Here is a 55304-nt window from a genome sequence, read left to right as displayed (position 1 = left end):
ACTGCATCAAGAAGCTGCGGACCAGCAAGTTCGCCCCGACCCGGCGCGAGCCCGTCGAGCGCCTCGCCGAGCTCGCCAGCGGCGACGACCCGCAGGCCGCGGCCGCGGACCGCGAAGCCTGGGGGCTGGTCAGCCAGGTCCTCGAGACCATGGAGCTCGAGCAGCGCGAGGTGCTCTTGCTCCGCGACATCGAGCAGCTCAGCGCCGCCGAGGTCTCGGCCGTGGTCGGCGTCTCCGTCGGCGCGGTCAAGAGCCGCCTGCACCGGGCCCGCAAGACCCTCCGCGATCGGCTCCAGCCCCTCGTCGCCGAGCCCACCCCCGAGTGCCCCGACATCGCCCTCGCCTTCAGCCAGCACGCCGAGGGTGAGCTCGGCGCTCGAGCCTGCGCGATCATGCAGAGCCACGTCGACAGCTGCCCGCGCTGCTCGGCGATCTGCGACGGGCTCAAGGCGGACCTGCGCACCTGCCAGGAGGCCCCGGGTGAGCGCGTCCCCATGGCCCTGCAGGCCCGCATCCGCGAGCAGCTGCGCGAGGTCATCGCGGCCAGGCAGAGCTAGCCCAGGCCAGACCGGCTCGCTACAAGCAGCGCACGCGGATGTCGATGTGGCTCGTGGGCGCGAGGGTGATGGCCGCCTCGTAGCTCGCCGAGCTCGACAGCACCTCCACATCGAAGCGACGCAGCAAGCTCGCCACGATCGCGACCAGCTGCATCATCGCAAAGTTGCGCCCGATGCAGATCCGCTCGCCGGCCCCGAAGGGCATGAAGCTGTGCTTGAGCGCGCCCTTGGGCAGGCCATCGGCGAAGCGCTCGGGCTCGAAGGCGTCGGGCCGCGGCCAGTACTTCGGGTTCCGCTGGATCGCGTAGATCGGGATCATGAACTGGGTGTTCGCGGGGAACTCCAGGCCGTTGGGGAAGCGGACGGGCTCGAGGTTGGTGCGCGCGATGGTCCACACCGCCGCGTCGATGCGCAGCATCTCGTTGACGACCATGGTCGTGTAGTTCAGCGCGCGCAGGTGCTCGCGGCTCAAGGGCGCCCCCTCGGTCACGGCCTCGACCTCCGCGCGGACCTTCGCCATCACCTCGGGGTGGTCGCGGAGCCGGAGCATGCCCCAGGCCAGGGTGTGGGCCGAGGTCTCGTGCCCGCCCAGGAACATCGTGATGATCTCGTCGCGCAGCTGCTGGTCGGGCATCGGCTCGCCCGTGTCCTCGTCGACCGCCGTCATGAACATGGACAGGATGTCGCGCTTGCCCGCGTTGCCCGTCGCCTTGCGCTCGCGGATGAAGCGATCGATGAGCTCCCCCAAGAAGGCGTTCTCGGCGTCAAAGCGCCGCTTCGCCCCGCTCAGGTGCTGGGTGTACTTGAAGAAGGGGTCCTTCCACAGGCGCATGGCGTGGGCCAGGCCCAGCTGCGCCGCCGCCGAGAAGCGCTCGGTGTCGCCCTCGAGGGTCGAGCCGATCAGCACCTTGACGACCACGTTCATGGCCAGCGCGGTCGCCTCGGCTTCCCAGTGCACGACCTCCCCCTCCCGGGCCGCGATGGCGTCCATGCTCGCGTCGACCTCCTCCATCATCAGCGCGAACACATCGTCGAGGTACTCGCGACGAAAGGCCGGGTTGGCCAGGCGGCGCTGCTTTTTCCAGTGCGCGCCTTCGTTGGTCACGAGGCCCCGCCCGGTCATGAGCGCGAGCCCGTCGTACATCGCCGCCTTCTTGAAGCGCGCGCGCTCCTTGACCAGGATCGTGTCGACCATCTCCAGGTCGGCCACGGCCTGGAAGCCCGGGAGCGGGCCCATGTTGATGGTGTAGAGCTCCCCGAAGCGCCGCTGCCAGTCCAAGAGGGTCTCGAGCGTGACCGAGGTCAGCGCGTTCGCGGTCTTGAGGAAGTTCCAACCGGTGGTCTGAATGGTCTGGTTCACGGTAGCCCCCTCGATGATGCACCGCCCGAGCCTGCGCGTGCGACACGCCCTCGCAACATGAGCATGACGCGCACCTGGCTCGGGTATCGGGCGCCGAGGTCAGCAGTCCGAAGAGATCATCGCGAAACTGTAAATTGACACTCGTTCCACCAGCATTCCAATCGTCCCCCTTCGGGCGATTGCGAGCACTTTGACATCCCACACTCGTACACCAACCTCTAGGTGGGCACATTTGCCTAAACTGAAACCTGAAGCTGTTTAGACATACCTTTGCGGTGTCCCATCAAGGCAAAGGTACTTGACTAATTAGTTCCTGACTATGGACCACAATGAACCACTAACTCAGAGCTATGCGATAAATAGCTTGACTCGATTTCAGTACAGCTGTAACTCTCCACCCATGACGTTTGAGGCGGCCCAGTCCTCCACTTTCCAAGTTGGACATAACCACAATGTCCGACATCGTGGGCTGCTGTGCCACATTCAGACTGAAGATTACGGATTTTCGAGGCAGTACGTCTGCACTCAAATCTTCGTCGAAGGGACCGTAGTGTTTTCGCTAAAGTCCGTTTACCCAAAGGGTTTAACTATATCAAATCGAGTCGAAGCAATTCGCCAGCTCATGCAGGCTTCCCACAAGCAAGTAATCCGTGCACTGCGCGCAGGGAACTTCGACACCAAACTCCAACGCAGCGGGCTGCTCCCCGAGCTCGAGCCTCCGCTCGCCGACACCACGCCGGCGCTCCCCAGCCCCTCAGACAACAGCATCGACCTCGGCGTAGCCAGGCGAATTCGACGCCTCAAGGAGGCACTCAACATGGCCAACATCGAACAAACCATCTCCACCATCTTCAACCAAGTCACCGGCACGCTCGGCGTGGCACTGGTTGACCACGAGTCCGGCATGGCGCTGGCCACCCGCGGCTCCGGGATCAACCTCGAGGTCGCGGCGGCCGGGAACATGGAGGTCGTGCGCGCGAAGATGCGCGTCATGGAGGCGCTCGACATCGAGGGGGAGATCGAAGACATCCTCATCACGCTGTCGAGCCAGCTGCACATCATCCGCCCCGTCGGCTCGAACCTGTTCCTCTACCTGGCCATCGATCGCAAGACCGGCAACCTGGCGATGGCGCGCCACCAGCTCGCCAAGGGCGCGAGCGAGCTCAAGGTCTGAGTTCTACTTTGCCCCCACGAGCGCCTCGAGACCGGGGGCGCTTCGTCGCTCCGCTCCTCCGCTTTGGCTTGGTGGGCAATGGGGTTCGTGCCTACGAGAAGGCTGGTGGTCGCCCCCGCAAGCGGGGGCGTGGATTCGTTGACAGTCCCTGAGTTCTACTTTGCCCCCACGAGCGCCTCGAGACCGGGGGCGCTTCGTCGCTCCGCTCCTCCGCTTTGGCTTGGTGGGCAATGGAGTTCGTGCCTACGAGAAGGCTGGTGGTCGCCCCCCGCAAGCGGGGGCGTGGAATCCTTGACAGTCCCTGAGTTCTACTTTGCCCCCACGAGCGCCTCGAGACCGGGGGCGCTTCGTCGCTCCGCTCCTCCGCTTTGGCTTGGTGGGCAATGGAGTTCGTGCCTACGAGAAGGCTGGTGGTCGCCCCCGCAAGCGGGGGCGTGGATTCGTTGACAATCCCTGAGTTCTACTTTGCCCCCACGAGCGCCTCGAGACCGGGGGCGCTTCGTCGCTCCGCTCCTCCGCTTTGGCTTGGTGGGCAATGGGGTTCGTGCCTACGAGAAGGCTGGTGGTCGCCCCCGCAAGCGGGGGCGTGGATTCGTTGACAATCCCTGAGTCGTGGACGTGGGGCAGGGAGGGCGTGGCGTCGTCCACGACGGCAAAACAGCCACCTCGAACCGGGGGCGCTTCGTCGCTCCGCTCCTCCGCTTTGGCTTGGTGGGCAATGGGGTTCGTGCCCTCGAGACGGCATGGGGTCGCCCCCGCACGCGGGGGCGTGGATTCGCCTCGAGCTCGGGCGCGCCTCAGCTGGCCCGGAGTGCCGTGACACGCCGGCTGAGCTGCGCGAGCAGGGTGTAGGCGCAGGGGACGACGTAGAGGGTCAGCACCGTCGAGAGCGCGAGACCCCCGAGGACCACGGCGCCCACGCCCCGGTAGAGCTCCGAGCCCGAGCCCGACGCCACGACCATGGGCACGAGCCCGGCGAGGGAGGTCAGGGCGCTCATGAAGATCGGCCGCACCCGGGCCTCGACGGCCTGGGCTGCGGCCTCGCTGATCCCGAGCTCGGGGTCGGCGCGGCGCCGGGCCTGGGCCCCGTCGACGACCAGGATCGCGTTGTTGACCACGACGCCGATGAGGATCAAAAAGCCCAGCGCGGTCATCAGGTCGAAGGGCTGGTCGCCGCCCGAAAGACCGAGCCAGCGATCGACGGCGAGCAGCCCGAGGACGCCCCCGGCCCCCGCGAGCGGCACGCTGACGAGCACGGCGAAGGGCGCGATGAAGTCCTCGAACAGCGCGGCCAGCAGCAGGTAGGAGATGACCACGGCGAGCAGCAGGACCTGGGCGAAGCGGCCCTGGGCCTGCTCGAGCTTGCCCGCCGTGCCCGAGAGCTGGACGTCGACGCCCGCGGGGATGACCTCGCTGGCCTGCATGGCGTCGACCTGCTCGCGGATCGTCGCCATGGCCGTCTCGAGGGCCACGGTCTCGGGCGGGGTGACCTGCAAGGTGATCGAGCGCGAGCGCTCGATGCGGCGGATCTGCGTGGGCCCGAGGCGCTCTTCGATGGTCGCCAGGGAGCCCAGGGGGACGACCTCGCCCGAGGGCGTGGTCACCGGGGCCGCCGCGAGCTGGGCCGCGCTCAGCCGCGTGCTCGCGTCGGCGCCGGCCTGGCTCCCCGAAGACCGGAGCGTGCCCTGGTCGTCGGGCAAGCGTCCGCGCAAGACCACGTCGACCTTGGGCTCGCCCTCCCGACCCCACTCGCCGATGATCTGCCCGTCGACGAGGGCGTCGACGGTCGCGCCCAGCTCGGATCCGCGGACCCCGAGGCCCGCGACCTCGCCCCGCCTGGGGATCACGTGGAGCTCGGGGGCCCCGAGCTCGAGGGAGGGGATGGGCCGGACCTGGGCGCCGGGGATGGCCTCGCGGATGCTGCCCAGCAAGGCCCCGCCGGCGCCGACGAGGGCGCGCAGGTCCGAGCCGGACAGATCGACCTCGACGGCCCGGCCCCCGCCGAGGCGGTTGGCGAACAGCGAGGCCTGGCTGGCGAAGGCGTAGACCCCTGGGACCTCGGCCTGGCGCTGGCGGTAAAAGGCCGCGAGCTCGCCGGCCCGGGCGTCGTCAACGGCCGCCGCCCCGCAGAACACCCGGTTGGGGTCGCCCACGAAGAAGGATCGGCTGATCGCCGGGACGCCGTCGCGCTCGACCCCCGCGTGCTGGGCGACCCGGGCCTGGAAGGCCTCGCCGATGGCCTCGAGCTCGTCGATGGAGTAGCCCGGCGGCGGCGTGATGATGCCGAACACGAGGTTGCGGTTGCCCGTCGGCAGGTACTCCATGGGCGGGAGCAGCCACGCCCCGAGGGCCGCGGAGCCGACCATGGCGACGAGCAAGGTGGCGAGGGCGCGGGTCCAGCGGGCGCTCAGCCAGCCGACCTGCGCGCCCACGGCCGCGCGCAGGCGCGGACCCAGCGGCGCCCTCCCCTGCGCTCGCGCCTCGTCCTCGGCCGCCTCGCGCACGCTCAGCAGCCGCGCCGCGAGGCTGGGCAGGGCGAGCACCGAGACCAGCAAAGACACGACGACCGCGACGGAGATGGCCGCGGCGACGTCGCGGAGCAGCTCGCCGACCTCGTCCTGCCACAGGATCACCGGGATGAACACGGCGGCGGTCGTCGCCGTGCTGGCCAAGAGCGCGCCCCAGACCTCGCCCACGCCGCGCCACGCCGCCTCGGCCATGGTGTCGACGCGCCCGCGCCAGGTGTCGATGGACTCGAGCACGACGATGGAATTGTCGACGACCATGCCGACGGCGAAGGCGGTGCCGGCGAGGGAGACCACGTTGACCGTGCGCCCGAGCACCGCCATGCCCAGGGCCGTGCCGAACACGCACACGGGGATCGACAGGCCGATGAGCCCCGCCGCCCCGACGCTGCGCAGGAACAGCCACAGCACGACGATGGCCAGGACCCCGCCGACGATCAGGTTCTGTCGGACCAGGGCCAGGGCGCCCTCGATGTAGCCGGTCTGATCGCTGAGCACCTCGATGCTCAGGCCCTCGGGCGCGAGGGTGTCGCGGTCGAGCGCCTCGACCACGGCGCGGATCTCCGAGGACACCTCGAGCACGTTGGTCCCCGCCTCCCGAAACAGCAGCAGGACCATGGCCGGGCGCTCGTTGGTCATGGCCACGCCGAAGGGCTTGCGCAGGCCGACCTCGACCTCGGCGACGTCGCCGAGCAGGATCGGCTGGCCCGCCTCCCCGGCGCCGATGACCACGGCCTCGAGGTCCTCGGCGCGATCGGGGCTCAGCGGCGTGCGGACCAGCAGGCGGCGCTTGCCCACGCTCAGGTCCCCGGCGGACACGTCGGTGAGCTCGGCCCGGACCCGCGCGGCGACCTCGGCCACGGAGATGCGCCGGGCCGCGAGGGCGGCGACGTCGAAGTCGACGTGGACCTCCGTGTCGCGCCCGCCGATGTGGCGGATGCTCGCGACCCCGGGGATGCGCTCGATCTGCGGGAGGATCTCGTCCTCGACCCAGGTCCGGTAGGCGGCCACGGGCTCCCCCTCGGGCGAGCGGATCGCGATGATCGACAGCGGCGGGCCCGTGGAGCTCGACGTGGTCACGACGGGCTGGTCGGCGGCGTCGGGATAGGCGGGCACCTCGGTCAGGGCGTTCGAGACCCGGACCAGCGCGAGCTCGAGCTCCGTGCCGACCTCGAACTCGAGGGTGATCTCGGCCTGGTCCGGGCGCGCCGTCGACTCCATGCGGACCAGGCCGACGACGCTCTTGAGCGCCTCCTCCTGCTCCTCGAGCAGCTCGGCCTCGACCTCCGCCGGGCTCGACCCGGGCCAGCGCGTGTTCACGGTCACCGTGGGCACGGTGATGTCCGGGGTCAGCTGGATGGGCAGCCCGGCGACGGACAACAAGCCCGCGAGGATGAGCAGGACGAGGCCGACGGTGACGGTGACGGGGCGGTGGATGAGCGTCGCCAGCAGGCCGCTCGGGGGCTCGCTCGAAGCGCGAGCTTGGGCGGGCCCCTCGCTCGCGCTCACGGCTGCGCCTCGGCGCTGTCGCCCTCGGCCGTCGACGGCTCGAGCACGCGCACGCTCTGGCCCGGACGCAGGCGCTCGTTGCCCCGGGTCACGACCACGGACCGGGGCTCGAGGCCCGCGCCGCGGACCAGGGCCTGATCGCCCGCCGAGGCCAGCACCTCGATCTGCACGGGCTTGGCCGCGCCGTCGACCACGGTGACCACGCGGATGTCGACGGCGCCGAGGACCAGGGCGTCGCGGGGCACGATGACGCTCGGTGCCTCGGCCTCGACCTCCGCACCCGCCTCCTGCGTCGAGAAGCGGACCGGGAAGGCCACGCCGACCGAGGCCCCGGGCACGAGCCAGGCCTGCTCCTCGCCCGCGCCGGCGAGGGGGCGCAGGCGCACGGTGAAGTTGCGGGTCGTCGGGTCGAGGGAGGGCACCACGCCGACGATCTCGGCCTCGACGGGCTCCGCCCCCGGCAAGCCCTCGGCCGGCCGCAAGCTCGCGCGTCCGCCCACGCGCACGTGACCGGCGAGGCGGGGCAGCGCGTCGACGAGGACCTCGACGGCCTCGGGGTCGACGAGCTCGAGCACGAGCTGGCCCGGGTCGATCCACTGGCCCACGTCGACGTGGCGAGCCGCGACCACCCCGGAGAAGGGGGCGAGCATCTGGTAATCCGACAGCTCGGCCTTGGCGGCGCGGATCCGGGCGGCGAGCGTGCCCTTGCGGGCCTCGAGGGTCTCGGCGCGCACGGCCTCGCGCTCGATGACCTCGCTGGCGAGCACCGCTTCGCCGAGCTCGGCGGCCCGCTCGGCCTCCCGGCGCGCCTGCGCGAGCTCGCGCTCGCTCTCTCGACGGCTCGAGATCGCCGCGGACAGCTGAGCCCGCGCGCGGTCCTCGTCGATCTCCGCGAGCACGGCCCCGAGCTCGACGCGATCGCCCTCGCGGACCTCGAGGAAGGTGAGCTCGCCGCCCGCTCCAAACGCGAGCGAGGCGGCCCGCAGCGAGCGGACGCTGCCGAGCAAGGTCCACTGCTCTTCGATGCTGCCGAGCTCGGCGACGGCGACCTCGACGGGCGCTGGGCGCTCGCCCGCGCCGGCTTTGGCCTGCTGAGCGCCCTGCGACGAAGGGCACCCCGTCACCCCTGCACCGAGGCACGCGAGCAAGGCCCACGCGCGCGCGCGTCGGTGTCGAAGCTGGAGCGAGGGCGCCAAGGTGAGGCAGTTGTGCCGGGGTCGGCCTCCCCTGGCAAGCGCTCGCGCGCTCCCCGAGCGCCGAACCTCCCCAGAGGAGGAGCCCAACCTGTTCTCGCCGAGGCTCGCGAACCCTTTCTCGAGGCCGCGGCTCTCACCTCCCGAGACCGGCGCCCCCCCAACGACGCCGGCCCCGACTCCCCTTCAAGGAGGTCTCCATGCTCCTCGCACAGCTCACACTCGCGGGCGTCGCAGCGCCCATCGCAGGCGGCGCGCTCATCGGCCTGGCCGCGTCGCTCATGCTCCTCACGGACGGCCGCATCGCCGGCATCAGCGGCATCGTCGGCGGCAGCCTCGAGCCTCGCCCCGAGCGCTGGCGCCTGGCCTTCCTCGCCGGCATCGCCCTCGGCGGGCTCATCCTCAGCCTCGCCTTCCCCGCGGCCATCGCGGCCCCCGTCGGTCGCCCCCTCGCCCTCGTCGGCCTCGCCGGCCTCGTCGTCGGCTACGGCACGCGCATGGGCAACGGCTGCACCAGCGGCCACGGCGTGTGCGGGCTGAGCCGTCGCTCCCGCCGCTCGTTCGCCGCGACCTTGGCCTTCATGGCCGCCGGCGCGGTCTCGGCCACGCTCTTGTCGATGATCGGGGTGGGCTCGTGAGCGCCGACCAAAAGCGCACGCTCATCGCCGGCGCGGCCGGCTTGCTGTTCGCCCTCGGCCTCGGCCTGGCCGGGATGACCGACGCCAACGTGGTGCTCGCCTTCCTCGACCTCGGGGGCCTCGCCGACGGCACCTGGGACCCGAGCCTGGCCTTCGTCATGGTCGGCGCGATCGCGGTCTACGCCTCGGCCCACGCCCTCTACCAGCGGCGCATGCAGGCCCAGCCGGCGCTCGGCGGCCCCTGCCGCGTGCCCACCAACAAGACCATCGACCGACCCCTGATCCTCGGCGCCGTGCTCTTTGGCCTCGGCTGGGGCGCGGGCGGCTACTGCCCCGGGCCCGGGCTCGTGTCCGTGGTCAGCGGCGCCCCGGCGGCGATCGTGTTCGTCATCGGCCTGCTCGCCGGCATGTTCCTCTACGCGCGCAAGCCCTCGGCCAGGAGCTGAGCGGGCAAGCTGGCCTCAGCCCACAGCTGGCGCGAGACCTCGGCGATGCTCCGCCGGGCCGTCGCCACGAAGGACGAGTAGTCCGGCACGCCCCCGGCCCCGCCGATGTAGAAGTCGACGTAGGTCAGGGGCCGACCGCTGCCGTGGACCCAGCCCGCCCACGCGGCCCACTCGGCCAGGGTCTGGCCCCAGCCTCGCTGCGACCAGGCCCCGCCAAACTCCCACAGGGTCGGGTCGGCAAAGCCGGGCGCCCCGGCGAACACGGCGACGTCGTTGGTGAACGCGGTGCCCTCGATGAGCAGCATCGTCGCCGACAGGAAGGGGAACAGCTTGTCGTGCTCGTGGGCCTCGAAGTTCGAGGACGCCCAGTAGTCGGGCTCGTCCTCGTCGGAGCGCGCGAAGCCGAGGGGCCCGAGGTAGCCCGCCGCGTTCCCGGGCACGCTCGTCGGGCCGAGGGGCAGCCCCGCGCTCCGGGCGAGGGTCCGCGCGAGCTGCTCGAGGTACTCGCTCAGCCGCATGCCGTCGGCGTCGTCGCGCAGCGTGCCCTCGGGCGGGAAGTTGCCGCCGCTGAACGGCCCGAACAAGAACAGCCCGAAGCGCTCCATGTTCGCGCGCAGGATCATCGCCGGCTCCTCGATGGACGCCTCGCCCCGCTCGACCCGGCGGACCGCGCCCACGAAGGGCACGGCCTCGTCGAGGGCCTCGAGCCGACGCGTCTCCTCCAAGGGGCGCGCCGAGCTCAGGGGTGGGACAGCGCCATGCCGACGGTGTTGCTGTACTGGTTGGCCCAGGCCACGTCCAGCGCGCCGTCGAGGTTGAGGTCGGCGAGCTGGACCGAGACCGGCTGCAGGCCCGTGGCCCACCAGCGCGTCAGCTCGAACTCGCCGCCTTCGATCTGCAGCCACATCTGGACCTCGTCGCCGTCCATGCAGCCGACGACGATGTCGTTGGCGCCGTCGTTGTTCATGTCGCCGACGGCGACGGACTGCGGCCCGGCGCACACGTCGATCTCCGTGCGCTCGGAGAAGCCGCCCTGGCCGTTGCCGAGCAGGATCGAGACCACGTTGCTGCCGTAGTCGGCGGTGACCAGGTCGAGGTCGCCGTCCATGTTGAGGTCGCCGGGGACCACCCACCAGGGGTTGCCAGACAGCGGGTGGTCGACCCACTCGGGGAAGCTCCCGTCGCCGAAGCCGTGGTAGATGCGGACGTAGTCGTCGTCGCCGAAGCTGTCCATGACCGCGACGAGCATGTCGAGGCGGCCGTCGTGGTCCATGTCGACGAGCTCGGCGTGCATGGCCGCGCCGCCGACATCCAGGGTGGTCATCCACTCGGCGCCGCCGGGGCCGTTTTGGATCAGCGCGACGCCGCTGGGCGTGGTCACCACCAGGTCGTCGACGCCGTCGTTGTCGATGTCGCCCGCGGAGATCGAGCTGGCCACGGCCCCGACGGAAGTCTGGGACGCCTGGCCGAAGTCCATGCCGCCCTCGTTGAAGGACAAGAAGGCCGCGTTGGCCTCGTTGTTGGCCGTGGCGATGTCGAGGTCGCCGTCGCCGTCGAAGTCGCCGGCCGCGAGCCCGACGGGGAGCTCGGCCCCGGCGTCGTAGGCCTGGGTCGGCGCGAAGTCGCCGTTGCCGTAGCCGCGCAGGACGTTGTTGACGTGGGCGCTGCCCGGGGGCAGGAGCCAGTTGGAGTTGGGCACGGCCAGGTCCGGCCGGCCGTCGTCGTCGAAGTCCGCGACCGAGAGCGAGCAGGGGTCGATGCCCGAGTCGAGGTCCGGGGCCTGGACCTGGCAGTACTCGCCGGGCTGGGGGATGCCGTCCCAGCAGCTCTCGCTGATCTCCCCGCCGCTGCCCGGGTTCTCGCCCTCGAGGCCCTCGCCCTCCTCCTCGGCTCCGATGTCGCCGAAGCCCTCGAAGTCGCTGTCCGCGAGGCGGTTGCAGGCGCCGACGCTCAGCGCCAGGCCCAGCAGGGGAAGAAGCATCAGGGCGGGGGTCGACGGCGTTGCGACGCGGGGCATGGGCGGACTCCAGACCGGGTGTCTCCAGACATGATCGCATCGATCAATGCGGCATCACGCGAAAAATCCCGCGGAGCACGCGAAAGATGGAGCCAGGCCTGCAAACCAAGGCCTCGCCGGGGTCTCCTTCCACCGGCGCTTTCAACGCACGCGACCTCGATTCACAAAAACCAACGCGCCCTCACCAAGTCGGAGGAGATCCCCGCCGCTTGGCCATCGCCGCCCTGCGTGGAAGCATCCCCTTCCCCGCCGTGCACCGCTTCATCCGCATTCCCCTGTCCGGCATCGCCTTCCTGTTCTTCTACGGAGGCCTGCAAGTCATCGCCTGGATCCTCCTCCCGCTCGAGCGTCGGCGACTCCGCGAGCTGCCCGCCGACGAGGCCCAGGCCCAGCTCGACGACTTCTTCGTCCGGGCCTACCGCGTGTCCGTCGACGTCATGGCCACCCTCGGCCTGATGCGCTACGAGCTGCCCTCGCCCGAGGCCATCGCCGCGTTGCCCCCCGGGCCCAAGGTCGTCGTCGCCAATCACCCCTCGCTCATCGACGTGCTGTTCATCAAGGCCTGCATGCCGGGCGTGGTCGTGCTGGTGAAGTCGGCGCTGTACCGCTCGGGCGCGATGCGCCGGGTGTTCGAGGCGAGCGGCGACTTCAAGGGTCCCGAGGCCGAAGAGCAGCGCTTTGGGGTGACCGCGGTCCTCGACATCTTCGTCGACCGTCTCCGCAGCGGGCGCTCGGTCCTGGTGTTCCCCGAGGGTACGCGCTCGCCGGCCTGGCGACTGCGCCGCTTCCGTCGCGGCGCGGCCGAGGCGGCGGTACGCGCCGGGGTCCCCATCGTTCCGATGTTCATCCTGTCCGACCCGCCCGTGCTCAAAAAGGGCGACAAGTGGTACGACATGCCCGAACGCGTTCCACTGTTCCGGGTCGAGCTGCTCGACGTCATCGAGACGGCGGGGCGAGATTCGCGAAGCATCACCGCCGAGATCCGCGACCTGCTCGCGGAGCGCCTGGAGGCTGCGCGCGAACACGCGCGAGCGCGCCACCGGCGAGAGCAGGGCCAGGACGAGGCGGAGCCCGAGCCCAGCTCCGAGTGACGGTGCAAACTCTCGCGGCCGCGCGGGTCCGGCCCTCCGTGCCCGTATAGTTGGGCCGATGCGCAGGCCCACGCCCGCCCACCTCGTCCCCGCTTCCCTCGTCGCGCTCGCGCTCGCGTGCAGCCCTGATCCCGGCCCGGGCCAGCCCGTCGGCCCCGCCGAGCCCGACGATCGCTCCGCGCCGAACCCCGACGCGGCCGAGCGCGACACCTGCCTGATTCCCGCGTGCCAAGACGGGGATCCGACCCAGCCGGGGCTCACCCCGCGCCAGCCCTACGCCAAGGTCCCCGTCCAGCTCCCCGCCGAGCGCGACGCCGAGGGCACGCCGCTGACCTGGCAGATGACCGTCAAATTCGTCGACGCCGCGCGGGTGCGCGTGGACGGGGAGAGCACGCTGCGCTCCGAGGAGGGCCACGACGTGGCCGCGGCCCAGGCCGTCGTCGAGCACTACGACCTGCGCCTGCGCCCCGCCGTCGACCTCGACCCTGCGACCCTCGCCGACGTCGAGGCCCGCGCCCGCGCGAAGTCGGGCCGGACCCAGCCCGACTTCGCGGCCCTGCTCATCGTCGAGCTCGACCAGGCCCAGGGGCCCGAGTGGGCGGTGATCGGCGAGCGCCTCCAGGCCCTCGAGATCGTCGAGTTCGTGTCCGTCGAGGCTACCCACACCCCGCCGCCCGCGGACATCGACCCGACCACGCCAGACCTCGAGGAGTTCCAGGGCTACCTCGGCCCCGACCCTGGCGTAGACGTGGACGCGGCCTGGGCCATCGGCCTGCGCGGCGAGGGGATCCGCCTCGGCGACATCGAGTACGGCTGGAACACGGCCCACGAGGATCTCGTCGACCAGGGCGTCGTCCCCGAGCCCGGGCAAACGCCGACCCCCGACGACAACTCCCTCGACCACGGCACCGCCGTCGTCGGCATCACCTCCGCCGGCAACAACGGCTACGGCATCACCGGCGGCGTGTCCGAGGCGCAGCTGCACACCTTCCCCGAGCTCAGCGTCGAGGGCGGCTCGCGCCGCGTCGCCGCCATCTTGTCCGCGGTGTCCGTGTTCGAGCCCGGCGACGTGCTGATGTACGAGATGCAGATCGGCGGCCCCAACGGGCCCGAGGCCTACATCCCCGCCGAGTACGCCCCCGCCGTGCACATGGCCACGCGCACGGCCACGGACGCCGGCGTCCTCGTGGTCGCGGCCGCGGGCAACGGCAACCAAAACCTCGACGCCCCCGAGTACGCGGAGTACATGGCGCGCGAAGACAGCGGCGCGCTGATCGTCGGCGCGGGCTCGTCCACGGTCCAGCACACCAAGATGGGCTTTTCGACCTACGGCTCCCGGGTCGACATCCAGGGCTGGGGCACGAACGTGTTCACCCTCGGCGGCGGGACCTTCGAGGCCTACGGCGACGACTACAACCAGGCCTACAACGGGGGCTTCAACGGCACGAGCTCCGCGGTCCCGGTGGTCAGCAACGCCGTCGTCGTGATCAGCCAGTACGCCCAGCAGCAGGGCGTCGCGCTCAACGGCTTCGGCATGCGCAACCTGCTGGTCAAGACCGCGATCCCCACGGGCGCCGACGACTTCATCGGCCCCTTCCCCAACATCGCCAACGGCCTCCAGGCCCTCGAGGTCGAGGACGTCGGCCCGCCGACGGTGACCATCACCGCGCCCGGGCCCGGGATCGACGTGTGGATCCCCGAGGCCCCGTTCGAGACCGACATCGAGATCGAGGCCCTCGACGAGACCTTCGTCGCCAGCGTGGGCATCGAGATCGCCGGGGATCTCCAGCCGTGGACGGGCCTCGAGCCGCCCTACGTCATCGAAGGGGTGACCTTTCCAGAAGGAGACTGGACCCTGCGCGCCCGCGCCGAGGACGTGTGGGGCAACGTCGGGGAGTCCGAGCTGGTCACCCTCCACGTCGGGCAGGAAGAGCCCGAGGACAGCGGCGCGGACGAGGGCGACGCTGGAGACAGCGCCGACGAGATCGGCGACGCCACGGGCGACGCCGGGCAGTCGGAGGGCGACGACGGCAAGGGCTGCTCGGTGAGCGCTCCGAGCTCGCCGCGGGAGCTCGCCTCCCTCGCTTTGTTGCTGTGCGTGGGCGCGGCCGCGTCCCGGCGTCGCGCCGGGCGCTCGGCTTGACCGCCGACTGTCTCGCCAGAGCGTGCGCCGGCCCATGGTGAAGGCCGGCTCGGGGTGCCATCGTTCGAGGCCTACCCGCGGGCATCTCCCTGCCCGCTCCCAGCCATGCTCTCGACCACGCCTGCCCGCGCCCCTCACCTCGCCATCGCCGTCGCCCTCGCCCCGCTCCTCGCCCTGGCCTGCAACACGGGCGACGAAGACGAGGGCAACGGCGACGAGGCCGCGGACGCCCACACCGAGCCCGAGCTCTCCATCGAGGTCGAGGTCTACCCGAACTCGCCGCTGGTCATCGATCTGGTCATCCCCCACTACGAGGGCAATCAGCTCGGGACCATCCACGTCGTCCACCCCGACGACCCCGGCATCAGCCACGAGCTCGTGCCCAGCACCGGCGACGAGCTCCGCCGCGTCCGCGTCCGCGGCCTCGCCCCCGACACGGCCCACGGCCTCGAGCTGCACGTCGTCGCCGACGGCCACGACCTCGTCGAGCCCGTCACCGTGATGACCGAGCCCGCCCTGCCCGGCTTCATCCCGGCCTTCGAGGTCGAGCCCGTCGACCCCGACGACAGCGAGACCGTCCAGGTCATCTTCGACCTCGCCGGGCTGTTCACCGTCGAGCCCCAGAACCTGTTCGCCGTCGACCGCGAGGGCGTGACCCGCTGGCACTACTCGCAGCTGCCCGAGAGCGCCAACATCGACGAGCTGTGGACGGGGCTGACCCTGCGCCCGGACGGGACCGTGCTCAGCCTGCGCGGCAACGTCGCGCGGATCGTCGACGAGCTCGGCCAAGAGCGCATGCACGTCAGCGCCGCCGACCTCGACGTCCCCGGCCTGCACCACGACATCATCGAGCTCCCCAACGGCAACTTTTTAGCCATCGGCGTGGAGTTCCAGGACATCGACTACGGCGGCGACGAGGGCGTGCTCCCGGTCGCCGGCGACACCATCGTCGAGTTCACCCCCGAGGGCGAGCGCGTGTGGCTGTGGGACAGCTTCGACCACCTCGACGTCCACCGCCGGCTGCCCGACTTTTGGGGCATGTTCATGATCACCAACCCCGAGACCGGCGTGGCCTCCCACGACTGGACCCACGCCAACGGGCTGATCTACGACGAGGCCCGCGACGAGGTCCTGCTCAGCCTGCGCCACCAAGACTGGCTCGTCGCCGTCGATCGGGGCAGCGGCGAGATCACCTGGCGCATGGGCACGGACGGCGACTTCGCGCTGAGCGAGGGGACGTGGTTTTGGCACCAACACTCGCCCCAGTGGCTCGCCGACGGCAGCCTCATCCTCTACGACAACGACATCGGCGATCCCCTCGACGCGCCCATCGACGTGCGCTCGCGGGTCGTCCGCTACGCCGTCGACCGGGACGCGATGACGGCGGCGCAAGTGTGGGTCGACGACGGCGGCGAGTACTCGTCGATCATCGCCAGCAGCGTCGCGCTGATGCCGGGTGGCCACTACCTGGTGCTCGACTCCCTGCTCGCCTCCGACGCGGCCGATCCCTTCACCGACGCCCACGCCCGGATCCGCGAGCTCGCCCCCGAGGCCTCCCCCCAGGCCGTGTGGTCCCTGCACACGCCGAACAACTCGTTCAGCTACCGGGCGATCCCGACGGCGCGGTGGATGGGCCAAAGCAGCGAGTGAAGCCGGCGAGTGAAGCCGGCGAGTGAAGCCGGCGAGTGAAGCCGGCGAGTGAGCTAAGCTGCGGCCCGTGCCGACCCCTCGCGCTGGCTCCGTGTTCTCGATCCTGGCAGGCCTGAGCGCCCTCGGCTGCGCCAACGGCCCGGGCCTCCAGAGCCAGGGCCCGCCGCAGGACCCCGTCGTCTACGTGCTGCCCGGCCCGGGCGAGGCCAACCCCGGCGGCATCGTGACCCTCGATCCGCGAGCGCCTCGGGTCGAGGCCATGGCCGTCGCCGGGGGCAAGATCGTCGCCACCGGCAGCGCCGCGGACATCCAGGGCAACTACTTCGGCGCGCCGGTCATCCGCCTGCCCGGCGCCGTGGTCTTGCCCGGCATCATCGACTCCCACACGCACGCGCGCCAGCTGGGCATGGACGCCCTGCGCGTGGACGTGAGCGAGTGCGAGACCGTCGCGTGCATGGTCGAGCGCCTCGTCGCCGAGCCGGCCCCCACCGGTGATCGATGGCTCGTCGGCCAGGGCTGGGACGAGGGCGCGTGGGCAAACGGGGGCTACCCCGACCGGGCCGAGCTCGACGCCGCCTTCCCCGAGACCCCGGTGGTCCTCTACTCCCGCCACGGCTTCGCTACCCTGGCCAACGGCGCCGCCCTCGAGCGCGCGGCGATCGGCGCCCGCACGCCGAACCCCGCGGGCGGGACCATCCTCCGCGATCCCGAGGGCCGCGCCACCGGGGTGCTGCTCGCGGGCGCCCAGGCCCTGGTCCGCGATCGCGTGCCGCCCCCCGACCTCGCCCAGCGCGAGGCCGCGATCACGGCCGCGCTGTGGCGCCTGGCGGCCGCCGGGGTGACCACGATCCACGAGGCCGGCGTGGGCCAGGAGGACCTGCGCGCCTTCGTGAGCCTGGCCGAGCGCGACTTCGACACCCTCCAGGGCCTCAGCGGCGACCTGATCACCGACCCCGCCACCCTGTCCATCCAGCTCGACCCCAGCGCCCCCGGCGACATCGACTGGGGCCTGCCGATCCGCGTCTACACCCTGCTCGACGGCAACGACCCCCAGCTCGTCGCCGAGGCCCTCGAGCGCGGGCCCATCGTCGACCCCCGCGATCGCCTCGTCGCCCGGGGCTTCAAGGTGTTCTACGACGGCTCCCTGGGCTCGCGCACCGCCCTGCTCGCCCAGCCCTACGCCGACGACCCCCACAACCAGGCCCACCCGGCCGAGCGCATCTCGCCGCGGGCCATCGAGGACCTGGCCGAGGGCGCCCTCGAGCGCGGCTTTCAGCTGGCCGTGCACAGCATCGGCGACGCGGCCAACGCCACGGTCCTCGACATCTACCAGCGCGTGCTCGAGCGCCACGGCGGGGCCTCGGCCCACGACCACCGCTGGCGCCTCGAGCACGCCCAGGTCATGCACGAGCGCGACTTCCAGCGGACCGCGCGGCTCGGGGTCATCGCCAGCATGCAGCCCAGCCACGCCGTGGGCGACAGCGCCTGGGCCGAACAGCGCCTCGGGCCGACCCGCGTGCGCCGAGCCTACGCGTGGCGACGCTTCCTCGACGCCGACGCCCACCTGATCTTCAGCTCCGACCTCCCCGGCGAGCCCTGGACCCCCGTCGAGACCCTCTACTTCGCCGTCAACCGCACCCGCTTGCCCACCGACCCCGGCTACGACCCGGGCGCCCTGCCCTTTTACGGCGACCAGGCCGTGAGCCTCGACGAGGCCCTCACCGCCATGACCCTCGAGGGCGCGTTCGCGGGCTTCGCCGAGGGCCGCCTCGGCGCCCTGGTGCCCGGGGCGTGGGCCGACTTCATCGTCCTCGACGCCGACCCCTGGGTGCTGCGGCCCAAGCAGCTCGCCGATCTCGAGGTGCTCGGGACCTACGTCGCCGGCGTGGAGCTGCGCATCCCGCCAAAGGCGCGGCTCGACGGCCCCGCGGAGGACACGGCGGCCCCCAGCCAGTAGACTCCGCGTCTGTGAGCGCCGGACAACCCCCTCCCACGCGCGCGGGCTGGATGCTCTGCCTCGACGCCTCCGCGCCCCAGACCTGCGTCGCCCTCGGCCGGGTGCACGCCGAGGGGGCCGAGCTCGTCGTCCGCGACACCGAGGCCGACGGCGCCAACCAGACCTCCGAGCGCCTGCACCTGCGCCTGCGCGCGGCCCTCGACGCCGCTGGCATCGCCCCCCGCGACCTGGCCACCGTCGCCTGCGGCCGCGGACCGGGGACCTTCACCGGCACCCGCGTGGCCGTGGCCACGGCCAAGGGCCTCGCGCTGAGCCTGGGGATCCCGGTCGTCCCGGTCTCGACCCTCGCCGCCCTCGCGGCCTCGAGTCCGCAGCTCGATCCGGGGCAGCCCGGCCACGTCCTCGCCCTCCTCGACGCCCGGCGCAGGCAGGTCTACGGGGCGCTGTTCTCCCTCGGCGGCCCAACGCCTGAAGCCGTGGCCATCACGGCCCGCAGCCCCGAGCGCGTCATCGAGCTCGCCACGCTCATCGAAGAGCTCGACGAGACCCTGGCGGCGCTGCGCGAGGCTGGCGAGACCCCCTGGGTCCACGGCCCCGGCTGTGGTCCTTACGCCGAGCAGCTCCCCGAGGACCTGGCCCAGCGGGCCCTGCTCGCCCCCGGGCCGACCGCCGAGGGTCTGTGGCGGGCCAGCCTCGCCGCCCTCGGCCCGGCGCGCGCGGGCGCCGTCGATCCAGGGGCCTTCGGCGTGACCTACCTGCGCCAGAGCTACGCCGAGATGGGCATCAACAAGCCCAAGCGCAAGCCCTACCGCAGCCCCTTCGTCGACGGCTAGTCGACGCCTCGCGCTTCCCCTCTGACTCGGAGCCCGAACGTTGACCGGCCCGGGAGACCACCTTCGAGACCACCCCGCCTGACATCACACGCCACTCGACCGTCTCGGACGCCACGCGAGGGCTCTCAGAGGGAGCACCCGGTGGAGCGCGGTTCGGCCATCAGCGCCCGGCATCGAGTGCGCGGGAGCCTCGGCTATAGTTGAACCATGATCAAAATGTTGGATTCGATTGGCGGGGCCTCGGGCTTCGTCCTGAGCTTGAGCCTGACCCTAGCCCTCGGGGCCTGCGTCCCCGGGGAGGAGGACGGCGAGGGGGAGAGCACCGGCGCCGATGAGGGCATGGACGAGAGCGGCGGGTCGGACACGAGCGAGAGCTCCGACTCCGACTCGAGAGAGAGCAGCGAGTCCGAGTCCGAATCGAGCAGCGAGTCTGAGTCCGAATCGACCGAGAGCACCGAGTCCGAGTCCGAGTCCGAGTCCGAGTCCGAGTCCGAGTCCGAGTCCGAGTCCGAGTCCGAGTCCGAGTCCGAGTCCGAGTCCGAGTCCGAGTCGACCGAGAGCAGCGAAGAAGACACGGGCGGGACGAGCGGCGCCTTCGACGGTCAGCCCTGCGACCCCTACGCCCAGGACTGCCCCCGCGGTCACAAGTGCAGCGTGTACCTGGTCAACGGCGACTGGCAGCCGCCCCTCGAGAACGTGTGCGCGTCGATCCTGGCCCCCGGAACCGGGCAACACCTCGAGTCCTGCGAGATCGACTACGGCTCCCCCGACGACATCATCCACGACGACTGCGCCCCAGGGCTGTTTTGCTCGGACTACGACCCGCTCTCCGACGTGGGCACCTGTCGCCCCTTTTGCAACCTCGAGAACCCCTCGTGCCCGCCGGGGCTGGTCTGCCACGCCTCTCCGGAGGTCCTGCCGATCTGCCGCACGCCCTGCAACCCCGACGGCGGCAACGATCAGTGCGGCGAGTACGAGTACTGCGCCAACATCGGCGGGGGCCAGGGCGTGTGCGCCAACGTCCCCGCGCCTTGAGCTGGGCTGAGCTGAGCTGAACCGGTCCGGCCGAGCCCGCCTGGGCGTGTCCGGACTTTTGTCCTTGCCCATGGCCTGGCCCCGTGTCTCCCTGCTTCGTCATGGGACGAGACATCGTCATTGGGGACATCCACGGCTGCCTGGCCGAGCTCGAGGCCCTGCTCGAGCGCGTCGAGCTGCGCGACGAGGACCGGGTGATCAGCGTCGGCGACCTCGTCGACCGCGGCCCCGACTCGGTGGGCGTGTGGGAGCTCTTCCGCGCCCGGGACAACGCCGTCGCGCTCATGGGCAACCACGAGCGCAAGCACGTCCGCGGCGTGCTCAGCTACTCCCAGGAGATCGTCCGGCTTCAGTTCGGCCCGCGCTACGCGGCCTTTCGCCAGTGGGCCGCGGCCCTGCCCTACTTCCTCGAGACCCCGGACGCGATCATCGTCCACGGCGGCTTCGAGGCGGGCGTGCCCCTGGCCGAGCAGCGCGAAGACGTGCTCGCGGGCACGACCTCCGGGACCCGCCACCTCGAGGGCCTCTACGGCGAGCGCTACTGGACCGAGCTCTACTCTGGCGACAAGCCCATCGTGTTCGGGCACCACGTCGTCGGCGACTCGATCCGCGTGTGGAACGATCGGGTCTACGGCCTCGACACCGGGGCCTGCCACGGCCAAGCCCTGAGCGCGCTCGTGCTGCCGAGCTTCGAGCGCGTCTCGGTCCCCGCGGCGCGGGACTACTGGGCGCAGGAGCGTCAGCGCTGGCAGGTCGCCGTGCTCCGCAGCCGGGCCTGGCCGACGTTCTCGGCCAAGAAGCTCCGACGCGAGCGCGACGCCCTCGCGCGCCGATCAGACGACGCCGAGCTCGCCCAGTTCACGGCCGCGCTCGACGCCTGGCTCGCCGAGGTCGACGCCCTCGTGCCCGCGCTCCTCGACCGCGTGGGCGCGCGACGTGAGCAGCTGCGGGCGTGCTTTGACGATCGCTCGCGCCGCGCAGAGGTAGCCGCCGAGCCCTTCGCCTCGCTGCTCTTCGCCTGCCACGCGGGCGCCCTCGATGCCGCGTCCATCGGCCAGCAGCTGACGACCCCGGCGGCGATCGTCGACGCGGCGCGGGCCTACGGCGTCGACACTGGCGAGGCGTCCGAGCGGGCCGAGCGGCTGTTCCAAACCGAGGGGGCGGGGCTCCCGTGACAGGGCGAATCGCCCGTGCCGGGCGCCGCTCGGGCGGACGAGCGAACGGGTATGCAGACAAAAACCAAGACCCGCGCAGGCTTCCACAACAACCGAGCTGGCCTCGAGGAGAAGTAGGCGCCCACTCGCGGGCCCGTCCCTCGGGTCTGCGAGGGCTCACCGGCTACAGTCGAAACACCGGGCCCACCGCAAACAACAGCTCGTGCACGGGCCGGCCCGCCTCGGCGACGAGGTTGTAGTCGAGCTCCACGTCGACCCCCACCCGGGGCGTCGGCCACAGGTAGGTCCCGACCGCGAACGAGGCCCCAACGGCCGCGCGCAGCTCCGGCGTGACGGTCAGGTCCACCGTCGGCCCCAGGGCGAGGTAGGGGCTGACCCGCGGAGAGGGGTGGAAGGGCTTTTTGAGGTGCAGGTCCATGGGCAGCGCGAGCTCGGTGTCCTCGGCGAAGACCACCGCCAGGGGCACGGAGACCTCGAGCTCCAGCCACTCGTGGATCAGCGTGCGCTCGTAGGACAGCCCCGCGAACACGCCCGGGCGCAGCTCGACGCCGCGCTCCCCCTCTTTTTCTGAAGGCGCGAGGATCGACAGGTAGCCCACGCGAACGCCGAGCAAGTTGGGGTACTCGGCGTGGTGGTGGCCCGGGTGCGCCTCGCTGACCGCCTCCATGGGTTTGGCGGCGGCCCGCGCTGGCGCTGCGAACACGAGCGCGGCGGCCCAAACGACCACCAGGGAGCGAGCGCGTCGGCGTGGCATCACGGCATGCTCGGGTTCTCGATGGCCGCCCGAGAAGTTACGCCCGCGGCCCTCAACCCCAGGGGTCTTCGAGGTCCTCGTGACCGATCGCGCCTTTAGCCTTGCTGTCCGGGGCCGTGCTCGGCTTCGCTTCGGCGGGCGCATCTTTTGCTTCGTCCTTCGAGGCCGCGCTCTTTTTGGCCTTGACCGGCGCGGCCTTGGCGGGCGCCTCGCTCTGCTGGGGCGCGCCACCGGTCTCGGCCGCGGCCGGCTGTTCGGGCGAGGGCTCCGCCGCCGCGGGCTCGCTCGGCGCCGCCTCGGCCCCTGGGCTCGGCTTGGGCTCGGCCGCGTCGGGCTGGGACGCCGCCCCAGACGGATCCGCGCTCGGTCCAGCCGAGGCCGGCTGCTCCACGTCCTCGATGAGCCTCGACACCAGCAGGTACATGCCGATCCCGGCCCCGCCGACGAGGATGGCCACGCCGATGGCCGCGGCCGCGGTCCGCACAAAACCCCCAGACTTCTTGTTTGGCTTGGCGGGCGCGACCGGCTCGCGCGCCTGCTCCGGGGCCTTGGCGGGCTCCTTGGGCTTGGCCGCCGTCGCCTTGGCCGCGACCTCGCTCAGGTCCCGGCGCGAGAACTTCATCGGCAAGGACACCGAGTCGCCGGCGCCCGGCTCCTCGCGGATCACCGGCGCCCCCGCGATGCTCGCCGCCGCCGCGCTCTGGGCGATGCGCCCGAGCTCGGCCCCCAGCTCGACGGTGTCGGCGAAGCGGTGGCTCGGGTCTTTGGCCAGGCAGCGCGCGACCACGGCCTCGAGCTCCTCGGAGATGAACTGCCGGGGCGCCCGCTCGCTGAGGAACTTGGGCATCTCGGACTCGTGCCGGCGCCGGACCGCGGCCGCGTCCCCGGTGAAGGGAAAGGGCGGGTCCCCGGTGATCATCGCGAAGATCAGGCAGCCGAGGGCGTAGACGTCGGAGCGCGGGGTGAGCACGCCGCCGCGGCACTGCTCGGGGCTCATGTAGGCCACGGACTCGCCGGGCGTGTCGGCGTTGGGGTCGTCCGTGGGCCCGCGCCGGGCCAGGCCAAAGTCCACGACCTTGACGAAGTCGCCGACCTCGTCGGTGTCGACGCAAAACACGTTGGCCGGGCGCAGGTCTCGGTGGATGACCCCCTGCTGGTGCGCGGCCGAGAGCGCCGCGGCGACCTGCTTGGCGATGTTGACGGCCCGCGCCCAGGGCATGCTCCCGCGGGCCGCGAGCACCGTCGACAGCGCCATGCCCTCGAGCAGCTCCATGACCAGGAAGGGCTCGCCGCCGACGGTCCGGCCCGAGTCGCTGAACTCGACGACGTGGGGGTGACGGATCCGCGCGACGCTTCTGGCCTCTTCGAGCAAGCGCTCGCCCCCGCCCGCGCCGAGCTGCTTGGGGTGGAGGAACTTGATCGCCACCGGGCGATCGAGGTCGACGTGCAGCGCCGCCCAGGTCTCCGTGAGTCGGCCACGGCCGAGGAAGCGCTCGAGGTGGTAGCGGTCGCCGATCCGCTCGCCGATGCGGTGGGTGGAATTGGGCAGCGCCCGCGGGTCGAGGTGCTCGGGCACGGGGCCCCAGGTGCCCGCGGGCTTGCCCGAGGGCGCCTTGGGCCGGGGCGAGGCCGGCTTCGAGGCGAGCGGCGTGGGCACGGAGTGGTCGACGCGGACCCAGCCGCCGCGGCCCGGACCCGAAGACATCTGAGGCGCCTGGGCGAGGGCGGCTGGGGGTGCCGGCGCGGCCTGGGCCGGCTGAGCCGAGACCGGCTCCCAGCGCTTGCTCGAGGTCCGCTCGCGCTTGGTCTTGGCCCCGGCCTGTTCCGCCTGCTCCGCCTGTTCCGCTTGTTCGGCCTGTTCGCGCGTCGCGGGGATGGGTCCGCCCATCCACACCTGCGTGCCGCGCCGGCCGTCGGCGTCCCGGGGGCTCATGGCCGCAGCTTAACACGCCTCGCGCGATCAGACTCGTCGCGCGATCACGCGACCTCGCGCGCCGAGGCGACGCGAACGCGACGATTGTTGGCACACTCGGGGTCCATGCCCGCCGATGACAGCTCCGCGAGCCCGACCCTCCGGCTGACGCGCTCGGCCTTCGACCTGCCCCGCGCGACGTTGCGCCGGCTGGTCGGGGAGCCGGTGTTCAACCACCGCGGGGCCCAGCTCGAGGTCTCGCTCCAAGCTCTGCTGGTCGCGTCCTCGGCCATCGGAGAGCGCAAGCTGGCCAACTTGACGCCGGAGCTGGCCCGCAGCGAGATGTTGCGCGACACGCAGCTCGCCGACCTCCGCCCGCGGGCGATGGCCGCCGTCGACCCCCTCGAGATTCCCCCGCCCGCGGGTGGCAAAAGCGTCCCGGTGCGCGTCTATCGACCCCGCCTCGAGTCCGGCCCCTGGCGCCGCGAGCTGCCGCCCCTGCTGGTCTACTTCCACGGCGGGGGCTACGTGACGGGCAGCCCCGACAGCCACGACGGCCTGTGCCGCACCCTCGCGGAGGTCGCCGGCTGCGTGCTCGCGTCCGTGGACTACCGCCTGGCCCCGGAGCACCCCTTCCCCGCGGCCATCGACGACGGCTGCGCGGCCTTTGAGCACCTGCGCGCCCAGGCCCGCGAACTCGGCGTGGATCCGCAGCGGGTCGCGATCGGCGGGGACTCGGCCGGGGGCAACCTCGCGGCCCTGGTCTGCCATCGCCTGCGCGCCCGCGACCAGCCTCAGCCCTGGCTGCAGTGCTTGCTCTACCCGGCCACGGACCTGCGCTACGGCGCGCCCTCGCACCACGAGTTCGCCGAGGGCTTCATGCTCTCCCGGGACAAGCTCGCCTGGTACAACGGCCTCTACCTCGACACCCGCGAGCGCGTCCACGACCCCGCGGCCTCGCCCTTGCTGGCCGAGGACTTCAGCGGGCTCGCCCCGGCGATCGTGCGCACCGCCGGCTTCGACCCCCTGCGCGACGAGGGGCTCGCCTACTCCCGAGCCCTCGCCGCGGCCGGCGTCCCCGTGGACCACCGCTGCCACGAGCGCCTGATTCACGGCTTTTACAGCATGGGAGGGTTGATCTCGGCCGCGCGCGAGGCCGTGTTGGACCTCGGCGACGTCCTCCGCGATGCTCTCCATGGTCAGGGCGTCCGCGTGACCCCCTGAGCCCGACCTCCGTCCGCCCCCAATACGCCCCCGTGTCTGCTCGCGCGCCCAGTCTGGCCCAATCCCTCGTCCACCGCAGCGTCGGCCTCGTCGCCCGAGGCCTCGCCGAGCCCCGCCGGGTCCTGCGTCGGCGCTTTGGCGATCCGCCCCGCAACCTGCGCGGCGCCGAGCTCGACCCCCACGCCCACGCCCTGCTCCGGCTGATGCGCGCCGGGGGCATGACCAACATCGAGCGCCACCCGCCGGCCAAGGCCCGCGCGGTCTACCGCGACTACGGCGGGCTCCTCGATCGGCCCGCGCTGCCCGAGGTCGAGGTCGACGACCTGCGCCTGCCCGGCGCCGAGGGGACCCGACCCGGCCGGCGCTACCGGCCCAAGGCCGCGCCCTCGAGCGCCGCCTTGCCGACCCTGCTCTACCTCCACGGCGGGGGCTTCGTGATTGGCGACCTCGACACCCACGCGCACGTGTGCAGCCAGCTGGCCCTGCGCGCGGGCTGCATGGTCCTCGCCCTCGACTATCGGCTCGCGCCGGAGCACCCCTTCCCCGCCGGGCTCGACGACGTGGTCGCGTGCGCCCGGGCGCTGCTCGATCCCCAGGGGCCCCTGCCGGCCCTCGGCGGCGATCCGCAGCGGGTGGTGATCGGCGGGGACTCGGCCGGCGGCAACCTCAGCGCCGCGACCTGCGTGCTGCTGCGCGACGCCGGGGGCCGCCAAGCTCGGGCCCAGCTGTTGATCTACCCCTCGACCCACCGCCGCGCCCAGCTGCCCTCCCGAGAGCGCTTCGCCCGGGGCTTCATGCTCGACAAGAGCACCACCGACTGGTTCGTCGCCCAATACCTCGGCGAGGGCCGCGACGCCGAAGACCCCCGCATCTCGCCGCTGCTCACCGAGGACCTCTCCGCCCTGCCCCCCGCGCTGGTCCGCACGGCCGGCTTCGACCCCCTGTGCGACGAGGCCGAGGCCTACGCCGGGCGCCTGCGCGAGGCCGGCGTGGCCGTGGACGCGCGCTGCTACGAGACCCTGATCCACGGCTTCGTGACCATGACCGGCGCCCTGCCCCGGGCCCGCGAGGCCGTGCGCGAGATCGCCGACGACCTGCGCCCGCTGATCCACGGCGAGAGCGAAGGCCCTCGATGAGCGCGGACAGCCCGAGCCCTGCCCCCGGCGCGATCGTCCTCGCCACCCTCAACGCCAAGTACATCCACGCCGCCTTCGGCCTGCGCTACCTCCAGGCCAACATGGGCCCGCTGCGCGCCCACACCCAGCTGCGCGAGTTCACCATCCTCCAGCGCCCCCTCGACATCGCCGAGGCGCTGCTCGAGGCCCTCGGCGACCCCCGCTCCGGCCCGCGCATCCTCGGCCTCGGGGTCTACATCTGGAACGTCGAGGAGACCCGCGCCCTGGTCGAGCTGCTCCGCCGCGTCGATACTGGGGCCGAGACGGGGGCCCGCAAGCTCGTCATCGTCGTCGGCGGCCCCGAGGTCAGCCACGAGCTCGACGAGCAGCCCTGGCTGGCCCAGGTCGACTACGTGATCACCGGCGAGGGCGACCGGGCCTTCCCCGAGCTGTGCGCCCGCCTGCTCGACGGCCGCCGCCCGCTGACCCGCGTGCTCGACGGGGGCCTGCCCGACCTCGACAGCCTCACCCTGCCCTACGCGCTCTACACCGACCACGACCTGAGCCACCGGGTCGTCTACGTCGAGGCCTCGCGCGGCTGCCCCTACCGCTGCGAGTTTTGCCTGTCGAGCCTCGACAAGAAGGTCCGCGCCTTCCCCCTCGAGGCGCTGCTCGGGGAGTTTGACAGCCTGCTCGAGCGCGGCGCCCGGCACCTCAAGTTCGTCGACCGGACCTTCAACCTCGACATCGCGCGCAGCCGGGCGATCCTCGAGCACTTCCTCGCCCGCCTCGAGCGCTACCCCGAGCTCTTCCTGCACTTCGAGCTCGTCCCCGACCGCCTGCCCGAGGAGCTGCGCGAGCTCATCGCCCGCTTCCCCCCGGGCAGCCTGCAGTTCGAGGTCGGCATCCAGACCCTCGACGACGCCGTCGGGCGGCGCATCTCCAGGCGCCAGCGCGTCGACCGGACCTTCGCCAACCTCGAGTTCCTGCGCGAGCGCGCCCACGTCCACCTGCACACCGACCTGATCATCGGCCTGCCCGGGGAGGACCTCGAGGGCTTCGGCGCGGGCCTCGATCGGCTCATCGCCGCGGGCGTGCAGGAGGTCCAAGTCGGCGTGCTCAAGCGCCTGCGCGGCACCCCCATCGTCCGCCACGCCGAGCCCTTTGGCCTCGTGTTCGAGCCGCGCCCGCCCTACGCCATCTTGCGCACCGACGCCATCGACTTCCCGACCATGCAGCGCCTGCGTCGCTTCGCCCAGGTCTGGGACAACTTTTGGAACCACGGCGACATGCCCCGGACCATGGCCCAGCTGTGGCGCGTGGACGGCCGCGGCTCCCCCTTCGCCGCGACCCTGGCCTTCTCCGACTGGCTGTTCGCGCGCGCGGGCCGGGTCCACGCCATCTCGCTGATCAACCGCGCCCGCTACCTGTGCGCCTTCCTGGTCGAGGTCCACGGCTGCGCGCTCGAGGCGATCCACGAAGGCTGCGTGGCCCCGGACTTCGAGGCCAGGGGCAAGGGCGTGCCCCAGCTCGGGGACCTCTCGCTGGGACCCAAGGCCTCGGGCCGCGGCCGAGCTCGGGACGCCAACGAGCGCCAGCGCCGACACGCCAGCGGCTAGCCCTCGACCTCAGGCATGCCTCACGACTCAGGGGCTGTCAACGAATCCACGCCCCCGCTCGCGCGGGGCGACCACATGCCCTCTCAATGGCACGAACTCCATTGCCCACCAAGCCAAAGCGGAGGAGCGGAGCGACGAAGCGCCCCCGGTCCTCAGATGCCTGCGGGGGCAAAACAGCACTCAGCCCCCAAGCAGCGCGTCGAGGCGCTCGAGGACCTGGTCCTCGGCCGGGCGGTCCTTGGGGTTCTGCCCGACGTAGCGCCACGCGATCTGCCGGTCCGCCCCGACGATCACCACCGCCGGTAGGGAAATTTCACCGTTGTTGGTGTCGAGCAGCTCGTAGGCCCGAATCACCGCCCCGTCCGCGTCGACGAGCAGGGGGAAGTTCAGCTCGAGGCGCGCGTGGAGCTTGGCCGAGTCGGCCTGGGAGTCGACGCTGATGCCGACGAGCTGAACGCCGCGGGCCTCGAGGGCCTCGCGCTGACTGGCCAGCTTCCCGAGCTGGCTGCGACAGTGGGGTCACCAGTGGCCGCGGTAGAACACCAGCACCGCTGGCTTGCCCCCCGCGAGCAGGCTGTCGAGGGAGTGCTCGGCCCCCGAGTGGTCCGCGAGGGTGAACGCAGGCGCCTCGCCGAGTGCGGCGTCGCCATCGGCGTCGGGCTCGGGCTCGTCGGCAGAGGGCTCCGGTTGGCTCGCGCCCTCGTCCGTCCCCGGTCGGGGCGAGCAGGCCACGAGCAGGGTCAGGGCGCCGCCGAGCAGGGCCCCTCGAGTCGATTCACGCTTCACTGCAACACTCCGTTCTCGGGCTCTAGCAAGGGCGGGAGCGCCTCGTCCGGGCCGAGGCGCTGGCGCAGGTTGACCTCGATCATCCGCGACAGGGCCGACAGCGGCAGGTCGTTGGGGTCCTTGCCGAAGGGGTCCTCGATCTCCGTACCCACGGCCTCGAGGCCGTAAAAGGCGTAGGCGACCAGGGTCACGACCACGGGCGTCCAGCCCCCGACCTGATCGACGATGCCGAAGGGCAAGCCGATGCAGTAGAGCAGCACGATGCGGTGCATCAGCACGGTGTAGCTGCCCGGGATCGGCGTGGACTTGATGCGCTCGCAGGCCCCCTGGACCCCGGTCATCTCCGTGAGGCTGTCCTCGAGCACCGGCAGGTGCATGGGGTGGATCCAGCCGCGGTCGTAGAGCGCCCGGAGCTGGTCGCCCATCCACTGCAAGATCGCGATGGGCCGGTTGAGCTCGAGCTCGAGCTCGGCCGCCAGCTCCGGCGGCAGCATGCCCTCGAGCTCGGCGAGGGCGTCCTCTTCCCGCAGGTGGTGGCGGAAGGCGTGCACGTAGCCCGCCTGGGCCAAGATCAGCTTGCGGTGGATGGCGTCCAGCTCGACGCGCTCGTCCGCGCTCAGGGCGTGGTTCTTCTCCTCATCGACCATGCGCGGCCCGACCAAGGTCAGGACCTGGCGCGTGAAGGTCCGCGACACGTTGACCATCCGCCCCCACAGCTTGCGACCCTCCCAAAAGCGGTCGTAGCTGGTGTTGTTGCGAAAGCCCAGGAAGATCGAGAGCGCCAGGCCGATGAGCGAGAAGGCCAGCGGCGTCAGCTTGGGGGTCCAGTCCTGGAGGTGGCTCGAGGCGTAGGTCACCCCCTCGGCCACCAGGAAGGCCACGCCCACGCGCTTCCAGGTCACGGCGAGGGTCGTGCCGCGGAGCTGGAAGACTTGGGCGAGCCAAGATCGTCGATCGAGGATCAGCATGTCGCGGCCGGGACACTAACAAGTTTGCCGGCTCGGCTCATGGCCTGTGAACCATTTCACAGGCCATGCCTATTTTCACCGTCGTGGACGACGCCACCCCCTCCCTGCCCCACGTCCACGACTCACTTGCGAAAGGGGTTCTTGACCTCGCTGTGGTCCCCTTGGTCCAGCTTCTCGGGCTTGATCGTCGTCTCGACTGGCTTGGCCTTGCCCTTGCCCTTGCCCTTGCCGCCCTTGCCCTTCGCCTTGGTCAGCTCGAACTCTAACAGCTTGCCGTCGTGGTTGGGGGATGACCTCCACCACCTGCTCCTCGTATCCCTCGGAGCAGCAGGGCGATCGCCTCGTTCGAGCGCTGAATTCGATGCGCCCGCCCTCGGGGGTGGCGACGCCGTAGGTGGCCTCGTCGGCGGCGTCGAGGATCTCGGCCTCGACGTTGGTCTTGAGCACCAGCTCGATGCTCGGCGCGCCGGGCTCGGGGGCGGCCTTGGCCTTGGGCTCGGCGACGGGGGGCGGCGCAGGGGCGGCCTCCGCCGGGGCGGGCTCGGCCGCGGCGACCGGCGTCGGCGCGTCGGCCTCGGCTTCGGTCGCGGGGTCGCCCATGAACAGCAGCGCCCCGCCGGCCACCAGGGACAGCGCGAGGCCGCCCAGGCCGACCCACAGCAGCTTGCCCGAGCCCTCGTCCTCGTCCTCCGGCGCGCGGCGGCGAGCGTCGAACTCGACGACCGTGGCCTCGCCCTCGGCCGCGCTCATGCCCGGGCGCGTCGGACGGTTTTGGCTGTCGCGGCCGGCGTAGTGCGTGGGCCCGAGGGTCGGCGCCTCGAGCATCTCGGTCACGACCTCGACCGCCCCCGCCCCGGAGCCCACGGCCTCGAGCGCCGCGAGCATCTCGGTCATCGACTGAAAGCGCAGCCCCGGGTCTTTTTGCAGGGCCTTGAGCACGATGGCCTCGACCTCCTCGGGGATCTCGGCGCCCGGGGCCATCTCCCGCGGGGGCTTGGGCGCGTCGAACATGTGCGCCGTCATCGTCTCCATGTAGTTGCTGCCCTTGAAGGGCGGGCGACCGCACAGCATCCCGTACATGATCACGCCGACGGAGTAGATGTCGGCGCGGTGATCCAGGGCCTCGCCGCGGGCCTGCTCCGGCGCCATGTAGGTCGGCGTGCCCACGATGACCCCGGTGCGCGTGAGCCCCTGGCCGTCGTTGTCCTCGATCTTGGCGATGCCGAAGTCGAGGACCTTGATGAAGTCGACGTCGTGCCCGCGGGTGATCCGGAAGCAGTTGTCCGGCTTCATGTCGCGGTGGACGATGCCCTGGGCGTGGGCGGCCTCGAGGGCGTGGCAGACCTGCATCATCATGTGCCGCACCCGCGGCCACGCGAGCCGTTTTTCCCGGCGCAGCATGGCGCGCAGGTCCTCGCCCTCGAACAGCTCCATGACGAAGAACACCGAGCCCGTCGGGGTCTCGCCGAAGTCGCTGATCTCGACCACGTTGGGGTGGTCGATGGCCGAGGCCGACTGGGCCTCCCGCAAAAAGCGCTGCACCAGGTCGGGCTTGTTCGCGTACTTTTTCGCGAGCACCTTGACCGCGAAGCGCTTGCGGATGGTGGTGTGCTCGACCAGGTAGACCGAGCCCATTCCCCCCTTGCCGAGGCGCTTTTCGACGCGGTAGCGGCCGGAGAGCTCGACGCCGATGAGCGGATCGGGCGGGGAGCTCTTGGACGGAGCGGCCATGTCGGGACTCTACACCACGCCCTGCGGCGCTGCTCTCAATCTCGTCGAGGCCACCCATCACGTTGGGCTGGCACGTTGGGCTGTCTCATCGGGCGGTCGCGCTAGGCTGTGTCCATGTCTCCGTCCGAGGTGACCCCGCCGACCCAGCCCGGCGACTTCAGCCCCCAAGCGGCCGCCTACGCCCGCGCCCGTCCCCCCTACCCCGCCGCGATGGTCGCGCGTCTGGTCGAGCGCGCGAAGCTCGACGCTTGTGCGGGTCCGGTCGTCGAGATCGGCGCCGGGACCGGCCTGTTCACCAAGGTCCTCGTCGAGGCGGGCCTCGAGGTCCTCGCCGTCGAGCCCAACGCCGCCATGCGCGAGCGAGCCCCGAGCTGGGGGGAGCGGGTCCAGTGGTCCGCAGGGACCTTCGACGATCCCGGCCTGGCACCCGCGAGCGCGAGCTGGGTGGTCGCCGCCCAGGCCCTGCACTGGGCCGAGGCGAGCACCGCCCTGCCGGCGCTGCACCGGCTGCTTCGACCCGGCGGCCACCTCAGCGCGCTGTGGAACATCCGCGACACCGAGCGCTCGCCCCTGCTGCTGGCCACCGCGGCGCGCATCGAGGCCCTCACCCCGGGCTTCGACGAGGGCTACCGGGCCCGGGACTGGCCGGCCTTCCTGACCTCGACGGGCCACTTCGAGGCGCCCGTCGTCGACGAGGTCCCCCACGTCCTGACCCTCGACCACGCCCGCTTCCTGGACCTGTGGCGCAGCCACAACAAGCTCAACGCGGCCCTGGGCCCCGAGGCCATGGCCGGGCTGCTCACCGAGCTCGAGGCCCTGCTGGCCGCGGACTTCCCCGGCCCCGTCGAGGTCCCCTACCGGTGCAGGGCGTGGACGGCCGCGACCGTCCCCTGACGCCGCCGTGGCTCGACCAGCCCAGGCTCGGCCCCAGCTTTGGCTATGATTCGCCGGTGATCGGCTACACCCGCGCGGCCCACTTCGTCCGCGAGTGGACCAAGCCCGGGGCCTCCCTCGAGGTCCGCGAGCTGCAGCTCGCGCCCGCGCCCGAGTCCGAGCGCGACGAGCCCCTCGCGGCCACGCGCTACCACCACGCGCCGCGCGGGCGCCGGGGCGGACGACCCGGGTGGATCCTGCTCCACGGCCTCGCCAGCCCCGGGCGCCACCACCCCTCGCTGATCAAGCTCGCCCGCGCCGTCGCGGCCACGGGCGCGACGGTCATGGTCCCCGAGGTGCCCGAGTGGACCCGCCTCCAGTTCGCCCCGCACCGCACCGGCGACGCCGTCTTGGCCGCGCTCGCGGCCCTCGAGGCCGACCCCCGCGTGGACGGCCGCCCGGGCCTGATGGGCTTTAGCTTTGGCGGGGCCCAGGCCGTGCGCGTGGCCTCGGAGCCCGCGGCGCGGGGGCGCCTGGCCAGCGTCACCTCCTTCGGCGGCTACAAGGGCCTCGAGTCCGCCACCGAATTCATGATGACCGGCCGCTTCGAGCACCGAGGTCGCGACCACTCCCTGCTCCCGGACAGCTACGGCCTGTGGGTGCTCGCGGCCAACTACATGCCCCACCTCGCCGACTACGCCGAGCGCCGCGTCCTCATCGACGCGCTCCGGGACCTGGCCCAGTACTGCGGCGACCACAACCTCGAGACCTGGGGGCCGCAGATGCGCGCCTACCTCGAGGCCCGCCGCGCCGAGCTCGACCCCGAGCACCTCCCGCTCTTCGACCTGTTCGCGCCGGTCCTCGATCCGCGCGCGCGCGACAGCCCCGAGCTGCGCCGCCGCGCTCGCGAGTGGGGCGCCCGGATCGGCACCGTCGGGCGCCGCGTCGACCCCTTCCTGACCCTCCCCGATCGCCTCGAGCTCGACATCCCGGTGTTCCTGATGCACGGGCGCGACGACACCCTGAGCCCCTTCACCGAGACCCTGGGCCTCGCCGAGCGCATCGTCGCGCCGCGCCTCGAGGTCACGGTCACGGCGATGCTCGCCCACTCGGCCACCGAGGGCTTGCCCGACGATCTGGCGCGCGAGGCCTGGGCCTTCCTGCGCGCCCTGAGCCTGGTCATGGCGACGCCAGGCTGACACTACTGGTTGAAGCCCGACTCGAGACGTGGCAAGTGGGCCCCGTGCCCGCCCCTCCCATCCCGCCGGTGTCCGAGTCCGCCCGCGCCCGCGCCCGCGCCCACCAGGACCAGCTGACCAAGCCGCCCGGGAGCCTCGGCCGCCTCGAGGCCATCGCCGCCCAGCTCGCGGCCATCCAGGGTCGCGTCGCCGTCGAGGTCCACGCCCCGCGCCTGTGCCTGTTCGCGGCCGACCACGGCGTGACCCGAAGCCGCGGCGTGTCCCCCTACCCGCGGACGGTGACCGGGCAGATGGTCGCCAACATCCTGGCCGGCGGCGCGGCGGTCAACGCCCTGAGCCGCGCAGTCCAGGTCGAGCTCGAGCTCATCGACGCGGGGGTCGACGCCGACGCGCCCGCGGCATTCGAAGGTGCTGCGCTGAGCTACGTGCACGCCCCCATCGCGCGAGGCACCCGCGACTTCCTCGACGCGCCGGCGATGACCGCCAGCGAGCGCGCCGCGGCCCTCGAGCTCGGCGAGGCCGCGGCCGCGCGCGCGGCCCAGGCCGGCTCGACCCTCGTGGCCCTGGGCGAGCTCGGCATCGGCAACACGACCAGCGCCGCGGCGATCACCGCCGCGCTCACCGGCCGCCCGCCGCGAGAGGTGGTCGGGCCCGGGACCGGCCTCGACGCCGAGGGCCTCGCGCGCAAGGTCGCCGTGGTCGAGGCCGCCCTCGCCCGCCACGAGCTCGCGCGCGACGCCCCCCTCGCCAGCGACGACGCCGACGCGGCCGTCCGCGTCCTCGAGCGCGTCGGCGGCCTCGAGCTCGCCGCGCTGGTCGGCCTTTGCCTCGGGGCCGCCCGCCGGGGCCTCGCCGTCGTCGTCGACGGCTTCATCACCGCTGCCGCCGCGGCCGTGGCCGCGACGATCGAGCCGGCCCTGCTCGGCTACCTGTTCGCCGCCCACCGCTCCGCCGAGCCGGGCCACCGCGCCCTCCTCGAGCGCCTCGGCCTGCGTCCTTTGCTCGAGCTCGACATGCGCCTGGGCGAGGGCACGGGCGCGCTCGTGGCCATCCCGCTGATCCGAGCCGCCGCCGCTGCCCAGCGCGAGATGGCGACCTTCGCCGAGGCGGCGGTCGACGACCGCGGCGCCGTCCACGACGGCTAACGGCTAGAGGAGACAGGCCTGCCGATGCTCGACTCCCTGCGCTGCGCCCTCGCCTTCCTGACCCGCCTGCCCGTGGGCGAGGCGAACTTCGACGGCCGCGACGTCGGGCGCTCGACGGCCTACTTCCCCGTGGTCGGGGCCCTGCTCGCGCTCCTCGAGCTCGCCGTGCTCGCCCTCGCCCTGCCCCGCCTCGGGGCCATGGCCGCGGCCGTGCTCGCCTGCGCGGCCATGGCCCGGCTGACCGGCGCCTTCCACCTCGACGCCATCGCCGACATGGCCGACGGCTTCGGCGGCGGGCTGACCCGCGAGCGCGTGCTCGAGATCATGCGCGACCACGTCATCGGGGCCTACGGGGCGGTGACCCTGATCCTCGCCCTCGGCCTGCGCGCCGCCGCCCTCGCGGGCCTGGCCAGCGCGGGGCTGGGGATCCTCGGCGCCTGGCTGATCGCCGCCAGCGCGTGGTCGCGCTGCGCCTCGGCGTGGATGGGCTGGGCCCTGCCCTACGCCCGCGCGAGCGGCCAGCACGGGCAAAAGCGCCTGGGCGCGGCGGTCACCGATCACGTCGGCCGCCGCGAGGTGATCGTGGCCACGAGCCTCGCCGCCGCGCTGAGCCTCGCCGCCTTCGCGTGCAGCCTCGACGCGTGGGCGCTCCCCCTGGCGCTGACCCTGGGCGTCAGCTTGGTGACCGTCGCCGCCATGGCCCGCCTTTGCCTGCGCCGCATCGGCGGCGTGACGGGAGACACCCTCGGCGCGACCACCCAGGCCGTCGAGCTCGCCGTCCTCACCCTCGGACTCGCCCTGACATGAGCACCCTGACCGCGCTGCCCCCGGGCGTCACCCACCGCCTCGTCCTGCTCCGCCACGGCGAGCCCTCCGAGCGCGCCCGCGGCCGCTGCTACGGCAAGCTCGACGTCGGCCTGAGCGAGGCCGGCCGCGCCCAGGTCCGGGCCGTGGGCGCCCGGCTGGCCGGCTCGAGCTTCGCCTCGATCTACGCCAGCCCCCGAGTCCGCGCCCGGGAGAGCGCCGCGCTCTTGGGCCTGTGCCCGCCCGAGGCCGTGCGCGTCGACCCTCGCTTTTCCGAGCTCGACTTCGGCGAGTTCGAGGGCCTGCGCTACGAAGAGGTCGAGGCCCGCTATCCCGAGGCCTACGCCGAGTGGATGCGCTCGCCGACGACCATGCGCTTCCCCAAGGGCGAGAGCTTCGCGCAGATGCAGGCGCGGGTGCTCGCGGGTGTCGCCGAGCTCCGCGAGCGCCACGCAGGCGAAGCCGTGCTGCTCGCCTCCCACGGGGGCGTGGGCCGGATCATCCTCGCCGCCGCCCTGGCCATGGCCGACGCCGACATCTTCCGCATCGGCCAGGACTACGCGAACCTGTCGTGGATCGATCTCTACGGCGACACGCCCATCGTCCGGGCGCTGAACTGGACGCCGGACCAACCCCAATGAGCGCGATCAGGCGCCGTCCCCGTCGCCCCGAACACGGTGCAAACCGCCCACGAACATCATTCCGTTACACTTTGGGGGCGGCGCAGCTGCGCCAACCATGCGAGACTCCGGCCATGAAGCGCTCCCCTGCGATCGTCGCCCTCGCCCTCGCCAGCCTCCTCGGCACGGGCTGCTCGATCTCCTCCCTCGTCAACAAGCTCCAAGACGAGACCGACGAGAGCATCGACCTCGTGTGCTCCTGCGACTTCCCCTCGCTCCCGGGCTTTGACTGCGAGGACTTCCTCAGCGGCTTCCTCGACGTCGACGATCAGTGCGTCGTCGATGCCCTCGAGGCCGACAAGGACTCCGCCCGCGACACCCTCAACTGCATGATCGACGTGCAGAAGTCCTACAACCAGTGCCTCGAGGACGAGCTCGAGTGCAGCGACGTCACCTCCTGGGACAACTGCCAAAACCGCCTCGACGACCTCGACGACTGCCCCCGGCTGCCCCAGTCGGTCGAGGACGAAATCGCCAAGTGCGGCTGAGCGAGCCCTGACCTTCCCTCGCCCCGAACGGCCGACCCCGACCCGCGTCGGCTGCTCGGCTCTTCAGGGCCCGAAGGGGTCCTTGATCTCGCTCGTGTCGATCTTCCCTGGCTTCGGCTCGGCCGCGGCCGAGCCCTCCGCGTCGGCCTTGGGGTCCTTGGCCGGCCCCGCCTTGGCCCCGCGCTTTTTCTTGGGCTCGAGCTTCTGCGAGAAGCTGCGGTCGCCCGAGGGGACGATCTGAAACTCGAACTCCTCGTAGCCCGCCGCGCTCAAGCGCAGGCGCACGGGCTCGAGGCTGCGCTCGAGGGTGAAGCCTTCGGGGTCGTTGGTGAGGCCATAGAGCGCGCCGTCGAGGGCATCGACGATGCGCGCCTCGACGTTGCTGTCGATGCGCACCCGGATGGTCTCGGCGGCCGCTGGCGCGAGGGCTTCGGGCTCCGGCTCCGGTTCGGGCTCCGGCAGCGCGGCGGCGACGGCTGGCGCCTCGATCGGCGGAGCGGGATCCGGATCGGGCTCGATGAGGCCGCGGCCGTACATGAACCATCCCGCGCTCAAGCCCGCGAGCAGCATGATCACGCCGAAGGACAGCGCGGCCGTACCGATCCACGCGAGCTGGTTGCCGCGCCGCCGAATCGGCGCGGGCCTGGCCTCGACCGCCGCGACCAGCTCGCGCGCCTCACCGCGCGGGCTGTCCCCCCTCCCGGGAGCCGACGCCGCGAAGCGCATGGGCCCGTCGATGTGCGGCGCCCCCTCGGCGTCGTCGACCACCGCCGCCGGGGCGACGCCTTCGCCGCACAGCGCCTCGATCGCCGCGGCCAGCTCGGCCATGCTCTGGTAGCGGTTGTCGGCCTGCTTTTGCAGGCACTTGCGCACGATCGCCTCGACGCCCTCGGGGATCTCGAGCTTGGGCGCGAGCTCGGCGAAGGTCGGCGCGGCCTCGTAGCCGTGGGCCGTGAGCACCTCGACGTAGCTCGGGTACTTGGGCCCCTCGAAGGGCAGCTTGCCCGTGAGCATCTCGAAGGCGATGACGCCGAGGGCGTAGACGTCGACGCGGTGGTCGAGCTCGGCCTCGCCCCGGGCCTGCTCCGGCGAGATGTACTCCGGCGTGCCCACGACCACCCCGGTCTGGGTCAGCCGCTCGCCCTCGACGAGCTCGTCGCGGGTCAGCTTGGCCACGCCGAAGTCGATGATCTTGAGGCGCTCGGTCCCGTCCTCGCGGATCACTCGCACGCAGTTGTCGGGCTTGAGGTCGCGGTGGACCACGCCGACCTCGTGGGCCGCGGACAGGCCGGCGCACAGCTGGAGCAGCCACCGAGACAGGCGCTCCCAGGGGATGGGGCCCTGGCGGTGGAGCAGGTGGGCGAGGTCGTCGCCGTCGAGGTGCTCCATGACGAAAAAGGGCGCGCCCTCCTCCGTCTCGCCGAAGTCGCTGATCTCGACGACGTTGGGGTGCCCGATCTCCGCGGTCGCCCGCGCCTCCCGGAGGAAGCGCTGGGTCCGGACCGGGTCGTCGACGTGCTCGTCGCGCAGCACCTTGATGGCCACGAGCTTGCGGATGCGGACGTGCTCGGCGACGTAGACGATGCTCATCCCGCCGGCGCCGAGGGGGCGCTGCAGCCGGTAGCGCCCGGCCAGCAGGGGGCGCTGGCGGATCGACTCCGAGGTCATCGCCAGGACCTCGTCGGACACGGGGCTCTCGTCGCGGCCCTCGAAGATCGAGGTCTCGCTGTACTCGCCGACGCGCTCGTCCTCGGGCTCGGCCGAGGGGGCGTAGCCCAGGAGCGTGTCCTTGCCCTGCTCTGCGTCGCCCTCGACCATGATCGTGTTCATGTGGCGCGCCCCGCTACAAAGAACGCGCGCAGCCCGGCCAGGTTACGATGGTTCCACGCCTGAGTCGTGGACGTGGGGCAGGGAGGGCGTGGCGTCGTCCACGACGGCTAAAATAGTCAGGGACTGTGAAAAGTTCACAGTCCCTGAGTCGTGGACGTGGGGCAGGGAGGGCGTGGCGTCGTCCACGACGGCTAAAATAGACAGAGGGGCGGACAGGACTCGTTCTGGCCGACCCTCTGGGAGGCCGTGAACCCGAGCCTAGCACCGCGCGCTTGCCCCCTCGCCAAGCTCGACTAGGCTGGCGCGCCATGGACTCCGCGGGCATTCCCCACCGCCCCTACCCCAAGATCCCGACGCGCCTGGCCGAGGGCCCGGGCGCGGGGTCCGATTGGGTCGCCACCGAGAAGATCCACGGCGCCCAGCTGGTCCTGGGCTGCGACGGGCGCTCGGTCGAGGTCGGCAAGCGCAAGGCCTGGCTCGCCGACGACGAGCCCTTTTTTGGCTGGCAGCTGCTGCGCGGCGCCCTCGAGCGGGCGGCCCTCGACGCGTTCGCGTTCCTGCGTGCGAGCGCGGTCACCGATTACGCCCCCGCGACCGTCTACGTCTACGGCGAGCTGTTCGGGGGCGCCTACCCCCACCCCGAGACCGAGGCCTTGCCCGGGCTCAGCCCCGTGCAGACCGGCATCTGGTACGCCCCGGGGCTGGCCTTCGCAGCCTTCGACGTCCTGGTCTGCCGGGGCGCTGAACCCGAACACTCGGATCCACCCGAGCCCGAGTTTCTCTCGCGCACCGAGCTCGAGGCCGTCGCCGAGCACGCGGGCCTGCGCACGGTCCCCGTCCTCGGCCGCGGGACCCGACGACAGCTCGAGGCCCTGCCCGTCCGCTACCCGACCACCGTGCCCGAGCGGCTCGGCCTCCCGGCCCTCCCCGACAACGTCGCCGAGGGCTTCGTGCTCGTCCCCGATCGCCGCCTACCCGCGAAGGCCCGGCCCGTGGTCAAGCACAAGATCCCCGAGTTCGACGACCTGCGCTTCGACGCCAGCGTGCCCTTCGACCCCAACCGCCACCTCGAGCTCGACGCCCTCGAGCGGTGGACCGGCGCGCTGGTCAACCCCATGCGCCTGGCCAGCGCGCGCTCAAAGGTCGGCGAGGACCCCGAGGCCGTGGTCGAGGAGGCCCTGCTCGACGTGTTCATCGACCTCGAGGCCATCTTCCCCCGACGCATGGCCGGGCTGCGGCCCGACGAGGAGGCGACGCTGCGTCGCGGGGTCGAGGCGCGGCTGCGCGAGCTGATCGCGGCCGCGCCCTGACCCCGATACCGCGGTGCGTCCTCAGCCCTCTTTCCAGTCCTCGAGGGCGTTCTTGGCCTCTTCCTTGATGTCCTTGTTGGTGATCTTGGCGCTGCCCTCGACCGCCGTGGCGAAGGCCTTGACCTTGTCCATGTAGTCCGCCTTCTTCACGCCGTCGTCGCCGAGGTAGAGCACGGCGTCGACGACGTCCTCGTGGATCGTGCCGTCGGTGACCTGGGGCATGAGCGCGTCGATCATCCCGGGGATGACCGCGGCGCAGGTCTCGGCCTTGGCCTCGTCGTCCCCGATCTGCAGCTCGCCGAGGCCGTCGATGAGCTCGCCGGCGTCCTCTTGGGGGAAGAACTCGACGCTGTCGTCGTCGTCCTTGGGCACGGGCTGCTTGCTGAGCTCGGGGACGAGGGCGGCCGCGGCCTTGCACGCCTCGGCGTCGTAGTGCTCGAGGTCGAGGGCCTCGCCCGCGGCGTAGCTGCGGACGTCGAGGGCCGCCCCGCCCTTGGCGACGGCGACCAGCAGGCCCCCGCAGGCCTTGGCGTCGGCGCAGTCGCTGACGTGGGGGTAGAGCGTGTCGAACACGTCGTACTCGGTCACCTGGACCAGGGCGGCCTGGAGGTTGGGCAAGAACTTGCCGTAGAGCTTCTCGCTGTCGACGCCGGAGTTGATCGCGTAGGCAATCTCCTTGGCGACGGCCACGTTCTTCTCGGCGCCGAGGGCCGCGAGCATCGTCCCGATGAGCGCCTCGTCCTCCTCCCAGGTGTCTCCGAGCAGGTCGGCGGCTGCGAAGCGGACCACCTCCTTGTCGTCGCCGAGCAGGTTGATGAGCGTGCGGTCGACGGCCTTGGCGTCCTTCTCCTCCGCGGCGACGAGGGCGTCCGAGAACTTGTCGTAGCCCTCGCACTCGTCGATGTCCTCCTCCTCCATGTTGAGCTTGCAGGCCTCGAGGCCCGCGAGCGCGGCGAGGACCGTCTTGTCGTTGTCGGCGGCGCCGCGACCCTTGGGCACGGCTCCCGACACGGCAGCGGCGGGCTTGGCCTCGCCGCCGTCGGCCTTGGCCTCGCCGCCGTCGGCCTTGGCCTCGTCGCTCTTGGCCGCGCCGCCGTCGGCTTTGGCCTCGCCCTTCGCGGCTTCGTCCTTCTTGCCGCCACAAGCAGTCAGGCCGAGGGTGAGGACGAGGGAAGTGATGAGGGGGACGATCGTGGTGTGACGCATGGTATCGACTCGCCGGAATCCTTGATCGAGAGCGCCCCACCGACAATGCATCCACAGCGCAGTAAACGCACGCCAGGTTCACCGTGCACGGATGCACGACTCATGGCGAATCAGTCGTTCAACTCCTCCCCAAATGTACTCATTGAAGGTTCTGCTTTCAACATACTCAGACCTCGATGAAACCTCATTCCTCGGAGGTAAACCCGATAGACGGAGCTAGACGGATCGAGCGCTCGCGCAGCAGGGCAGCAGCCCGTCAACGCGAGCGAGCGACCACCGGCGGCTCCGCAGGGCCACGGCCGCGGCGATCATCGCAGGGGCCAGGGCTATCGTCAGCGCCACCAGGGCGAGCCCCCCGACGCTCGCCAGCGTCAAGACGGCGGCACGCCCGGCGCGCCCTCGCCTGCGTCGACGCGCGAACCGGCCCCGCAGCTCGGCCACCGAGCGCGGGTAGAGGGCCTCGAGCTCGGCCTGCGACAGGGCGTAGAGGTTGGCGCTCATCTCCCCCCGAAGGAAGGCGTCGACGGTCGCCCGCGGCATGGTCAGCAGCCCGATCGCAAAGCCAAACAGCGCGATGAGCCAGGCGTAGACGTGCCGGCCCGCGCCCCCGGAGCCCAGCTCCCACGCGCTGATCAGCGACTCGCCCCGCCAGCTCGTGGCGTAGCCCGTGAGCACGTGGTGGAGGTCGTGGACCTGGAGGGCCGTGGCCCGTGCCCGGGAGTTGGGTACGGCGTAGGGGATCGGGCCAAACATCGCCTCGTCCCAGGGCCGGGAGGCGCCGCCGTCGACACCAAAATCGTTGGCCGCGTAGTACGCCGCGCGGGCGTCGATGAGGGTCTGCACGCCAGGGAGGTTCGCCCCCTCGCGCAGCCCGTTACGCGGTCGAGTCTTGTCCTCGAGTCAGATGTTCAGTAAACATCAAAAGTGCGCTCCACGGCCGATCCTCCGGCGTCTGACGGCGTCTCCGGCACCTCTCCAGACGGAGAGGTCGAGCGCCCGTCAGACCGCGAGCGGGTCGCCTGCGTCGAGCTCCCGGCCCTGCCGCTGCAGCTGCTCTTGCTCGAGCACCCGGCGTGGCGGGAGCTGCCCGTGGCCATCGTCGAGTCCGACCGACCGCAGGCCAAGCTGCTGTGGGTCAACGAGCACGCCCGCGCCCGGCGGGTGCTCCCGGGCATGCGCTACGCCGCCGCGCGCAGCCTGGCCAGGGACCTGCGCGCGACGGTGTTCACCGCCGAGCGGATGGAGGCGGCCGTCGACGCCCTGTTTGCGATCCTGTTCGATTTTTCGCCGCGCATCGAGCCCGAGGCCGACGCCCCGGGCACGGTGTGGATTGATCCGGCGGGCATGACCTTGCTGTGGGGCGAGCTCGAGAGCTGGGCCCTCGCCGTCGAGGAGGCCCTCGCCCAGCGCGGCCTCGGGGCCGTGGTCGTCGTCGGCTTCCATCGCTTTCGGGCCCTGGCCATCGCCCGCGCCCACGCCCACCGGGCCAACCCCGACACCCGCGACCGCGAGGGGCCCCAGGCCTGGGTGCTCCGCGATCGCCGGGCCGAGGCGCGCATGGCCGCGTCGGTGCCCCTCGATCGCCTCGGCATCAGCCCGCGCCTGCGCGACGAGCTGGCCAGCCTCGGCGTGCGCAGCCTCGGCGAATTCATGGCTCTGCCCGCGGTCGAGCTGCGCGGGCGCTTGGGGGTCGAGGCCGAGGCCCTGCAGGCGAGGGCCAGCGAGGGCGCCTGGGCCCCCCTCGAGCCCCGCCGCCTCATCGACCCCCTGGTCCAGCGCACCGAGCTCGACCCGCCCGAGGGCGACGTCACCCGGCTCTTGTTTCGCATCGAGCCCGCCCTCAGCGAGCTGCTCTCGCGCCTGGCCGATCGCGGGGCCGCGCTCTCGGCCCTGCAGCTGCGCTTCGAGCTCGACCACGACGAGCCCCTGGCCCTGCGCCTCGAGCCCGCCGCGCCCACCCTCGACGCGCGCTTGCTGCTCGAGCTCGTGCGCCTGCGCCTCGACGCCCTCGACCTCCCCGCCCCCGTCGAGCTGTTCGTCCTCGAGCTCGAAGGGCAGCGCGCCGACCCCCGCCAGATCGCCCTGTTCCGCGCCCAGACCCGCCGGGACCTCGACGCGGCCAACCGCGCCCTGGCCCGCATCCGCGCCGCCCTCGGTCCCGAGTCCGTGACCCGAGCCGCGCTCTTGCCCGCCCACCTGCCCGAGGCCCGCTACCGCTGGGAGCCCGCGAGCGCCGTGCAGTTTCCGCTCAGCGATCGCATGGCCGTCGACGGCGAGCGCCCGCCCCAGCAGCGCCGCGTCCTCGCCAAACCTCGGCGCCTGCCCAACCGACCGCGGCGCGAGCCCGACGGATGGGTCATCGATCCCAGCCTCGGCCCCGTCGAGCGCCTGCACGGGCCGCACCGGGCCAGCGGCGGCTGGTGGGTGCGGGAGGTCTCACGGGACTACTACTACGCGCAGACGCGCAGCGGGGCGACGCTGTGGGTCTACTACGACCGGCCCCGGCGCGGCTGGTACCTGCACGGCTACCTCGACTGAGTTCTGTTTTGCCCCCACAGCCGCCCAGGACCGGGGACGCTTCGTCGCTCCGCTCCTCCTCTTTGGCTTGGTGGGCAATGAAGTTCGTGCCTTGGAGAAGGCTCGTGGTCGCCCCCGCTCGCGGGGGCGTGGATTCATTGACAATCTCTGAGCGCTGCTTTGCCCCCGCAAGCGTCTCGGGACCGGGGGCGCTTCGTCGCTCCGCTCCTCCGCTTTGGCTGGTGAGCAATGGCGTTCGTGCCTTCTAGTTGGCCCGTGGTCGCCCCCGCTCGCGGGGGCGTCATCTGCCGAGGGTGAAGACCACCTCAACCGCGGGTGCCTCGAACCGGGGGCGCTTCGTCGCTCTGCTCCTCCGCTCTGGTCGTGCGCTCCCCGACGGCAGCGTCGCCTGGAGCCGCGGCGAGGGCACGGAGGTGCTCGACGGCGACGGCGCGCTCCTCGAGCGTGTCGACCTCGAGACCGGCGAGACCCTGTGGGCTCGAGTCCACCAGCGCTTCACCCTCGCCGAGGGCGAGCAGTGCTCCGACGACACCTGCTCGGTCAGCTTCCTGACCGCTTCCCATGTCCGCCCCGCCGGCGGCTCCTGCTGTCCGGAGCGCACCCTTACCCAAGCGCGAGCTGCAGCAAACAGCCGCTGGTCATGGCGCTCACCGAGGCTGGCGAGGTCGAGTGGGCCCACCGCGTCGAAGTCTGTGGCCACGCCCACGACGCCGTCGAACGCAACGGTAGCGTCGAGTTCATGGGCGAGATGATCACCTACGGAGCCCACTACGAAGGCGGCGCGAGGCTCCACGGGTCCTGGCTGCGCCGCATCCTCCCCTGACATTCCCCGGCGTGGGTGCGCACACACGCAGGGAGCCGCGCCCGAGGCAGCGCCGCTCCCTCCGCGTTTAAGCCGTACACTGGGCCCGCCTCGGTGGCGGGCGCCGCCCGGCCAGGCAGGCCGCGGCAATGAAACGGCCCCCCCGCAGTTCCCCCTCCCCGCTCGCCCGCGAGCACACGACACGAACCATGCACACCCCACCCCGCCTCCACACCCTCTTGCTCTCCCTGCCCCTGCTCGCCGCCGTCGCCGGCTGCACCTCCGTCGACGAGGGCGAGCGCGCCGTCAAGCTCAAGTGGGGCAAGGCCATCGAGGTCGTCGAGCCCGGCATGCACTGGAACATCGCCCCGGGCCTCGACTACAAGAAAATCTCCATGCGCCGCGAGACCTTCGACGCCGAGGCCTCCGCGGTCAGCTCGGACCAGCAGCGCGTCGACACCTCGGTCACCGTCAACTACCAGGTCGAGGCCAGCTCCGTGCTCGAGGTCTACACCTCGATCGGCCCCGACACCGTCAAGTGGGAGCGCGAGCTCCGGCCCAAGATCATGGACGCGGTCAAGTCGACGACCGCCCACTACACGGTCTATGAGCTCATCTCCAAGCGCGACGAGGTCAAGAACGAGATCGAGAACGCGGTCATCGAGGCCGTGCCGCCGACCTTCACGATCAACTCGGTGCAGCTGACCAACTTCACCTTCAGCCAGGCCTACAACGACGCCATCGAGGCCAAGCAGGTCGCCGAGCAGGCCGCGCTGCGGGCCAAGAACGAGCTGGCCAAGAACCAGACCGAGGTCAAGAAGCTCGAGCAGCAGGCCGAGGCCGAGCGCAACGCCGCCGTGGTCCGGGCCGAGGGTGAGGCCAAGGCCCTCGAGATCCGCGGCAAGGCCTGGGCCGAGTACGTCGAGCTGCTCGGGCCCGACGGCGTGGCCGCGTCCCTGCGCCAGCAAGAGATCGAGAAGTGGGACGGGCGCGCGCCGCAGACCGTCGCGGGCGGGAACACCTCGCTGATGCTGCCCAGTGGCGGCGGGAACTAGCAGCCTGCGGGCTTCGACGGAGGGGCCTCGCAGCGCTGCGAAGCCCCTCCGTCCATTGTGCGCGCAGAGCTTCAGGACCCAAGATCCAGGTCGGAGCAATCCGTGCACGAGTGCAGCTCGGGGCCATGGACTGCGCTCGGGGCCATCCAGCGGTCCACATGTTTGGCGGACAAACAGTTTATTCTGAACGTGTAGACTCTGGGGTGTGTTTGTTGGGTGATAAACAGCATCAATAATCGCAGGCACTGAATGAAGGTGGTTTTCTGGTGCTGTACTAAAAAACCTGGTTTTCATCGCGACACGCCGATATTTAAGCATCATGAAAGCGCAACGCATATCCTCCCTGCTGGGGCTCTCCGCTACTTTGTGCATTTCAGCCTGCTCGTCAGGGGACGGCACGGATGAGTTTGGAGACACCTTCATCACCGCGAACGGCGACGAGGGGGCCTCGGACCTCGGGACCGAGGGCGACGACGACTCCGACGACGAGGCCGGGAGCGACGACTCCGGCGACACGACATCAGGGGGCGACGAGTCCGGCGGCGGGACCACCACCGACGGCGGCGGGGAAGAGTCCGGAGGCGGGACCACCACCGGGGGCGGAGAGGAGTCTGGCGGCGAGACCACGACCTCGGGGGGCGAGGAGTCCGGCGGCGGGACCACCACCGGGGGTGGCGAGGAGTCCGGAGGCGAGACCACGACCACTGGGGGCGGAGAGTCTGGCGGCGGTGGCGAAGCTTGCGGAAACGATCCGGGCTGGGGTCAGCTCGCGGTTGGTCAGCCGGTCAAGCACATCAGCGCGACCAACCACCTGGGTGAGCAGGACAACCTGTGCGAGTACGCGGGCAAGCCCATCGCCGTCGACGTGTCCGCGGTCTGGTGCGGGCCCTGCAACCAGGCCTCGGCCTTCCTCGCAGGCAGCGACCCCAACGATCCCTTCTCGGGCATGGGCCAGCAGCTCTCGAGCCTCATCGCCGACGGCACGATCTACTGGATCACCATCTTGGGGCAGGACGCATTTGGGGCGGATGCATCGGCCGCCGATGCCGCCGCCTGGGACGGGATGTACCACAATGTCAACATTCCCGTTTGGTCAGAGGACGACGTTCCCATGGCCTTGAACTACCTACAAATACAATGCTGGCCCTCGGTGTTCGTGATCGACGAGGACCTCGACTTCCTCGCCATCGAGGACTGCCAGACCTGGAACCAGCTCGGGGTCCTGATCGACTACGCCGGTTGAGCGCCGGGCACTCCAGTCTGCTCACGAGGGGGCGCGAGGTGGGCTCGGCGCTCGGGTCAGCGCCCGCGCGAGGGGGACGATGAGCTCTCGCGCGCTGCGCCTCGCGATGCGCTGACGCAGCGCGCGCCCGGGTCGGCCGTGGGCCTCGGCGTCGTCCTCGGTCCTCGCCAGGTACACGCCCGCGCCCTCGAGCCGGGCCACGCGACGCTCGAGGGCCGCGCGTAGCCGGGCTCGGCTCGCCCCGTCGCGGACGCCCTCGCGCAGCAGCCAGGCCAAGCTGTCCCAGGCCAGGGCGGCGTGGCGGCGCTCGTCGGCGGCGACGGTCTCGAGGGCCTCACGGGCGGCGGGATCGTCGACGAGCTGCGCCGCGACCCCGGCCTCGGCCGCGGCCACGGTCTCGCCGATGCAGCCCTCCTCGAACAGGCGCAGGGCCACGTCGACCGGGTCGACGCGGGGCTGTCCGCGCCCGAGGGGCAAGGGCCCAGGCTGCGCGACGGCGCCGTCGCGGGCCGCGAGCTCGAAGCACAGCCGCGCGTGCTCGACCTCGTCGCCAGCGGCCGCGAGCGCGCGCTGGACCAGCCGCGGCGGCGCGCCGAGGGCCATGAGCTCGAGCCCAGAGCGCGCGAAGGAGGCCACCGAGGCGTGCTCGACCAGGCCGTCGCGGAGCCACAGCTGGGCCCGCTCGGGCAGGGCGTCGAGCGAGCCCCCCTCCAGGCTCGCGACCACGGCCTCGCCCTCGATGACCCAGGGCCGACCGCCGATGCAGTACTGGTGATCCATCACCTGGACCTGACCCCCGTCGCCCCCGACCCAGGCCCGAGCGTGGGTCCCCCCCACCGCCGTGGGCACGAAGGCCATGCGCCCCGAGACCCACTGCGAGATCGAGTCGTGGATCGTCACCACGTCGCCCGAGCTCATCGCGACCTGTTGGCCTCCGATCGCCACGGGCTTGCCCTCGCCGTCGAGCTCGAAGGGGCTCCAGGTCCCGGAGTCCGCCTCGTCCGTATCGGGCATCTTGCGCAGCAAGAGCGCGTCACCGGCCAGCACCAAGACGGCGCGCCCCTCCACGGCCTCGCCCTCGCGGCGGCCGTAGTCAAAGCAAGAGCTGACGCCGAGGATGTCGGCCTCGGTGTCGACGGGCTCCCGGGTCCACGGCCCCTCGGGCGCGGGCGCGCTCCATGCCCGGCCACCATCCCCGACCACCCACACCCGATCCCCCACGCTCGCCGCGGCCCGCAGCCTGCCCCAGCCGCCCTCGGGCGCTCGGAGCTCGAACCAGGTCATGGCGCCGTCCGTGGACCCGCGCACGCTGCCGTCGCTCGCGAGGGCCACGAAGCGGTCCGCGAGCTCGGGCTCCGCCTCGAAGCGCGCGACGGCGATCAGATCTGCCTTCGTCCCCGCGCTGCGGGGGGTCCACGTCGCCCCGCGGTCCTCGGACACGAGCACGGTCCCGGCGTCGCCGACCGCCACCAAGCGCGTCGCGCTCCCGCTCGCCCCGCGCAGCGCGAGCTCGGTCGGCTGGGCGACGCGTTGGGCCCCGCCTCGCTCGATCACCGCCACGAGCCCGCGCGCGCCGACCACCACGGCCTGCGGAGCCTGGCCGGTCTCGGCGTAGGTATCGACGACCACGAGCGCGTGGATCCCCGCGTCGACCCCCAGGGCGTGACTGCGCGGCTCGGACCAGGGATCGGGGCAGCGGCTCAGCCACAGACAACCGGCGCTCATGGCCAAGGTCGTCCCCAGGCACGCGGCGGTCAGCAGTCGGAGCGAACGGTCGAGGGCAGCGCGGGAGCGATCCATCGTCGCCCCCCAGTGTCGTCTCTGACCTGCGCGCGACGCAACGAACACGCGAGCGCGGCCGGGCAGGCTCTTGCGCAGGCGTGCAAGGCCCGCGCGCGCCCGGTGTGAAACACCGATATCGAGCGTCGCAGCGCTCCCCGCCGTGCACGTGCACCGAGTCACGAACCGAGCGCGACGTGCCGTGGCCTTTTCCCGTAGATTCCCCGCGCAGCCCGACTGCCGGACGGTCATCGCCATGACGCTCCATCTCCACGGAATCGGCCACTTTCACCCCGCCAACGAGATCACCAACGCGTTCTTGGAGTCCCTCGAGATCGGGACCAGCGACGAGTGGATCCGCGAGCGCGTCGGCATCCTGACCCGCCGCACCGCCCTCCCCCTCGACTACATCCGCGAGACTCGCAACCGCAGCCTCGCGGCGGCCGTCGAGGCCTCGGACATGAGCATCGCGCAGATGGGCGCGGCCGCGGGTCGCCACGCCCTCGAGCGCGCCGGCGTGGCCGCGGCCGACGTCGGCATGGTCGTCGCCAGCAGCTGCGCCCCCGACTACATCGTGCCCGCGGAGGCCTGCCGGATCGCCGCCGAGCTCGGCGTCGAGGCCCCGGCCTACGACCTCAGCTCGGCGTGCACCGGGCTGTTCGCCAACCTCCACGCGCTCCAGCGCATGCGGCCCGAGACCTTGCCGCCCTACGTGCTGGTCGTCTGCGCCGAGGCCATGACCCGGACCATCGACTACTCCGACCGTTCGTCGGCCGTGCTGTGGGGCGACGCGTCCGTGGCCATGGTGGTGTCGACGCAGGTCGAAGGCCGCGCGCGCCTGCTCGAGACCACCCTCGACTCCGACCCCGCCGGCTACGACAAGGTCGTCGTCCCCCGCCTCGGCCACTTCACCCAGGAGGGGCGCAACGTCCAGATGTTCGGCATCCGCAAGAGCTCGATGATGCTGCGCGCGCTCCAACAGCGCTACGGCCGGCCCGGTCGACGCATGCACTTCGTCGGCCACCAGGCCAACCTGCGCATGCTCGAGGCCATCTGCCGCCAGTGCGGGATCACGGCCGAGGACCACCACTACAACGTCGACAGCTTCGGCAACACGGCCGGGGCGAGCGGCGCGACGGTGCTCTCCCAGCGCTGGGACGAGTGGGGCGACGGCGAAGACGTCGCGGCCCTCGGCGTGGGCGCGGGGCTGACCTGGGGCAGCTACCTGCTGCGCTTTGGCGCGGATCCAGATCCAGCTCCAGCCTGACGCCGCCCCTCAGAGCTGCTGGCTGCGGCGGACCTCGGCCATCTCGGCTTCGCTGAAGTTGGAGTAGACGAAGGCGAAGACCGTCAGCTCATGGACGAGGAAGTCAGCCTCGACGCGGGACAGGCCGCCCGCGGCGCTCCACCGCAAGTGACGCCCCTTGCGTCCGCTGATCTCCACCTCGCTGCGCTCGGGGGCGCCAAAGCGGCCGAGCGCGCTGATGCGATCCCGGGCGTTTTGCTCGATGAAGTCGTAGATCCACGACTCTTCCTGCAAGCCGTTGACGAAAGACAGGCTCCAGGCGGTGAGCTCGCGGCGCCCGCTCTTCCACACCTCGACGCGCTCGCTCCCGACCAACTCGCTTTGACTGAGCTCGAAGCCCGCCGGGATCTCGAAGCGCCGCCCGAACAAGCGATCGACGCGGGTCCGGCCGAGGGTCTCGACCGGCTCGAGGCGATCGTGGAAACGTAGGTTAGCCAGCGCGCGGGCCATCGCCTCGTCCTGCACCGCACCCGGGTTCGCCGTCCAGGCTTCCATGAGCACGTTTTGGCCGTGGTGGACCGCCACGAGCGTGGCGTAGCGAAACTCGACGCCGTTCACCCGACCGCTCGAGAGCCCACGCTGCACGGGGACCCCGTCGACGCTCGCCGTCGAGCGAGACACGAGCTCGCGGCCTTCGAGCTCCCTGTCGAGGATGTCCGCCGGGCTCGCGCCATCGGCCGCCCAGACCTCGAGGCTGACCATCACGCTGGCCTCGATGTTCTGGGCCTGGAGCACCGCGTCGGGGCGCTGCTCCCGAGCCGCGTCAAAGCTGTCCACCCCCCACATGCCCTGTGGACAGCGCCAGCTCAGATCGTTGGCGAAGTCGCGGAAGGTCCCGCCCCAGTAGCTGCGATCGGGCTCGAAGCGCCGCTGCTGGGCAGGCGTCTCACGCAGCGACCGCACGAGGCGCTCGCGCTCGTCGCCAGGGATGGACGTGAACGCAGCGTAGAGGGCCTCGACGCTCGGCCGGAGCTCATCGGCGAGCGGGACGGTGTACCAGGAGGAGACCTGGATGACAGCCGAGCCGTGGCTAAAGACCCCGTGCTGATACTCGAAGGGGTCCGAGCGGTAGGTCTGAAAGCTCACCGGGATCCCCGCTAGCTCGTGCGTCTGTCCCTCGCCCCTCGCTTCGCCGAACAGCTCCCCGCCGCGAGTGCGCAGAAAGCCCACCATCCCAGCCTGACCATCCGTCGAGACGGTCTCCGTCGTGATCGCCACGAAGGCGTCCTTGCCCAGGCTGAACACGACCTCCGAGTCGGGATGGATCCGCTCGCGCTGGCTGCCGACGAGGATGCCCCAGCCTTCGGGGGGCTCAATCTGCAAGCCGCTCACCCCGCTCTCAAAGCGCCCATCTCGCACGCGGGCCCCGACGCCGTCGTAGCGCTCGATGCGAGGCGCGATGATCTGGCGTCCGCGGACCTCACCGTCGAGGAAGGCAAAGGTGTCCTGGGACGAGTCGAGGTCCGAGGCCGGCTTGCTCGCCAGGGTCGATGACAAGACCTGGTAGACGTGATCTTGGCGGTAGTAGACCGTCGACTCGTAGCGGTAGGCGACTCCGCCGACCTCCGCCGTGAAGATGTGCTGTTTCCCGGGGACACCGCTCGTCTCGACGTCTCGCGACGACTCGATCACCTGCTTGGGGAACTTCTGCTGCCCCACGAACTCCGCCGCCGCCTCGAGCCCCATGTCCGGGGTCCGGGACACGATGACGATGCACAAGAGCCCGCTGTCGTGAAGCATCCCCGCCTCTGCGTCGGGGTTGAACTGTTTGACGTCAGCCTCGCCCAGGAGCTTCCAGCCTTCCCCCGGATGGTCGATGCGAAAGCCAAAGTCCACGTCGACAATGGGCTCCGTCGCGTCGTTCGTCGAGCTCGCGGTCACCCGCTTGGAGTTCGCCTGCGCCTCGGCCTCGACCGAGTTCGCGCGCTCGCAGCCCACGAGCGCGGCGAGGGCGAAGGCGACAACGGCCGCTCGTGGCAGACGGTGAAGGGATCTAGAGAAGACAGCAAGGGGAGCGGCCGGCATGTCGGCGCATGGTAGCGCGCGGAGCAACGCCCACCAGCCAAAGTGGAGGAGCGACCGACGAAGCGTCCCGGCGCCCAGACCCCCGGTCTTCATCCCCGCCAAATGACGCCCCCGCCTGCGGGGGCGACCCAATGCCCACGCCAAGGCACGAACTCCATTGCCCACCAGCCAAAGCGGAGGAGCGGACAGCGACGAAGCGCCCCCGGTCCCCAGACCCCCGGTCTTCATCCCCGCCAGCTGACGCCCCCGCCTGCGGGGGCGACCCAATGCCCACGCCAAGGCACGAACTCCATTGCCCACCAGCCAAAGCGGAGGAGCGGACAGCGACGAAGCGCCCCCGGTCCCCAGACCCCCCGGTCTTCATCCCCGCCAAATGACGCCCCCGCCTGCGGGGGCGACCCAATGCCCACGCCAAGGCACGAACTCCATTGCCCACCAGCCAAAGCGGAGGAGCGGACAGCGACGAAGCGCCCCCGGTCCCCAGACCCCTGCGGGGGCATCAAAAGAACACTCGCGCCTCGAGGTAGGCCGTCAGGGGCGAGAGCCCAAACTCGCTGCCCAGGTCGATGCTGCCCGTCATCGAGTCGACGCCCTGGAGGCCCTTGCCCCAGGGCACGAAGACCCCGAGGATGAGGTCGGACTCGTCGGCGACGCTGTAGATGAAGGACACGCCGGCCAGGCCCGAGCCGTCCGTCGCGCTGACCAGCACGGTCCCGCCCACGCGCAAGATCGGCAGGATCTCGAGGCCCCCGCCGACGCCGGCGTAGTGCTGCCCGAGGTAGGGCAGGTCGTCGCTGTAGCCCGCGAGGGCGCGCTCGAGGTAGCCGTCGGGGTCGTTCGCGCCGTCGGACGCGAACATGTACTCGGCCATCAAGTTGGCGTTTTGCCACGCGAAGGTCACCCCGAAGCCCGCGGCGGCGCGGCCGTAGATCGGGCGGTCGGCGTCGCCGTCCTCCGAGGGGTCGTGGCCGTCCCCGTCGGCGTCGGGGATGCCGACGTGGAACTCCCCGCGCAGGGTCAGCGGACCCGCCTCGCCCTGGAGCGAGCCGCCCGCGACCCAGCGCTGCGAGACCTTGCCGCCCAGGGCCGCCCACTCGAAGCCCGCGCCGACCACCGCGGCCCGGGTCAACAGGGCGCTGCGTGCCCAGGTCGGCCGGTTCGCGTCGGCGTTGTCCATGCCGAGCAGGTCGAGCTCGGGCTCGTAGCCCAGGGCCCCGACGAAGTCCCAGCTGCCCCGGGAGCCGATGCCCGCCGACAGGCGCAGGGCGTCGACGCCCGGCTTGTAGATGGTGTTGACCGCCGTCGCCGAAAAGGGCGCGAAGAAGTCGTTGGTCGTGAACATGGTCGTGACCGCGTAGGTCACCGGGAAGCGGCCGACGTCGACCTGGACCGGGCCGGCCTTGACCTTCATGGCCATGTAGTCGACGCCGAGCTGGCCGGCGATGGTCCCCGACTCCCAAAAGGTCCAGCCCAGGTAGGTCGTCCGGTAGGCGCTCTGGGTCGCGCCGGCGCTGGTGAACGAGCCCCCGAGGCCGCCCCCGCCGAAGCCCGCGGGGCCGCGGCTGAGCTCCATGAAGCCGTTGAAGTCGAAGCGCAGGTGCTCACCGACGTCGCCGCGGACGAGCAACCGACCCAGGGCGACGCCCAGGCCGTCGTCGCCGTTGGGGAAGAGCTCGGGGCTGTCGTCGAAGTGCATGTAGGCGCCGGTCAGGCGCAGGCTGCCGCCGACGTAGTCGCCAAAGCGGGGCTTCGCGGGGCCGGTGGGCTCGACAGGCGGCGCCGAGGGCCACGCGGGGACCTCGGCTTCGGTCTCGGTCTCAGCCTCGGCCGGGCCTTCGACGGTCGACGGAGCCTGCTCGGGACCGGACGACTCGGCCGGAGCTCCCCACCCGGCCGCCTCCCAGGCGCTGTTGCTGCCCTCCGACTCGGGCGCAGGTGGTGCGTCCTCAGCAGGCGCTTTTGCGTCGGGGACGACGACCGAATCCTCCTCGGCCGGAGCGCCCCACCCCGCCGCCTCCCAGGCCGCCGAGGTCTCGGAGTCCGCAGCTTCGACGGCGTCCTCCTCGGGCTCCGGCGCCGGCTCGGGGCCCAGCCCGATCGCCACCGCCAAGGCGCCGATCAACCCCACCGCCACGCTGCCTCCCGCCGCCATCCTCGACCCCTACTCCCGGCGCTCGTCCGACTCGACCTGGCCGTCGACCAGGGTCACGATCCGTCGCGCCCGGGCCATGACCCGCGGATCGTGGGTCGAGAAGATGAAGGTCACCCCGCGCTCTTTGTTGAGGGTCTCCATCACCGTCAGCAGCATCTCCGCGGTCTTCGAGTCGACGTTGGCCGTGGGCTCGTCGGCCAGCGTGACCACGGGATTGGACGCGATGGCGCGGGCGATGGCCACGCGCTGCTGCTGCCCGCCGGACAGCTCCGCCGGTCGGCGGTGCTCCATCCCCTTCAGACCCACGTCGGCGAGGAGCTGCATGACCCGCTGCTTGCGCTCGTCGGCCGGCACGCCCTGGAGGCGCACGACCATCTCGGCGTTCTCGTAGGCGGTCAGCACCGGGACCAGGTTGTAGGCCTGAAACACGAAGCCGATCTTGTCGCGCCTGAGGGTGCTCAGCTCCCCGGAGCTCATCGTCGCCAGGTCGCGGCCGCCGATCAGCGCCCGCCCCTTGCTCGGCTTGTCGAGGGCCCCGATGATGTTGAGCGCGGTGGTCTTGCCCGAGCCCGAGGGCCCGATCAGGGCCATGAACTCCCCGGGGTGGACCTTCAAATCGAGGCCGCGCAGGGCGTGAACCTCGACCTGCCCCTGGCGGTAGGTCTTGTGCACCCCATCGAGTTCGATGATGGGCGAGTCTTGGTCTGCTGGAGACATGCTGAATCCTTTGGCTGCTCAGACGATGCGGATGACCTCGACGGGGGACACTCGCCCGGCGCGATAGGCCGGGTAGAGCCCCGCCGTCAGGGTCGCGAACACGATGGCCCCGACGATGACGAAGGCGTGGGGGAGGTAGAGGTCGGCGTACATCACCGCAGGCATGGTCACGCCGGAGACCTGCGCGCCCTGGTCCCCGACGAACATGGAGGTGTCGAGGCCCGTGGTCGCCAGGTAGTAGTAGGGATAGGCGGTCAAGATGGCCCCCGCGATCAGCCCGCACACGGCCACCCACAGGCTCTCCCACACGATCAGCGTGAACAGCTGCGCGCGCGAGAAGCCGATCGCCGCGAGGATCCCGAACTCGCGCATCCGCTCCATCACCGACACGAACATGGTGTTGAAGATGCCCGCGGCGATCAGCACCATGATGATGCCCTGCATGACCGCGTTGCCGCCCTCCTCGAGCTGGATGTAGGTCGCCAGGTCGGGCATCGCCTCGGACCACGGCAAGACCGCGACGGCCTCGCCCCCGACTTGCTCTTGGAGGCGCGCGGCGATCTCGTCGGCGCGGTGGTGGTCCTCGACGTAGATCGCGACCTGGGTGGCCTCGTCGGCCTCGTAGCCCAAGATGGCGCGCAGGCTGCCGATGGGCATCAGGCAGGTCGCGCCGTCGATCTCGGGGGCGCCGGTCTCGATGATCCCGCTGACCCGCGCGAGCCCGTTGGCGATCTCGCCGT

The 55304-nt window shown here is 71.6% G+C and carries 44 protein-coding genes and 1 pseudogene; 26 read left to right on the top strand and 19 right to left on the bottom strand.

Features of this window, described 5'->3' with window-relative positions; translation table 11 throughout:
* The coding region (locus PPSIR1_RS28025; protein ID WP_006974578.1) for a sigma factor-like helix-turn-helix DNA-binding protein at window positions 1-557 on the top strand (557 nt) is incomplete at its 5' end.
* Window positions 558-576: 19 nt separating this feature from the next.
* Here the strand turns inward: PPSIR1_RS28025 and PPSIR1_RS28020 are convergent.
* A complete protein-coding gene (locus PPSIR1_RS28020) occupies window positions 577-1917 on the bottom strand; it encodes a cytochrome P450 (protein WP_006974577.1) in 1341 nt (446 codons plus the stop codon).
* Window positions 1918-2734: 817 nt separating this feature from the next.
* Between PPSIR1_RS28020 and PPSIR1_RS51320 the strand changes: the two genes are divergently transcribed.
* The gene (locus PPSIR1_RS51320; protein ID WP_006974576.1) at window positions 2735-3091 is read left to right on the top strand and encodes a hypothetical protein; all 357 of its coding nucleotides are present in this window, start codon (window positions 2735-2737) and stop codon (window positions 3089-3091) included.
* A 797-nt stretch (window positions 3092-3888) separates the two neighbouring features.
* Here the strand turns inward: PPSIR1_RS51320 and PPSIR1_RS28010 are convergent.
* The gene (locus tag PPSIR1_RS28010) at window positions 3889-7125 is read right to left on the bottom strand and encodes an efflux RND transporter permease subunit (protein ID WP_006974575.1); all 3237 of its coding nucleotides are present in this window, start codon (window positions 7123-7125) and stop codon (window positions 3889-3891) included.
* Window positions 7122-8249 carry an efflux RND transporter periplasmic adaptor subunit gene (locus PPSIR1_RS28005; RefSeq protein ID WP_006974574.1) on the bottom strand — a complete coding sequence of 376 codons (1128 nt, stop codon included), beginning with the start codon at window positions 8247-8249 and terminating at the stop codon, window positions 7122-7124. Before PPSIR1_RS28005 ends, PPSIR1_RS28010 begins: the two co-directional genes overlap by 4 nt.
* A 269-nt stretch (window positions 8250-8518) precedes the next feature.
* On the opposite strand from PPSIR1_RS28005, the gene PPSIR1_RS28000 reads away from it, so the two are divergent.
* Both PPSIR1_RS28000 and PPSIR1_RS27995 read left to right on the top strand, forming a co-directional pair.
* Window positions 8519-8956 (top strand): YeeE/YedE family protein, encoded by a 438-nt coding sequence (locus tag PPSIR1_RS28000; protein WP_006974573.1) that lies wholly within the window; start codon window positions 8519-8521, stop codon window positions 8954-8956.
* A complete protein-coding gene (locus tag PPSIR1_RS27995; RefSeq protein WP_006974572.1) occupies window positions 8953-9402 on the top strand; it encodes a DUF6691 family protein in 450 nt (149 codons plus the stop codon). Before PPSIR1_RS28000 ends, PPSIR1_RS27995 begins: the two co-directional genes overlap by 4 nt.
* On the opposite strand, the gene PPSIR1_RS44020 is transcribed toward PPSIR1_RS27995, so the two are convergent.
* Both PPSIR1_RS44020 and PPSIR1_RS27990 read right to left on the bottom strand, forming a co-directional pair.
* Window positions 9372-10127: a hypothetical protein gene (locus tag PPSIR1_RS44020; protein ID WP_006974571.1), complete on the bottom strand. Its 756-nt coding sequence runs from the start codon at window positions 10125-10127 to the stop codon at window positions 9372-9374. The two genes, PPSIR1_RS27995 and PPSIR1_RS44020, sit on opposite strands and share 31 nt — an antisense overlap.
* 14 nt (window positions 10128-10141) lie before the next feature.
* Window positions 10142-11419: an FG-GAP repeat domain-containing protein gene (locus PPSIR1_RS27990; protein WP_006974570.1), complete on the bottom strand. Its 1278-nt coding sequence runs from the start codon at window positions 11417-11419 to the stop codon at window positions 10142-10144.
* 209 nt (window positions 11420-11628) lie between these two features.
* Here PPSIR1_RS27990 and PPSIR1_RS27985 point away from each other — a divergent pair, with 209 nt between their 5' ends.
* From PPSIR1_RS27985 to PPSIR1_RS27955, 7 genes are all read left to right on the top strand, one after another.
* On the top strand, window positions 11629-12510 hold the full coding sequence (locus tag PPSIR1_RS27985; protein WP_006974569.1) for a lysophospholipid acyltransferase family protein: 882 nt from the start codon (window positions 11629-11631) through the stop codon (window positions 12508-12510).
* Between the two features lie 58 nt (window positions 12511-12568).
* Entirely contained in the window at window positions 12569-14653 is a 2085-nt protein-coding gene (locus PPSIR1_RS44015; RefSeq protein WP_006974568.1) for a S8 family peptidase, read from the top strand.
* Between the two features lie 105 nt (window positions 14654-14758).
* On the top strand, window positions 14759-16303 hold the full coding sequence (locus PPSIR1_RS27975; protein WP_006974567.1) for an aryl-sulfate sulfotransferase: 1545 nt from the start codon (window positions 14759-14761) through the stop codon (window positions 16301-16303).
* Between the two features lie 67 nt (window positions 16304-16370).
* Window positions 16371-18260: an amidohydrolase gene (locus PPSIR1_RS27970; protein WP_157596055.1), complete on the top strand. Its 1890-nt coding sequence runs from the start codon at window positions 16371-16373 to the stop codon at window positions 18258-18260.
* Window positions 18261-18271: 11 nt separating this feature from the next.
* Window positions 18272-19093, top strand: coding sequence for a tRNA (adenosine(37)-N6)-threonylcarbamoyltransferase complex dimerization subunit type 1 TsaB (gene tsaB, locus PPSIR1_RS44010; RefSeq protein WP_157596054.1), 822 nt, complete (start codon window positions 18272-18274; stop codon window positions 19091-19093).
* Window positions 19094-19309: 216 nt separating this feature from the next.
* On the top strand, window positions 19310-20128 hold the full coding sequence (locus PPSIR1_RS49600; RefSeq protein WP_198154632.1) for a hypothetical protein: 819 nt from the start codon (window positions 19310-19312) through the stop codon (window positions 20126-20128).
* A gap of 101 nt (window positions 20129-20229) precedes the next feature.
* Complete coding sequence (locus tag PPSIR1_RS27955; RefSeq protein ID WP_006974563.1) at window positions 20230-21303, top strand: metallophosphoesterase; 1074 nt, start codon at window positions 20230-20232, stop codon at window positions 21301-21303.
* Between the two features lie 163 nt (window positions 21304-21466).
* Here the strand turns inward: PPSIR1_RS27955 and PPSIR1_RS27950 are convergent, their stop codons facing one another.
* Together PPSIR1_RS27950 and PPSIR1_RS27945 are read right to left on the bottom strand one after the other, a co-directional pair.
* Window positions 21467-22057 carry a hypothetical protein gene (locus tag PPSIR1_RS27950; RefSeq protein ID WP_157596053.1) on the bottom strand — a complete coding sequence of 197 codons (591 nt, stop codon included), beginning with the start codon at window positions 22055-22057 and terminating at the stop codon, window positions 21467-21469.
* 52 nt (window positions 22058-22109) lie between these two features.
* Window positions 22110-23990 (bottom strand): serine/threonine-protein kinase, encoded by a 1881-nt coding sequence (locus PPSIR1_RS27945; protein WP_006974561.1) that lies wholly within the window; start codon window positions 23988-23990, stop codon window positions 22110-22112.
* Window positions 23991-24095: 105 nt separating this feature from the next.
* On the opposite strand from PPSIR1_RS27945, the gene PPSIR1_RS27940 reads away from it, so the two are divergent.
* Genes PPSIR1_RS27940 through PPSIR1_RS27930 form a run of 3 tightly spaced genes read left to right on the top strand, consistent with a single transcriptional unit; the run spans window position 24096 to window position 27927 of the window.
* A complete protein-coding gene (locus tag PPSIR1_RS27940; RefSeq protein ID WP_006974560.1) occupies window positions 24096-25193 on the top strand; it encodes an alpha/beta hydrolase in 1098 nt (365 codons plus the stop codon).
* Window positions 25194-25225: 32 nt separating this feature from the next.
* Window positions 25226-26329, top strand: coding sequence for an alpha/beta hydrolase (locus tag PPSIR1_RS27935; protein ID WP_006974559.1), 1104 nt, complete (start codon window positions 25226-25228; stop codon window positions 26327-26329).
* On the top strand, window positions 26326-27927 hold the full coding sequence (locus PPSIR1_RS27930) for a B12-binding domain-containing radical SAM protein (RefSeq protein ID WP_006974558.1): 1602 nt from the start codon (window positions 26326-26328) through the stop codon (window positions 27925-27927). Before PPSIR1_RS27935 ends, PPSIR1_RS27930 begins: the two co-directional genes overlap by 4 nt.
* A 180-nt stretch (window positions 27928-28107) precedes the next feature.
* Here PPSIR1_RS27930 and PPSIR1_RS46635 read toward each other — a convergent pair.
* The 4 genes and pseudogenes from PPSIR1_RS46635 to PPSIR1_RS44005 all read right to left on the bottom strand — a co-directional run.
* Window positions 28108-28434, bottom strand: a pseudogene (locus PPSIR1_RS46635) (peroxiredoxin family protein); the annotation flags it as partial.
* A 12-nt stretch (window positions 28435-28446) separates the two neighbouring features.
* Window positions 28447-28713, bottom strand: a complete 267-nt coding sequence (locus PPSIR1_RS27925; RefSeq protein WP_006974556.1) for a peroxiredoxin family protein — start codon at window positions 28711-28713, stop codon at window positions 28447-28449.
* A complete protein-coding gene (locus PPSIR1_RS27920; RefSeq protein WP_006974555.1) occupies window positions 28710-29681 on the bottom strand; it encodes a bestrophin family protein in 972 nt (323 codons plus the stop codon). Before PPSIR1_RS27920 ends, PPSIR1_RS27925 begins: the two co-directional genes overlap by 4 nt.
* A gap of 75 nt (window positions 29682-29756) precedes the next feature.
* Window positions 29757-31412, bottom strand: a complete 1656-nt coding sequence (locus tag PPSIR1_RS44005) for a serine/threonine protein kinase (protein ID WP_006974554.1) — start codon at window positions 31410-31412, stop codon at window positions 29757-29759.
* Window positions 31413-31526: 114 nt separating this feature from the next.
* On the opposite strand from PPSIR1_RS44005, the gene PPSIR1_RS27910 reads away from it, so the two are divergent.
* From PPSIR1_RS27910 to PPSIR1_RS27885, 6 genes are all read left to right on the top strand, one after another.
* Complete coding sequence (locus tag PPSIR1_RS27910; RefSeq protein ID WP_006974553.1) at window positions 31527-32306, top strand: class I SAM-dependent methyltransferase; 780 nt, start codon at window positions 31527-31529, stop codon at window positions 32304-32306.
* A 56-nt stretch (window positions 32307-32362) separates the two neighbouring features.
* Complete coding sequence (locus tag PPSIR1_RS27905; RefSeq protein WP_157596052.1) at window positions 32363-33484, top strand: hypothetical protein; 1122 nt, start codon at window positions 32363-32365, stop codon at window positions 33482-33484.
* A gap of 44 nt (window positions 33485-33528) precedes the next feature.
* Window positions 33529-34629 (top strand): nicotinate-nucleotide--dimethylbenzimidazole phosphoribosyltransferase, encoded by a 1101-nt coding sequence (gene cobT / locus PPSIR1_RS27900; RefSeq protein ID WP_198154631.1) that lies wholly within the window; start codon window positions 33529-33531, stop codon window positions 34627-34629.
* 24 nt (window positions 34630-34653) lie between these two features.
* Window positions 34654-35436, top strand: coding sequence for an adenosylcobinamide-GDP ribazoletransferase (gene cobS, locus PPSIR1_RS27895; RefSeq protein ID WP_006974550.1), 783 nt, complete (start codon window positions 34654-34656; stop codon window positions 35434-35436).
* Entirely contained in the window at window positions 35433-36074 is a 642-nt protein-coding gene (locus PPSIR1_RS27890; RefSeq protein WP_006974549.1) for a histidine phosphatase family protein, read from the top strand. The genes cobS and PPSIR1_RS27890 overlap by 4 nt, the downstream gene beginning before the upstream one ends.
* A gap of 113 nt (window positions 36075-36187) precedes the next feature.
* Entirely contained in the window at window positions 36188-36601 is a 414-nt protein-coding gene (locus PPSIR1_RS27885; protein WP_006974548.1) for a hypothetical protein, read from the top strand.
* 63 nt (window positions 36602-36664) lie between these two features.
* On the opposite strand, the gene PPSIR1_RS44000 is transcribed toward PPSIR1_RS27885, so the two are convergent.
* Window positions 36665-38431, bottom strand: coding sequence for a serine/threonine protein kinase (locus PPSIR1_RS44000; RefSeq protein WP_006974547.1), 1767 nt, complete (start codon window positions 38429-38431; stop codon window positions 36665-36667).
* 308 nt (window positions 38432-38739) lie between these two features.
* Between PPSIR1_RS44000 and PPSIR1_RS27875 the strand changes: the two genes are divergently transcribed.
* Window positions 38740-39741: an RNA ligase family protein gene (locus PPSIR1_RS27875; protein WP_006974546.1), complete on the top strand. Its 1002-nt coding sequence runs from the start codon at window positions 38740-38742 to the stop codon at window positions 39739-39741.
* 21 nt (window positions 39742-39762) lie between these two features.
* Here the strand turns inward: PPSIR1_RS27875 and PPSIR1_RS27870 are convergent, their stop codons facing one another.
* Window positions 39763-40947 (bottom strand): hypothetical protein, encoded by a 1185-nt coding sequence (locus tag PPSIR1_RS27870; RefSeq protein WP_006974545.1) that lies wholly within the window; start codon window positions 40945-40947, stop codon window positions 39763-39765.
* Between the two features lie 216 nt (window positions 40948-41163).
* Window positions 41164-41790, bottom strand: coding sequence for a hypothetical protein (locus PPSIR1_RS27865; protein ID WP_006974544.1), 627 nt, complete (start codon window positions 41788-41790; stop codon window positions 41164-41166).
* An 81-nt stretch (window positions 41791-41871) separates the two neighbouring features.
* On the opposite strand from PPSIR1_RS27865, the gene PPSIR1_RS27860 reads away from it, so the two are divergent.
* The 4 genes from PPSIR1_RS27860 (at window position 41872) to PPSIR1_RS27840 (ending at window position 46585) form a co-directional block, all read left to right on the top strand.
* Complete coding sequence (locus PPSIR1_RS27860) at window positions 41872-43485, top strand: Y-family DNA polymerase (RefSeq protein ID WP_006974543.1); 1614 nt, start codon at window positions 41872-41874, stop codon at window positions 43483-43485.
* 640 nt (window positions 43486-44125) lie between these two features.
* Window positions 44126-44308, top strand: coding sequence for a hypothetical protein (locus PPSIR1_RS27850; protein ID WP_006974541.1), 183 nt, complete (start codon window positions 44126-44128; stop codon window positions 44306-44308).
* A gap of 188 nt (window positions 44309-44496) precedes the next feature.
* On the top strand, window positions 44497-45342 hold the full coding sequence (locus PPSIR1_RS27845; protein WP_006974540.1) for a prohibitin family protein: 846 nt from the start codon (window positions 44497-44499) through the stop codon (window positions 45340-45342).
* 319 nt (window positions 45343-45661) lie between these two features.
* Window positions 45662-46585: a TlpA family protein disulfide reductase gene (locus tag PPSIR1_RS27840; protein WP_086001754.1), complete on the top strand. Its 924-nt coding sequence runs from the start codon at window positions 45662-45664 to the stop codon at window positions 46583-46585.
* A 21-nt stretch (window positions 46586-46606) separates the two neighbouring features.
* On the opposite strand, the gene PPSIR1_RS43995 is transcribed toward PPSIR1_RS27840, so the two are convergent.
* Window positions 46607-48385: a hypothetical protein gene (locus PPSIR1_RS43995; protein ID WP_006974538.1), complete on the bottom strand. Its 1779-nt coding sequence runs from the start codon at window positions 48383-48385 to the stop codon at window positions 46607-46609.
* A 235-nt stretch (window positions 48386-48620) separates the two neighbouring features.
* Here PPSIR1_RS43995 and PPSIR1_RS27830 point away from each other — a divergent pair, with 235 nt between their 5' ends.
* Entirely contained in the window at window positions 48621-49631 is a 1011-nt protein-coding gene (locus PPSIR1_RS27830; RefSeq protein ID WP_006974537.1) for a ketoacyl-ACP synthase III, read from the top strand.
* Window positions 49632-49640: 9 nt separating this feature from the next.
* Here the strand turns inward: PPSIR1_RS27830 and PPSIR1_RS27825 are convergent, their stop codons facing one another.
* The 4 genes from PPSIR1_RS27825 to PPSIR1_RS27810 all read right to left on the bottom strand — a co-directional run.
* Complete coding sequence (locus tag PPSIR1_RS27825; RefSeq protein ID WP_006974536.1) at window positions 49641-51608, bottom strand: hypothetical protein; 1968 nt, start codon at window positions 51606-51608, stop codon at window positions 49641-49643.
* 586 nt (window positions 51609-52194) lie between these two features.
* Window positions 52195-53847: a hypothetical protein gene (locus PPSIR1_RS43990; protein ID WP_157596051.1), complete on the bottom strand. Its 1653-nt coding sequence runs from the start codon at window positions 53845-53847 to the stop codon at window positions 52195-52197.
* Between the two features lie 9 nt (window positions 53848-53856).
* Window positions 53857-54564: an ABC transporter ATP-binding protein gene (locus tag PPSIR1_RS27815; RefSeq protein ID WP_045116882.1), complete on the bottom strand. Its 708-nt coding sequence runs from the start codon at window positions 54562-54564 to the stop codon at window positions 53857-53859.
* Window positions 54565-54582: 18 nt separating this feature from the next.
* Window positions 54583-55304, bottom strand: a 722-nt coding sequence (locus tag PPSIR1_RS27810; RefSeq protein ID WP_006974533.1) for an ABC transporter permease, incomplete at its 5' end; no start/stop codon positions are given.

It is taken from the genome of Plesiocystis pacifica SIR-1, from assembly GCF_000170895.1.
Taxonomy (GTDB): domain Bacteria; phylum Myxococcota_A; class Polyangia; order Nannocystales; family Nannocystaceae; genus Plesiocystis; species Plesiocystis pacifica.
The sequence above is the reverse complement of the archived record's forward strand: the minus strand, read 5'-3'. Positions and strand labels throughout refer to the sequence as shown.

What these genes read in the sequence shown, in the direction of transcription:
- PPSIR1_RS51320 (WP_006974576.1), top strand. Translation starts at nt 2,735, where the DNA reads ATGGCCAACATCGAACAAACCATCTCCACCATCTTCAACCAAGTCACC.
- PPSIR1_RS28000 (WP_006974573.1), top strand. Translation starts at nt 8,519, where the DNA reads ATGCTCCTCGCACAGCTCACACTCGCGGGCGTCGCAGCGCCCATCGCA.
- PPSIR1_RS27990 (WP_006974570.1), bottom strand. Translation starts at nt 11,419, where the DNA reads ATGCCCCGCGTCGCAACGCCGTCGACCCCCGCCCTGATGCTTCTTCCC.
- PPSIR1_RS44015 (WP_006974568.1), top strand. Translation starts at nt 12,569, where the DNA reads ATGCGCAGGCCCACGCCCGCCCACCTCGTCCCCGCTTCCCTCGTCGCG.
- PPSIR1_RS27975 (WP_006974567.1), top strand. Translation starts at nt 14,759, where the DNA reads ATGCTCTCGACCACGCCTGCCCGCGCCCCTCACCTCGCCATCGCCGTC.
- PPSIR1_RS49600 (WP_198154632.1), top strand. Translation starts at nt 19,310, where the DNA reads ATGTTGGATTCGATTGGCGGGGCCTCGGGCTTCGTCCTGAGCTTGAGC.
- PPSIR1_RS27955 (WP_006974563.1), top strand. Translation starts at nt 20,230, where the DNA reads ATGGGACGAGACATCGTCATTGGGGACATCCACGGCTGCCTGGCCGAG.
- PPSIR1_RS27950 (WP_157596053.1), bottom strand. Translation starts at nt 22,057, where the DNA reads ATGCCACGCCGACGCGCTCGCTCCCTGGTGGTCGTTTGGGCCGCCGCG.
- PPSIR1_RS27945 (WP_006974561.1), bottom strand. Translation starts at nt 23,990, where the DNA reads ATGAGCCCCCGGGACGCCGACGGCCGGCGCGGCACGCAGGTGTGGATG.
- PPSIR1_RS27940 (WP_006974560.1), top strand. Translation starts at nt 24,096, where the DNA reads ATGCCCGCCGATGACAGCTCCGCGAGCCCGACCCTCCGGCTGACGCGC.
- PPSIR1_RS27930 (WP_006974558.1), top strand. Translation starts at nt 26,326, where the DNA reads ATGAGCGCGGACAGCCCGAGCCCTGCCCCCGGCGCGATCGTCCTCGCC.
- PPSIR1_RS27920 (WP_006974555.1), bottom strand. Translation starts at nt 29,681, where the DNA reads ATGCTGATCCTCGATCGACGATCTTGGCTCGCCCAAGTCTTCCAGCTC.
- PPSIR1_RS44005 (WP_006974554.1), bottom strand. Translation starts at nt 31,412, where the DNA reads ATGGCCGCTCCGTCCAAGAGCTCCCCGCCCGATCCGCTCATCGGCGTC.
- PPSIR1_RS27910 (WP_006974553.1), top strand. Translation starts at nt 31,527, where the DNA reads ATGTCTCCGTCCGAGGTGACCCCGCCGACCCAGCCCGGCGACTTCAGC.
- cobS (WP_006974550.1), top strand. Translation starts at nt 34,654, where the DNA reads ATGCTCGACTCCCTGCGCTGCGCCCTCGCCTTCCTGACCCGCCTGCCC.
- PPSIR1_RS27890 (WP_006974549.1), top strand. Translation starts at nt 35,433, where the DNA reads ATGAGCACCCTGACCGCGCTGCCCCCGGGCGTCACCCACCGCCTCGTC.
- PPSIR1_RS27885 (WP_006974548.1), top strand. Translation starts at nt 36,188, where the DNA reads ATGAAGCGCTCCCCTGCGATCGTCGCCCTCGCCCTCGCCAGCCTCCTC.
- PPSIR1_RS44000 (WP_006974547.1), bottom strand. Translation starts at nt 38,431, where the DNA reads ATGAACACGATCATGGTCGAGGGCGACGCAGAGCAGGGCAAGGACACG.
- PPSIR1_RS27875 (WP_006974546.1), top strand. Translation starts at nt 38,740, where the DNA reads ATGGACTCCGCGGGCATTCCCCACCGCCCCTACCCCAAGATCCCGACG.
- PPSIR1_RS27870 (WP_006974545.1), bottom strand. Translation starts at nt 40,947, where the DNA reads ATGCGTCACACCACGATCGTCCCCCTCATCACTTCCCTCGTCCTCACC.
- PPSIR1_RS27850 (WP_006974541.1), top strand. Translation starts at nt 44,126, where the DNA reads ATGGCGCTCACCGAGGCTGGCGAGGTCGAGTGGGCCCACCGCGTCGAA.
- PPSIR1_RS27845 (WP_006974540.1), top strand. Translation starts at nt 44,497, where the DNA reads ATGCACACCCCACCCCGCCTCCACACCCTCTTGCTCTCCCTGCCCCTG.
- PPSIR1_RS27840 (WP_086001754.1), top strand. Translation starts at nt 45,662, where the DNA reads ATGAAAGCGCAACGCATATCCTCCCTGCTGGGGCTCTCCGCTACTTTG.
- PPSIR1_RS43995 (WP_006974538.1), bottom strand. Translation starts at nt 48,385, where the DNA reads ATGGATCGCTCCCGCGCTGCCCTCGACCGTTCGCTCCGACTGCTGACC.
- PPSIR1_RS27830 (WP_006974537.1), top strand. Translation starts at nt 48,621, where the DNA reads ATGACGCTCCATCTCCACGGAATCGGCCACTTTCACCCCGCCAACGAG.
- PPSIR1_RS43990 (WP_157596051.1), bottom strand. Translation starts at nt 53,847, where the DNA reads ATGGCGGCGGGAGGCAGCGTGGCGGTGGGGTTGATCGGCGCCTTGGCG.
- PPSIR1_RS27815 (WP_045116882.1), bottom strand. Translation starts at nt 54,564, where the DNA reads ATGTCTCCAGCAGACCAAGACTCGCCCATCATCGAACTCGATGGGGTG.